The organism is Aeromonas sp. D3, from assembly GCF_027705025.1.
GTDB classification, from domain to species: domain Bacteria; phylum Pseudomonadota; class Gammaproteobacteria; order Enterobacterales; family Aeromonadaceae; genus Aeromonas; species Aeromonas salmonicida.
Genome location: NZ_JAPDBE010000036.1, coordinates 1 through 50238, shown reverse-complemented (window position 1 = coordinate 50238; position 50238 = coordinate 1). Strand labels below are relative to the sequence as shown.

The following is a 50238-nucleotide window of genomic DNA, read 5'->3' as shown; positions in this document are numbered from 1 at the left end:
GGTATTAGCTGGTCAAGGATGGCGATCATACCTCAGAAGCCGCGCCACGCCTCGCTCATATGAGGGGATGGTTAAGGTCTTGATTACCAGAGCCAGCTTTTGCTCGTCCGCTTAATATGCTGCTGGATAATAGTTTGCGATATTTAAAACAAAATGGTCAGCATTGACGGCATGAGAAAATATCACTATTAAGTTGAGCTAAATAATCCACGAGTCAAATTGTGACGGAATAATAAAGCCGGTGGGGAACTTTCCTGACTGGTGTTTTTCAATACGTTTCAATATTCATTAAATCTGTTTTTATTCATATGCATAGAGTGAGTTTGCTTATGCGAAATAGATTGTTAGCGCTGGGTTGAATCTCTTTACATTAATGGCGAATTGATAGCCTGACTTCATCTCGGCTACTGTCCCCTCTCGATTCGTTTGGGTAGCAAACGGATACATCCATAATAACGACAGAGACTGGACGCATTGATAAAGAGTCATCTTTATTGATTTTATCCTGCCTAAAGGAGCCGGAATAATGAGTGGTTTATCTTCCCATCAAATTGCCCGTGAGATATTTGCCGAGTTGTTGCCCTATCGTCGCCGCTTCCCCGATCCCATCCTGAACCGGCACAGCGAAGAGCAGGAGGTGGCGGCCATCCAGATCCCCCGGTTGCAGGCCTTCATCGAGCGGGGCGAAACCATTACCTGCGTCTTGCCCGCTTTTCCCACCAAGTCGCCGAACCCGAACAAGGTACTTGGCACCCTGCCGGACATGGCGGAGCGCCTCTCCCTCAGCTTTCTCAATCACCTCTGCCAGCGCATCCAGCTGCACTACCGGCCCGGCATGCGGATCCTTATTTGCTCGGATGGCCATGTCTTCGGCGATCTGATCCGGGTATCGGATCAGGCCATCGATGCCTATCAGGCCCACATAGAGCAGCTGATCCTGGAGCTGGGGGCGACCCACCTCGGGGTCTTTCACCTGGGGATGGTGGCGGGCATGGCCGAGTTCTGCGCCAGCAGTGATTTCGACACCCTGCGTGAACAGCTGGTTGAGCGTTATGCCGAGCCGCTGGCGCAGATAAGCGAGGAGGTGAAGACCACGGAGGAGGGGGTTCGTCTCTATCGCGCCATGACCCGCTTCCTCTATGAAGACAGTCAGCTGCCGGACACGCCACTCTCCAACACGGCGCTGCAGCGGGATGCCAAGTCGCGCACCCACGGCGTGATCCAGCGCAGCCGCGCCTGGGGCAAGCTGCTGGCGGAGCGCTTCCCCGAGGCCATCCGTCTCTCCATCCACCCCCAAGCCAGCCACAGCCTGAAGATGGGCATTCACATGCTGCCGACCCGGGATGACTGGCTCACCCCCTGGCACAGGGTCGCAGCCAATCTGGATGGCCAGTTCGTGCTGATGAAACGGCGCGACGTGCTGGCCCTGGAGCACGAACTGGTCCATATCCACGGTCGTCCGAGCCACTACCTGATCCACAGCAAGCGGGCCGCCGCCTGAGGAGTTCACCATGACAGCATCCATTATTCCCCTCGGCGGCGAGCTCTGCCGCATTCATCCCCACGCTCCCTTTGGCCTGCTGATCGAACCGGCCAGGAGCGAGCAGCCGGTGCAGGCTCTGCCGGTCGGGTCGCTGCGCGAACTGGCCCGTCGCCACGGCGTGCTGATCCTGCGTGGCTTTGCTTCGGGCTTTGTCGACCCCGAGCGGCTGACCCATTACGCCGAGCGCTGGGGCGAGATCATGATGTGGCCCTTCGGCGCCGTGCTGGATGTGAAGGAGCACGAGAACGCCACCGATCACATCTTCGACTCCAGCTATGTGCCGCTGCACTGGGATGGCATGTACAAGCCAACCGTGCCGGAGTTCCAGCTGTTTCACTGCGTGCATGCACCGGCCGCCGATGAGGGCGGACGCACCACCTTCATCAATACCCGCCAGCTGCTGGTGGATCTCGATGGCGAGCGGCTGGCCCGCTGGGAGCGAGTGCGGATCACCTATCGCATCAAGCAGGTGGTGCACTACGGTGGCGAGGTGACCTCGCCTCTGCTGGTGCCTCATCCTGTGAGTGGTGAAACCGTCATGCGCTACAGCGAGCCGCCGCGCGAGGGGGTTCGCTTCCTCAACCAGCATGCGCTGCAGATCGAGGGGATCCCGCCCGAGGATCAGGGCGCCTTCCTGCAGGATTTGCACGAGCGACTCTACGATCCGCGCTACTTCTATGCCCACCAGTGGCAGCCGGGGGATGTGGTGATTGCCGACAACCTCGGCCTGCTGCACGGGCGGGAAGGCTTCACCGCCCGCTCGGCGCGCCACATCCAGCGGGTCCATATCCAGGCCAGTCCGCTCTGCCTCAACCCGGCGCTGGTGCCGCAAGGGGTGGCGTGATGGCGACCATTTTGCTGGCGGCCACCGCCACCCCCGGCCACGTCAACCCCATGCTGGCGGTGGCCCGCCTGCTGGTGGGGAAGGGGCACAGGGTGCTGATGCTGTGCGGCGCCCTGTTCGAAAAAGGTATCCGCCAGAGCGGCGCAGAATTTGTGTCCTTCTCCCCCGAGGTGGATTTTGACTACCGGGCGCTGGAGCAGCACTTCCCCGAGCGTGCCGAGTTGAGCGGCACAGCCCAGATGGCGCTGGCACTCAGGCGTTTCTTCGCCGCGCCCATCCCGCAGCATGACAGCCGGTTGCGGGTGCTGATCGCTGAAGAGGGGGTGGATCTGCTGCTGGTGGAGAACGGCTTCTACGGAGTGCTGCCGCTGCTGCAACAGGCCCGCAGCCAGCGCCTTCCTATCCTGATGCTGGGGGTGAACCCCGTCTCTTTCTCGAGCCCGGATGCCATCTTCTACGGCCCGCGCATCGCCCCCGAGCTGCGCCACTCCCTTGGCGAGCTGCCCTGGCTGGATGAACAGACCCGGCAACTGCAAAAGGAGGTGCAGCAGAGCTTCGATGCTGCCCTGGCCGAGGCGGGGGCACCGCCGCTGGCGGCTCCCTTCACCGATGTGATGGTGACGGCGCCGGATGCCTTCCTGCAGCTCTCCTGCGCCGGCTTTGAATATGAGCGGCCGGAGCTTGAGGGGCTGATCCGTCATATCGGCCCCCTGCTGCCACCCAGGATTGCGTTGACGCCGCCGCCCTGGTGGGAACGGCTGGATGGTCGGCCGCTGGTCATTGTCAGCCAGGGCACCCTGGCCAACGTGGATCTGGGGCAACTGCTGATCCCGGCCATGCAGGGGCTGGCGGGTGACGAGGTGCAGTTGCTGCTGACCACGGGCGGGCGGGATCCGGCGCAGCTGGGGCCATCCATCCCCGCCAATGTCATCGTCACCGACCATGTACCGTTCGAGCTGGCGCTGCCCCGTGCCGCCGTGCTGGTGACCAACGGCGGCTATGGTTCTGTGCAGGCCGCACTGGCCCACGGGGTGCCATTGGTGGTGGCTGGCACAGGGGAGGACAAGGCCGAGGTGGCTACCCGGGTGGCATGGAGTGGCGTTGGCATCAATCTGCACAGCAACGAGCCGACGGCAGAGGCCGTGGCTGCGGCAGTGCGCAAGGTGGTGCACGAGCCCCGCTATCGGGCACGGGCGCGCCTGCTGGCCGACGAGATGGGTAGGCTGGATGCCAGGGCCGCCATCAGGGAGGCCGTGACCCGCCTGCTTGCCAGCGCCTGCTGAAGAGAGGGAGACTCATGGGTCTCCCTTTTGTTCATGCTCTACTCATTTGCTGATTGCTAGCTTGGCAAGGGTAAAAATGACAAGTCAGGGGCTGTGAATAGACTGTTCATGCAAAAAGAGCCATCCTGACGTTGAAATTTTGTCCGACTCAGGGAAGAATGCGCGCTCGGTGATTGGCCTCGGGCGCAAGGTGACTCGTCACAGGTCAGACCGAGGATGACACGGCCCCCGGCCAACTTGGTACAGGAAACCACACAGGAATTTTATGAATCCTTTTCGCACTGCCGCTTCGGCCCTTTTATTTACGCTGACGCTGGTCAGCTATCAGGCTGCTGCCGTTGAATACCAGCTGCCCGCTGCCAATAGCCGCCTGATCGGTGAGAACCTGGAGTATGTGGTACCCGCGGACAATCGCCCGCTGGAGCAGATCGCCTCCGACTTCCAGTTGGGCCTGACCAACATCATGGAGGCCAACCCCGGGGTCGACCCCTATCTGCCGACACCGGGCAGCACGCTGATCATTCCTCATCAGCTGATCCTGCCGAATGCGCCCCGTGAAGGTATCGTCATCAACGTGGCCGAGATGCGCCTCTACTACTACCCGAAAGGCAAGAATGTCGTCGAAGTGCTGCCCATCGGTATCGGCCAGCTGGGGGTGAATACCCCGGAAAACTGGATCACCAAGGTTGAACGCAAGCGTGCCAACCCGACCTGGACTCCGACCGAGAACATTCGTCGCCGTTATGCGGCCCAGGGCAAGACACTGCCTGCGGTCTGGCCCGCGGGTCCGGACAACCCCATGGGTCTGCATGCCCTCTATATCGGCAACCTGTATGCCATCCACGGTACCAACGCCACCTTCGGCATCGGTCTGCGAGTGAGCAGCGGCTGCGTGCGCCTGCGCGCCGACGACATCAAGTACCTGTTCGACAACGTGCCGGTCGGCACCCGCGTCCAGTTCGTCAATCAGCCGGTCAAGTCCACGGTCGAGCCCGATGGCGGTCGCTACATGGAAGTCCATGAGCCACTGTCACGCAACGAGGAAGAGTTCAACTCCTCGGCGTCAGTGCCGCTTCCCATGACTCCTGCCATTACTCGCTTCATCGCTCATGCTGACAGCGACTCCAATGTGGTCAAACAGGTGCTGGAACAGCGTACCGGTATGCCGACGCGTCTCAACCCCTGAGCCTGATGGCTTGAATGTGAGACTCGGTAATGACAACGGCGACCTTATGGTCGCCGTTGTTGTTTCTGTCCTCGGCAGTGGGATTATTTGTGGCTGATGGTGACGATCGCCATTGTGCGGCCTTCATCGACCCACTGGTAGGAAACCTGACTGTGGGAGAGGCTCATTGACGCCTCTCTTGCCAGCTGTTGCAGATCAACTGTCTCGGTTGTTTGTGAGGGGCCGGAGAGGCAGGTGACCTGCATCTGCTTCTCTTGCTGGTTGACGCGGCAGGCATCTTCCACGATGGCGCCGCTGAAGGTGATGCGTCCTGTGCTGCTTGCCGAAGCGGCCTGTGCCATCGATATGCCCAGTGTGGCGAGGGTGATCGCCATTGCGATTGTCTTCATGCAGACCTCCATATTGTCTTGCACTTTGGTAGGAAACCGCGTTTTCATTGCCTTGCATTGTCAGTATCGACGGTGCCAGGCGGGGCATGAGCATTATTTGACCATTAGTCAGCAAGCTCCAAGCCACAGGTCAGAATAAAAAAGAGGGCAACCCTTGGGGTTGCCCTCTTGCTGTTCAGAACGGGACAAAGTGCCATTTTCTCTTTAAATGCGGGGGTTACTTGCCCGCAATGTTCAAACCACCAAAACGGATCAGCGGCGCGTAGAAGCCCTTGCCATCGTTGTGCTTCAGACGGTCACCGACCGCTTCCAGCTCGCCGAGCAGGCGGTAGAAGTTGCCTGCGACCGTGATGCCGCGCACCGGCTGGATTCGCACGCCATTCCGGCACAGGAACCCTGACGCGCCGAACGAGAAGTCACCGCTCACCGCATCGGCCCCTGAGTGCAGGCCATCGAGTTTGACCAGCTCCATATACTCGCCGGTTTTGACTTCTGCCTCGCTGTGGGGACCTGTGCCAAACACCAGATGGCGCGCGGTCACATCGAGGGCGCTGCGGGCACCGCGGGCGGCCGAGCCGTTACTGGCGACGCCAAAGTGGCGGGCGGTGGCGCTGTTGTGAAGCAGGGTTTTCAGCTCGCCCTCGCCAATCAGCAACAGATCCGAGGTGGCTGTCCCCTCGCCATCGAACGCCTTGATGTTCATGCCACCCGGCATATAGGCCCGGCTCTCCAGGGTGAGCCAGCGGGAGGCCACAGACTGGCCCACCTTGTCTCGCCAGGGGTTGATCCCCTGCTGGGCCCACTTGCCCGAGAGCGCTGCCTGGAAGCAGCCAAACAGGCTGGCGAAGCAGTTGGTGCTGAAAATGGCGCTATAGCGACCGCTCGGTACCGCTTCCCCCGGCAACAGGTCATGGGCCACGGCGTAGATCTGTTCGACAAGGGTATGGCTATCCAGCTCGTCGAAGCGGCGGCCATACTGCCCTTGCGAGTGCATCGACTGGCGGCCATCCCGCTCCACCAGCGCCGAGGTATAGCAGCCGACGCTGAATTCACTGTGCTGGCAGAGGCTGCCCAGGCTGTTGGCGAGCCAGAGGCGGCTCTCCCCCTCGAAGAAGCTGTTGTAGGGGGCACCGGTCACATCAGGTTGCGCCAGCATATCCGCCTCGAGGCGCAGGGCCAGGGCGATCTTCTCCTCCACCGCCGTGGTATCGGGCTGGTTTATCTCGGTGCAGTCGGTGCTGATCCGGCTGCCGGCAACCGAGATGCGCTGATCCGGGTCCACCTTGGCAAAGCGGCTGGCATCCAGTGCATCCTGCAGCATGGCATCGAGGGCTGCCTCATCGAGGGATTCCGAGTAGGCGATGCCGACCCGGCCATCCTTGATCAGACGGATACCGAGCTGCTGGCTGCTGGTGACCTTGTATTCCCCGAGCTCCCCCTTGTCGGCCTTGAGGGAGAAGGCTTTGTCCTGATTGGCGATGATATCCGCCTCGGCGCCCAGATCGGCGACCTTCTCCAGCAGGCGGGTGAGCAGGTTGTTCATATTGAGTGTGCTCATCAGGCGTTCCCTCCTACCAGGATCTTGTCAACTTTCAAGGCGGGTTGGCCGACAGACGTGGGTACCGAGCCCGAGACGGAGCCGCACATGCCGGCGGCCAGCGCCAGATTGCTTCCGACCATGGAGATCTCTTTGAGCACTTGCGGGCCCGTGCCGATCAGGGTCGCCGATTTGAGCGGGCGGGTGATCTTGCCGTGCTCGATGAGATAGGCCTCCTGCACGTTGAAGTTGAACTCGCCGGTACCCGGTTGCACCGAGCCGCCCCCCATCTTTTTGGCATAGATGCCGTACTCGACCGTGGCCAGCATGTCGTCGAGGCTGTGGTTGCCCGGTTCGATATAGGTGTTGCGCATGCGCGAGGTGGGGGCGTATTTGTAGGATTCGCGTCTTCCCGAGCCGGTGCGGGCGTAACCTGTCTTGAGGGCGCCCATTCTGTCCACCAGAAAACCGGTCAGCACGCCGTCTTTGATGAGCTGGGTGTGCTGGGTCGCCATCCCTTCGTCATCGACGTTGATGGAGCCCCAGGCGTTGCTCTGCAAGCCTTCATCCACAGCGCTGACTGCCGGATTGGCGATCAGCTGGCCCATTTTGTCGTGGAATACCGAGGCCTTCTTGGCGACCGAGGTGGTCTCCAGCAGGTGGCCGCAGGCCTCGTGGAAGATGACGCCGCCAAAGCCGCTCTCCATGATGACCGGCAGGGCGCCGCTCGGGCAGGGGGCCGCACCCAGTTTCACCAGCGCCTGCCGAGTGGCGGTGAGGGCCAGCTCGCGCGGATCGATACGATCTGCGTGTTCCCAGCCCATCAGGGCGCCGGGCGCCTCATAGCCTACGCTCTGCTCGCTCCCCTTAACGGCGATGGTCTGGGCCATGATGCGGTTGTAGTGGCGGCGATCGCTCACCTGCAACCCTTCGCTGTTGAAGATCTCCACCTCCTGCTCCCAGCCCAGCACATTGCCGGAGAACTGGCTCACCTTGCTGCTTTCGGCGCGGGCCACCGCATCCATGGCGTGCAGATAGGCAATCTTCTGCTCCAGCTGCTTGTCGGCTGACAGCGGCAACGCTACCGGGTTGCGATCGGTCAATCGGGTGAAATCGAAGGCGGTGGCGGTCACCACCGGGTCGCGTCTGTCTTTGGCCGCCAGCAGAGTGACGATGCGCAGCAGCTCGTCGCGGCTGGCCAGATTGGTGTAGCCGTAGAGCACCTTGTGGCCGTAGCACAGGCGCACGCCTATGCCGAAATCGAGGCCGCCACTGATGTTCTCTATCTGGCTGGAGAGCAGGCTGAGCTGGCTGCGGCGTTTGCGCTCCACAAACAGCTCGGCGAAGTCAGCACCCAGCGCCAGCGCGTGATCGAGTACGTCGCGGGCAATGGCGGGGGCCAACAGGGAGAATGGGGTCATAGAATATCCTTTTCTGGTCTGTTCCTGTTTGCTTCCGACACCCGTTCTGATTGTGTTATGGGGTGTCGATTGCATTGTTGCAGACCAGCACAAAAAAGTCGCTATAGCGTCAAGCGATGATACCGATTGAGAAAATCGGTGCGATAACTGCGCCCGTACGGCCAATGCATCGGGACACTGGCCGTCGGTCAGGGGCTCACAACAGTTCGTGGATCTCGCCGAGGATCTGGTCGACCCACTGCTCGATGCGAGATTCGGTCTGGTCATACTGGTTGGCGTCATCGAGGGCCAGCCCGACAAAATGCCGGCCATCGTCGATCAACGCCTTGGAGGCGTCGAACTCGTACCCTTCGTTTGGCCAGTAACCCACCAGTTTGACCCCCTTGGGCACCAGCTGATCGTGCAAGAGGCCCAGGGCATCTTGATACCATTCGCCATATCCCAGCTGATCGCCCATGCCAAACAGGGCTATGATGCGCCCCTCCAGATTTACATCGGCTATGTCTTCCCAACGGGATTCCCAATCTTCCTGCAGTTCGCCGAAATCCCAGGTGGAGATGCCCAGGATCAGGATGTCGTACTCCTGCATGCGGACAAGGGGCACATCCTTGATGTTATGGATATCGACCAGCTCGGGGCCAATGAGGGCGCGGATCTTCTCGGCGGCCATCTCGGTGTAACAGGTGGTGGAACCGTAAAACAAACCTATCTTCATCGCACTGTCCTTACCGTAAAACAGATCGCTCTTCATCCTGGCGGCGCGTGGGGCGTACGCGCCCGGAGGCAACAGGGAGGGGCGCCAGTTTAGCAGATAGACCGACGCCCTTCACGGGGCAAGCGTGGTACCGCCCCTCAGATCCCGCTGTCGTCCGGCGCCGGGCGCGCTACAATGAGCCACCGTTTGCCCAAGACCCAGTACCATGACCAAGCCAGCCCCCGCCGTGCACAATCATCCCCTGATCGAACCCTTTCTCGACGCCCTCTGGCTGGAGCGGGGACTCTCTGACAACACTGTCAGCTCCTATCGCAGCGATCTGGAGAAATTTGCTTTCTGGCTCGACGGGCAGGGGGGCTCTTTGTTGCTGGCGGGGATGGATGACATCCAGCACTATCTCGCCTGGCGGGTGGACCACCAGTTTGCCGCCAGCAGCACGGCTCGCTTTCTGTCTGCCCTGCGCCGCTTTTACCAGTATCTGAACCGCGAAAAGCTGCGCAGCGATGATCCGACCGTGTTGCTGGAGGGGCCCAAACTGCCCAAGAAGCTGCCCTCTGATTTGAGTGAAGCCGAGGTGGAAGCACTGTTGCAATCACCGCTGGTGGACGACCCGCTGGAGCTGAGAGACAAGGCGATGCTGGAGCTGCTCTACGCCACTGGGCTGCGGGTATCCGAGCTGGTGGGACTCACCGCCGAGCATGTCAGCCTGCGTCAGGGGCTGGTGCGGGTGGTAGGCAAGGGCAACAAGGAGCGACTGGTGCCCATGGGGGAGGAAGCGGTGCACTGGCTGGAGCGTTACTACCGGGAGGCCCGCACCCTGCTGTTGGGGGGGGCCAGCTCGGATGTGGTATTTCCCTCCAAGCAGGCCCGCATGATGACCCGTCAAACCTTCTGGCACAGGATCAAGCTCTATGCCCAGCGTGCTGGTATCCGCGGGGAGTTGTCTCCACATACCCTGCGCCACGCCTTTGCTACCCATCTGCTCAATCATGGCGCCGATCTGCGGGTGGTGCAGATGCTGTTGGGCCATGCGGATCTCTCCACTACCCAGATCTATACCCATGTGGCCAATGAGCGACTCAAGGCGCTGCACGGCGAGCACCATCCACGTGCCTAAGCGCGCTGCAAGCGATTCTTGCCCGTTTGCTTTGCCTGATAGAGGGCAGCATCCGCGCGGGCCATCACACTGTCCGGTGGGGTATCGAGGGATTCGGCAATACCGCCGCTAAAGGAGACGCTCAAGCCTGGTTCACGCCAATCCTGCTGACCCATGCTGGCGCGCCACAGCTCCATCAACTGCTGCGCGCTGGCAATGTCAGTTTGTTCAAAAATAGCGACAAACTCTTCTCCCCCAAAGCGGCAAAGGGTTGCATGTTCCCCCAGCAATTGGTTACCGAGCTGAGCGGTGCGCTTTAAGACGGCATCGCCGATTGGATGGCCATAGGTATCATTGATTCGTTTGAAGTTATCAATGTCGATAATCGCCAATATGTATTGGTGATTATCTCTGTGTAGCGTGGCCAGGGTCTCTTCCAGATGGCGGCGGTTGTATAAGCCGGTTAAAGCATCACGCAGAGATTTCTCTGTCTCTGCCTGCATTTTGTCTGAAATCATCACTATTTCATCTTCCAGTTCTTCAATGCCGGCCAGTTTTGGGATCACAATTTGTTGTCCTGCTGGTGTGACCCTTAATTGGCGCACGACTTGAACCAATGTGCTTATTGTATGCTCCAGTCGCTGTCTGAAAATAATAGCGACCAGCGTAAAAATAGAGAGCGACAATATCAGGCTGATTAATGTGGTTGGCAACATTTCACCAATCAAAAAACTGTTGGTAAAAGGGAAAACTGTGATGACCAGCCAGGACGGATTATTATGCAATGCATGGTAAGCGATGAGCTCTCCATCCGTATTCATGAATGAGCCATTGCGACCTTTCAGTTCATCAGTCCAGGATGTGACCAATGGCATGCCGTTTTCAAGCGGATCACTGTGGGCGATAACCAGTCTGCTGCCTCGGTCGTAAAGCATATAGCCGACCTTGTCACCGCTCTCCAGCAGCCTGCCTATTCTGGCTGAAAAAACCTTCAAGTTGAGATCTATTCCGATTACTCCCAGAAAATTGCCTTTATTATTCAGTACTGCGTGAGAAAGCGTTACGACAGGTGTTTTTTGAACGGCATCAATATAAGGTGAGCTCCAGATACTGGTACCTGGCTTTTCCATCGCATTCTGGTACCAAGTTCGTTGGGTTACATTGATATCTTGTGGCATGGATGCCAGCGAGAAGTTGGTTTGCTCATTATTTTTTAATACATAATAAACCGTTTTTATCGGTCCGTCAGGATAAAGAAGATATTGCCAAATGTCGTGATATCTGGTTCGCAAGGAAATCGGCAATTGGCCATCGTTTTTTTTAATGTCATCGATAATGATGTTTATTTGTCGTTCGACAGAAGATAGCGAGTTATCCCATTGCTGGCCAGTACTGTCATTAAAAAAACGCATTGTATTCAGCAGGGTGTTTTTTTGCATCACAGAAAAAAGATATGCGCTGCCCAACGTTGTCAAAACAAGAGGCAGTGCCAGCAAAAATAGAAAGCGAAGAATAAAACTATGATTGGAGCTGGATGAGGGGGTCACTGACATAATCACGATGCCTATATAGCGATGGAATAGGTATAACCATAGCTGATGGGCATCGTGATATGTGGTTGCTGCTTAATATGAGCTGTTTACTTGCCTTGTTGTGACTTGAGCAGATCGCGAATTTCGCTCAGCAGCTCCTGATCCTTGGTGGGACCGGCGGGGGCGGCTGCCTCTTCCTGCCTGCGCTTGAGAGTATTGATGGCTTTGAGCCCCATGAAGATGGCGAAGGAGATGATCAGAAAATCGATGATGGTCTGAATAAATTTGCCGTAGGCGATGACCACGGCCGGGGTTGCACCCTCGGCAGCCTTCAGGGTCACGGCCAGATCGCTGAAGTCCACACCGCCCAGGATCAGGCCGATGGGGGGCATGATGACGTCGCCCACGAAGGAGGAGACGATTTTGCCGAAGGCGGCACCAATGATGATACCGACCGCCATGTCGATGACGTTGCCTCGGGCGGCAAAGGCCTTGAACTCTTGAATCAGACTCATGTTTCCCTCCAAAAATGGGTAAATTGCAGCCGTCGCCGCATCAAAATTTGAATAATCAAGCATCAGGAAAACAGAGGATGGCCGCTTTTTTCCTGTCGTCCCGGCTAGCTTGCTGGGCCGCTGCCCAATTGGCAACCTGTCAGGGAGGGATTTTTTGCAGGTTTCTCTATTAATCAATCAGTAATTAACAAGTTGAGGCCAGGACATGGCCTGAGTTACCTTGTGAGTCCATTCGTTCATGCCAAGTGAGTAAAAGAGTGAAGCATTTACTACTGGGAATGATGCTGCTGTGCACCTTTGCTGCCAGCGCGGGGATGGATCCCCAATTATTGAAACAGCGTATAGAGCAGCGCCTCGGGGTGCAGGTCTATCTGGTGGATGAAACCCCCATGCCCGGTCTCTTCATGCTGGGCACCAGTCAGGGGCCGCTCTATACCGATGCCGGGGGCGACTATGTGCTTCAGGGCATCATGCTGGATCTGGGCCACGACATGAAAAACCTCACCATGCTGGGCCAGCGTCAGCAACGTCAGCGGGCGCTTGCCCAGATTGGTGAACGGCGTATGCAGCTCAAGGCCGAGCCCGAGCGTCACAGCATCACTCTCTTTACCGACCTGGCCTGTGGCAACTGCCGCACCGCGCTGGATGAGTTGCCCGTTTTGCAGGCACAGGGGGTGAGTGTTCAGTTACTGCCAGCGCTGGGAACCTTCGCCGATGTGGCAGAGGCACAGGCACTCTGGTGCGATCCTGGCCTGTTCAGCGAACTTGAGCTCAGTGATCGTTTGCCTGCGACCGGCTGTAATGAGATCCTTGCCCATCATATCGGCCTGAGCCAGTGGCTCGGGATCAAGGCGCTGCCGAGCTGGGTCCTGCCAAACGGGGATCTGGTGCGGGGTTATCAGAGCCCTGAACAACTGCTCAAGATACTGGATCACATCAATGCCCCTGCAAATCCGTCGTCGTCCGCGAGTTGATGATTCCCATCTGCCCGCTACTTTGCACCCACTGCTTCGTCAAGTCTTTGCCAGCCGGGGGGTAGAGGATCCTGCCCTGCTCGAGCGCAGCGCCAGCCAGCTGCTGCCGCCCCAGCGCCTGTTCGGCATGGAGCAGGCGGTACCCCTGCTGGCAGCGGCGCTGACCGCCCAGCAGCGCATCCTCATCGTCGGCGATTTCGACTGCGATGGCGCCACCAGCTCGGCCCTGTGCGTGCTGGCGTTGCGGGCAATGGGCGGCCACCACATCGATTTTCTGGTGCCCAACCGTTTCGAATTCGGCTATGGCCTGACCCCGGAGATAGTCGAGCTGGCGGTGGCACGCGGCGCCGAGTTCCTCATCACGGTGGACAATGGTATCTCCAGCATCGCCGGGGTGGCGGCGGCCAAGGCCGCCGGCATGCAGGTTCTGGTCACCGATCATCACCTGCCGGGCCAGGAGCTGCCTGCTGCCGATGCGATAGTGAACCCCAACCAGCATGGCTGCGACTTCCCCTCCAAGTCCCTGGCCGGGGTGGGGGTGGCCTTCTATCTGATGGCGGCCCTCAACACCCACCTGCGCCAATTGGGCTGGTATGAGCGCCAGGGCATTCGTGCCCCCAATGTGGCGGATTATCTGGATCTGGTGGCGCTTGGCACAGTCGCCGACGTGGTGGCGCTGGATGGCAACAACCGCATCCTGGTGCATCAGGGGTTGCAGCGGATCCGGGCCGGTCGCTGCCGTCCCGGCATTCAGGCGCTGGTGGACGTGTCAGGCCGCGATGGCCGCCGCCTCACCGCCGCCGACCTTGGTTTCGCGCTGGGACCGCGTCTCAATGCCGTGGGCCGGCTCGATGACATGTCCCTCGGAGTCGCCTGTCTGCTCAGCGAGGATCTCAATCTGGCGCGCCAGCTTGCTTCCGAAATGGACAGCCTCAATCAGGAGCGCAAGGAGATCGAGCAGGGGATGCAGCAGGAGGCACTCGCTACCCTGGAGCAGATCCGCTTTCGCGATGGCGAGGTGCCCTCCGGCATAGTGCTGCACCGCAACGAGTGGCATCAGGGGGTAGTGGGGCTGGTGGCTTCCAAGGTGAAGGAGAAGTACTACAGGCCGGTGATCGCGTTTGCCGAGAGCAGCGAGACCGAGCTCAAGGGCTCGGGGCGCTCCATTCCCGGCGTGCATCTGCGCGATGCCCTCGAACTGCTCGACACCCGTCATCCGGGCCTGATGGGCAAATTTGGCGGCCACGCCATGGCGGCCGGGCTGACTCTGCCCAAGGCCAATATCGAGGCTTTTGGCCGCGCCTTCGAGGCGGTGATCGGTGAGCTGGTGACCCCGGAGCTGCTGACCGGGGTGCTGCTCACCGACGGCGAACTGTTGCCGGATGAGCTGAGCCTTGAGCTGGCGGAGCTTATTCGCGCCTCCGGCCCCTGGGGTCAGGCCTTCCCCGAGCCGCTGTTTGACGGCGAATTCGTGCTGGTGCAGCAGCGGCTGGTGGGGGAGAAGCATCTCAAGATGATGCTGACTACGGATTCGGGCCATGCGGTGGATGCCATCGCCTTCGGGGTCGATCTCAAGCGCTGGCCGGACGCCTCGGTGAAGCGGGTGCGGCTGGTCTATCGGCTCGATGTCAACGAGTGGCGCGGCAACCGCAGCGTGCAGCTGCTGGTGGAGCATCTGGAAGCCGCCGGCCTCTAGTCCGGCAGCAATAGCGCTCTGTTGATGACAACGGCCACCCTCGGGTGGCCGTTTTGTTATCGGAGACGGCGCTCATCACACCTGATGGACTCGAGTGCCAACGAGAGAGGCCGGTACGCCCCCATTTTTATCCCAGCTTTTAAATGCTGGTTTTGTGGGTAAAGTGGGTGTTTTACATCAAGTTTCGCTTCGTACTGGATGCAAGAATTCAATAAAGAGCATGCCTGTGATATATTCGCCCCTGTTCAATCCCTTGCCTTTTCAAGGAGTCTGACCTTTTGCCACCCCTTGGCCGATCACAGCCGGGATGGATGGCTCTCGCCATCGCCTGCTTACTGTGGCTTGCTGCGTTTACTGCGGCAGGGGTCACTGCATCCGATCTGCCGGCATCTGTTGTGTCTGCGGCCCCGATGCAACTGCACGGGGCGTCCGATCAAGGGTTGGCAAACAGTGTCAGTCTGCCACCTGCCGCTCATTGGCGGCTCGGCGTCGAACAGGGGCGCCGGCTGGAGGGGGCCAATCACCCCCATTTCGACCAGATGCTGCTGGCCTGGTTCCAGCACGACATCCTGGGTTTGCTCTGTGGTTTGTTGTTCTTCCTGCCCCTCATCTACCTCAGGCAGCTGTCAGGTTACTTCGGTTACTTGCACAAACGCCTGCTGATCTGCCACCACCTGCAATTTCGCTTCTGCCACGGCCACTCGCGTCCGGCTTGCTGCTGAGCGCGCACCGGATCCCGGCGTTTCCCCGTCGACTGACTGTTTGACCTCTCTGCTGGCTGATGCCTGCGATCGGTTGCCGCGCCTTGTTGCCCCTGTCTGTGCGCTCTGACCTGTTGGTCAGGGTGCCGTGGCAGGGTTGTTCCCTGCACAAGCTGTGAGCCGACCCAATGGATTATTATGTAAACCTGTTTATTCAGTCGATTTTTGTCGAAAACTTGGCGCTGGCCTTCTTTCTGGGCATGTGTACCTTTCTGGCCGTTTCCAAGAACATCAACACGGCATTTGGCCTGGGCATGACGGTGCTGGTGGTCATGGTGATCGCCATTCCCCTCAACAACCTGATCTACCGTCATATCCTGCGCCCGGGCAGCACCTTCCTCGGGGAGTTTGATCTCGGCTTTCTCGATTTCATCATCTACATAGGGGTGCTGGCGGCCCTAGTGCAGGTGATGGAGATGGTGCTGGACAAGCATTTCCCGGCGCTCCATCACGCCCTGGGCATCTATCTGCCGCTGTTGACGGTGCACTGCGCCATCTTCGGTGGTGTCATGTTCATGGCCCAGCGGGATTACGATTTCATCGAGTCCGTGGTGTATGGAGCGGGTTCAGGGCTTGGCTGGCTGCTAGCCATCGTTGCCATTGCCGGCCTGCGCCAGAAGATGAAGTATTCGGATGTGCCCGAGGGGCTGCGCGGCATCGGCATCACCTTCATAGTGGCAGGGCTGATGTCGCTCGGCTTCATGTCCTTCTCCGGCATGTCGCTCTAGGCACGCAGCCTGTGAAAACGGCCACTTGCGTGGCCGTTTTGCTATTCAGCGGGGGTTATCATCCCCAACAGCCGGTCGTGGACCAGCGGCAGTGTCAGGAAACCGTCTCGATCGAGGAAGTGGCCACCCTGCTCCAGGCTGTAGAGCGGCGCGGCCAGCTGCTCGCTCAGGTGCTGGCAGTAGCGGTAGGGCACTATGGCATCGTCCCGGGAGGCAACGACAACCCGTTGTGGTGCCAGCATCATGATGTGCGCCGGGTCGTAACGCTGGGTCATGAAGGCATCCAGCTCCGGCAGGGTATGCAGCGGCTGGTCGAAACCGGATACCAGCAGGATACCGCCCACCCGGCGGGAGGCGGGCAGGCGGCTGAGCTGGCGCAGTATGGTGATGCAACCAAGGCTGTGGCCCAGCAAGAAGGTATGCTCGTCGTGATCCTGGACAAGGCGGTCCATGGTTTGATCCCAGGCATCAGGCTCGGGATGGTGCGGGTTTGGCATGGCCAGCACCTCGACCTGGATACCGCGGGACTCGAGTTTCTCCTTGAGCCAGGGGAACCAGTGGGACTGGGGGGAGGCGGTGTAACCGTGCACGATAAAGACGCGGGTGTGTGACATCTGCATGATCCTGAAACGGGGTAACAGAGAATGAAAAACCGTACCGCTGCGGCAACTGGCCGAGGCGGCCACATCATAGCAGCCCCCGCCTGACCGCAACACACCCCTGGCGGGATGGGGGCAAGATGATGCTCAACAAAACTAACCCAGCAGCTTGGCCATGTTGTGCCCTGTGATGATGAAGCCTGCCTCCTGATAGAGCGCCAGGGCGCGCGGGTTGTCGTATGCGACCCGCAGCTTGATCTGGCTGATGCCACTGGCCCTGAGACTGGCTTCCAGTGCCGCTATGGCGGCCTTGCCATAGCCCTGGCTGCGCAGGGCCGGGTCGATATAGAAGTCGTAGATAAAGGTGGCGTTATCATCGGCATTGATGGCGTGCCAGAGATAGCCCAGTGACTCTGCCTCTTCTCCCGTCACCTCGCCCGGCATGATGCAGAGCAAACAGTGACCCTGGGTGGCGATCCCCTGTGGCAGGTACTGCAGCAGGGAGGCCTCGGACTTGCGGCGAGCGGTGGCGAGATCATAGCCATGGTTGCTGGCCAGATCTTGTGCGTAGTCCTCGAGGGAGCGGTCGTAGAAGACGGAATAATAGGCAGCGCTCATGGGGAGCAGACGAACGAGGGGGGTTGGCATCTTGGGTATCACTCCTGAAAAAGGAGCGATTACGTTAACGCTATGGCGGGGCGATCGCAAACGACTGATCTAATAAGAAGAGCGCCCTTGGGCGCTCTTCTTAAGTAAAGGAGGGAAGAGATTACTTGACCTCTTCACCCTTGGCTTGCAGGTCCGCATGGTAGGAGGAGCGCACGAAGGGGCCGCAGGCGGCGTGGGAGAAGCCCAGCCCCATGGCGACATCTTTCAGCTCGTCAAACTCTGCGGGCGGCACGTAGCGCTTCACCGGCAGGTGGTGGCGGCTCGGCTGCAGGTACTGACCCAGGGTCAGCATGTTGACACCGTGCTCGCGCAGATCTTTGAGCACCTGCACTATCTCTTCGTTGGTCTCGCCAAGGCCCATCATGACACCGGATTTGGTCGGCACATGGGGATGCATCTCCTTGATGCGACGCAGCAGTTCAAGGGACCACTTGTAGTCTGCACCGGGGCGGGCGACACGGTACATGCGCGGCGCGGTTTCCAGGTTGTGGTTGAACACGTCCGGCGGTGTCTCGCGGAACACCTCCAGCGCCTGCTCCATGCGGCCACGGAAGTCCGGGGTCAGGATCTCGATGCGGGTTTGGGGGCTGTGTTCGCGGATCTGCTTGATGCAGTCGGCGAAGTGCTGGGCACCGCCGTCGCGCAGATCGTCGCGGTCCACCGAGGTGATGACCACGTATTTCAGCCCCATCTCCTTGATGGTGAGTGCCAGCTTCTGCGGCTCGTCGGGATCCAGCGCCAGCGGGCGGCCGTGTGCCACGTCGCAGAAGGGGCAACGACGGGTGCAGATGGCCCCCATGATCATGAAGGTGGCGGTGCCGTGGTTGAAGCACTCGGCCAGGTTGGGGCAGGAGGCCTCTTCACACACTGAGTGCAGCTTGTTCTTGCGCAGCGTGCTCTTGATGTGCTCGATCTTCTGGCTCGACGGCGGCAGCTTGATCCGCATCCAGTCCGGCTTGCGCAGCACTTCCTCGTTGGGATCCGGCATGAATTTCACCGGGATCAGGGCCATCTTGTCGCCATCGCGCAGCTTGACGCCCGGCTCCATACGAACGGGTTTGCTCATGATTCACTCTCGGTGTTTGTTATTGTCTGATTGATAGCCGTTTGGGCCATTTTCATGCCCTCATGGACGCCCGGCATGGGCTTGCTCATGGGGTATCGTCGGCATTCGTGATCGTTTGATAGCCAATCAGGCTGGCCAGTTCGGCCACCAGAATGGCTTGCGCCTCGGCCACGCTTTGCGGGCCGCCCAGGGCGCTGGTCTGGGTCATGGCCATGCCCGCATAGCCGCACGGGTTGATGCGCAGGAAGGGGGTCATGTCCATGTTGATGTTGAGTGCCAGGCCGTGAAACGAGCAACCCTTGCGGATCCGCAGGCCCAGGGAGGCGAGTTTGGCCTCCATGCCCAGCTCGTTGGTCACATAGACGCCGGGGGCATCTGCCTTGGCATAGGCCTGGATATCGCTTTTTGCCAGGGTATTGATGATGGCGGTTTCCAGGCCGGTCACCAGCTCGCGTACCGACAGCTTGCTGCGGCGCACATCCACCAGTACATAGAGCACCAGCTGGCCGGGGCCGTGGTAGGTCACCTGACCGCCACGATCGCTCTGCACCACTGGGATGTCTCCGGGAGCGAGCAGATGCTCGGCCTTGCCAGCCTGGCCCTGGGTGTAGACGGGATCGTGCTCCACCACCCAGAACTCATCCGGGGTATCGCTGGTGCGGTTATCGGTGAAGGCCTTCATGGCATCCCATACCGGCTGGTAGGGGCGGCGACCCAACTGTCTGACTAACAGCTGTGGTTGGGCGGGGATCTGGAGTGACATGGTTCCTCACTGACAGGCGCTTGAGTCGGCAAAACAGGATTGCACAAAATCAATCGCCCCTGGCGGGGCGAGAGAGGTGGCTTACAGAACGTAGCGAACCAGCTCGATCTTGCCGAGAGCTGTGTACATGGCTTCGATATGTTCCTTGCTCTGGGCCGTTACAGTGACCCGCACCGAGTGGTAGTTACCCTTGGTGCTGGGTTGAACGGTCGGGCTGTAAGTGCCTGGGGCGTGCTGCTGCAGCACTTCTACCACCAGATCAGGCAGTGCCGGATCGGCTACGCCGAGCACCTTGAACGGGAACTTGCAGGGGAACTCCAGCAGTTCATCAAACTTGGTATTCATCTACTCACCTTTTGGCGTCATCACGGGATGACCTTATCTTTCATCTTGTGTGGCCAAGTGGCCTATGGCCCATCAGGGCCGCCAGTACAAGTCTATATGGGCATTGCCCGGGCCGGGATCAAGGCCCAGACTGATCGACAAGACATGGAGGTGCTGCTTTTTACCACAAATCAGCTGTCGGCGGAACCTGCAGATTGCAGGGTTATTCGCTCACAGAGACCCGAACTGGAGAGCGGTGCCTATTGGCGCCGCTCTTTTATCACTATTTTATCCTGTGGCTTACTTGAACCAGCTGGTGACCAGCAGTACCAGGTAATCCCACAGACGGCTCATCAGACCGCCTTCCTGCACTTCTTCCAGCGCAACCAGGGGAACCTGCTTGATCTCCTTGTCGCCCTGCTTCAGGAATACTGTGCCCACTCGCTGACCCTTGGCCAGCGGTGCTTTCAGTTCGCTTTCAAGCTGGAAATCCGCCTTCAGGTTGTTGCCCTGACCACGGGTGACCAGCACTGATACGTCCTTGTCGACACCCAGTTTCACTTCCGGCTTGTCACCCATCCAGATCTTCTGGGTGACCAGCTCGGTGCCGGCCTTGTACGGGGTCAGGCTCTGGAAGAAACGGAAGCCGTAGGTGAGCAGTTTCTTGCTCTCGGCAGCGCGGGAACCTTCGCTGCTGGCGCCCAGCACAACGGCGATCAGGCGCATGCCTTCATTGTTGGTGGCGGAGGAGACCAGATTGTAACCAACCTGGCTGACGTGACCTGTCTTGATGCCGTCCACTTGCAGGGACTGATCCCACAGCAGGCGGTTGCGGTTGTGCTGGGTGATGCCGTTGAACACGAAGGATTTCTGGGCGTAGATCTTGTACTCCTCCGGCTGATCGTGGATCAGGGCCTGACCCAGACGAGCCATGTCGCGAGCAGTACTGTAGTGACCTTCTTCATCCAGTCCGTGGGGGTTTTTGAATTGGGTATCTTTCATCCCCAGCTTGGCGGACCAGGCGTTCATCAGGCTGGCGAAGGAGTCAGTGCTGCCCGCCAGGAATTCGGCCATGGCGACGCAGGCGTCGTTGCCGGACTGGATGATGATGCCCTTGTTCAGATCATCGACGGAGACCTGCTTGCCCACCTCGATAAACATCTTGGAGGAGTCGGTGTAGTTTTTGGACCAGGCGTTCTTGCTGATGGTCACCATGTCGGTGTTCTTGATGTTTCCTTCCAGCAGCTCGTGACCAATGATGTAGGAGGTCATCATCTTGGTCAGGCTGGCGGGCGGCAGGCGTTCATCGGCATTGTCTTCTGCCAGTACCTGGCCCGAGTAGTAGTCGATCAGAATATGGGCCTTGGCGGAGATCTCCGGCGCGGCGGGAACGACCATGGGGGCGGCGTTCGGTGTGGGTACAGGTGTGTTGGCCTGGGCGGTGGCGCTTATCAGGGAGGCCAGAATAACTGAACGGGCAAATTTGGACATCTTGAAATTCCTGGAGCCTGGATGGGGGGTAACCCAAATTAAAATGCGGGCTTAACTATACCAGAAGCGCCCGTTGGTCATAGTCCGACGTGCCATCTGGCCTGGTTTTTTATCCATCAATAGTGGGTATCACGCCGGGAAACGACGTGATACCCATCAGATGGCGGTGGCCACCTTCATATGAGCCACACGGCTCAGGGGACGATAAAGGCTTGCTCCAGCCCCCCCTGACGGATCTGTGCCAGCAGGGTGGCCTGCTGATCGGCGGCGATCGGGCCCAGCAGGACACGGAAGAGGGCATTGTGTGTCACCACTTGATACGGTACGCCGTAGCGCTGGGTCATCACCTTGCCCATGGCCTCGGCTCTCTCTTTGGAGCCACTGGCCAGCACCTGGATCATCTTGCCGTCGCCGCTACTGGCGGGGGCAGCAGCCTTGGCCGGTGCCGGTTTGGCTGCCGTGGTTTTGACGGGCGCGGCAGCAGCGGCAGGGGTTGCCATCGCCAGCGCGGTCGGTTCACCCAGGAAGCCGTCTTGCGATATCGTCTTGGGCGCTGCTGCGGCCGCAGTCGTCGGGGTCATTGGGATGGGCTTCATCGGCTCCATGATCATCATCTGATCCGGCGTGTCGTTGATAAGCTCCAGTCGCACGCGGGCCTCGCCACTCGCTACCATATCCAGCTGCTCTGCGGCAGCGTAGGAGAGATCGATGAGACGATCACTGCCAAAGGGACCCCTATCGTTGACTCGCACTATGGTTTCCAGCCCGTTGCTCAGGTTGGTGACCCGCACATAGCTGGGCAGCGGCAGGTTGCGGTGGGCGGCGCTGAACAGTTTGCTGTCCAGCACGTCGCCGTTGGCGGTCTTCTGGCCGTCCAGATCCGGGGCCAGCCAGCTGGCGGTACCCTCTTCGGTATAGTGCTTGATGTCGCGCCACACCTCGTTCTTCTGCTTGCCAATCCAGTAGTCACGGTTGCCGCTGGCACTCAGGGGCTCGGGGCGCGGAATGGCCCCTGTGGCTTGTGGTATCTCTATGACCTGGGGTTTTTCCTGGGGCATGGGCGCCTGCGGCAGGGGGAGTTGTTCCGGCTGGCTGCTACAGGCGGCCAACAACAAGGTCAGGCTGAGCGGGAGAAATTTGTGGCTCTGATGCATACGCTTCCTGGATTGCTTGACTGAGTTGATGCACCGCCATCGCATAGAGAGGGCTGCGGTTATAGCGGGTGATCACGTAAAAATTGTGGCGCGCGACCCAGTATTCCGGTCCATCGGCCTGTTCCAATGCCAGCAATTTCACCGGCGTCTGCGGCGCCAGCGGTGTGGCAACTTCAATGCCGGCGGCGGCCAGCTCTGCCCACTGCTGCTTGAGTTCAGGCTCGGGTCTGAGCAGGGTACTGACGGGGGCCAGACCGATCAAGGCGGGCTCGACGGCAGACTCGCCCCAGCGCCATTGATGCTCGGCGAAATAGTTGGCGACGCTGCCGATGGCATCCACAGGGTTGCGAAACAGATCCCGCCGACCATCGCCGTCAAAGTCGACCGCGTAGTGGCGATAACTGGAGGGCATGAATTGCCCCATTCCCATGGCACCGGCATAGGATCCCTTGAGCGTAGTGAGGGGCCACTGCTCCTCCCGGGCCAGCAGCACCAGCTGGGCAAACTCCTTGGCAAAGAAGTCGCTGCGTTCCGGATAGTGGAAGCCCAGGGTGTAGAGACTGTCGAGCACCGAGTGGCGGCCCATCTGGCGGCCATAGAAGGTTTCGATGCCTATGATGGCGACGATGAGGGCGGCGGGCACGCTATAGGTCTGCTCGGCCCGCGCCAGGACATCGGCATGGCGTTGCCAGAAGCTGACTCCGTCCTGAATGCGGCTTGGCGTCACAAACAGCGGCCGATAGCGATGCCAGGGTTTGGCCTCCCACGGGCGGCTGATGGTGTCCAAGATCTCCTGGCGCAACTGTGCCTTGGCGGCGGCATCCTGCAACGCCGCCAGCGGCACCTGTTGCTGCTCCGCCAGCAGGCTCAGTCGCTCGGGCGAAACGGTCGCGCCCGCTGCCAGCGAGCACAGTGCGAGTGCCAGCCACCATGGTTTCATCAGGCCAGCAGCCTTCTGTGAGTTTGAATCGACATCAGAATGCCGAAGCCCGCCATCAGGGTCACCATTGAGGTGCCGCCATAGCTCACCAGGGGCAGGGGTACCCCCACCACAGGTAGTATGCCGCTCACCATGCCCATGTTGACGAACACATAGACGAAGAAGGTGAGGGTCAGGGCGCCACCCAGCAGACGCTCGAAGCTGTTCTGGGCCTGCATGGAGATAAACAGGCAGCGGCTGATGATGTAGAGATAGATGACCAGCAGCAGAGCCACGCCCACCAGTCCGAACTCTTCGCTGAAGACCGCAAAGATAAAGTCGGTGTGGCGTTCGGGCAGAAACTCCAGCTGGGACTGGGTGCCTTGCAGCCAGCCTTTGCCAAACACGCCACCCGAACCGATCGCTATCTTGGACTGGATGATGTGATAGCCGCGACCCAGGGGGTCTTTCTCGGGGTCTAGCAGCATCAGTACCCGCTGGCGCTGGTAGTCGTGCATCAGGAAGAACCAGAGTACCGGCATGAAGGCGCAGATCAGCATCACCGCCAGAGCAATCAGCCACCAGCTGATCCCCGCCAGGAAGATGACGAAGAAGCCGGAAGCGGCCACCAGTATGGAGGTACCGAGATCGGGCTGGGCCGCGATCAGCAGGGTCGGCAGCAACACCATCAGCAGCGCAATGACCACATGGCTGAATTTGGGAGGCAGGGAGTGGCGACTGAGCCAGGCTGCCACCATGACGGGCATGGAGAGCTTCATCACCTCAGAGGGCTGGAACTTCATGAAGCCGAGATCAAGCCAGCGCTGCGCCCCCTTGCCGATGTGGCCAAACACGTCCACCGCGATCAGCAGCAAGACCACGACCACAAACAGGGGGACAGCCCAGCGCGCATAGAGTGAGGGAGGCAACTGGGCCAGGCCTATCATCAGGCCGAAGGCCAAGCCGCCGCGTACCAGCTGGCGCACTATGGAATCCACATCCTGACCGGAAGCGGAGTAGAGCACCACCATGGAGAGGGACATCAGGGCCAGCAGGCCGAGCAACAGCGGCAGGTCGATGTGCAGTTTGTACCAGAGACTCTGCTGCCGTGAGGAATTACTCATTGGGAACGACCTCGCTTGGTGGGGACGACGGCTTGGGCGCTGGTGGCAACTGGGGCTCAGGCGGTACCAGATAGGCATCCAGCATCTGGCGCGCCACGGGCGCTGCCATGCTACTGCCACCACCGGCGTTTTCCAGCACCAGGGCCACCACGGCCTTGGGCGCATCAAAGGGGGCAAAGGCGACGAACAGTGCGTTGTCGCGATGCTCCACCTTCATGGTGCTGGCGTTGTAGACCTGATTCTCTTTCATGCCCACCACCTGGGCGGTACCCGACTTGCCTGCAGCCTTGTAGGGGGTGTTGGCAAAGGCACGCCGCCCGGTTCCTTCATGGCCGTTGATGACGCGCCACATGCCATCCCTGGCCACTTGCCAGTAGCTGTCGCTCTTGGCCTGAAGGGCGATATTGGGGTTGACGGGGGCGTTGACCACGCCCTCTTGCGAGGCGGTGCTCTTGAGCAGGTGTGGCGTCACGTCGTGGCCGTTCTGGGTCAGTATGCTGGTGGCCTTGGCCAGCTGGATCGGTGTGGAACTCCAGTAGCCCTGACCTATACCGATGGAGATGGTGTCCCCCTGATACCAGGGCTGGCGCCAGCGTGCCATCTTCCAGTCGCGGGACGGCATGACGCCTCGGGTCTCTTCATACAGATCCACGCCGCTATACTGGCCGAAGCCGAACTTGGTCATATAGCTGTGGATCTTGTCGATACCGACCCGATAGGCGAGATCGTAGAAATAGGTATCCGCAGATACCTCGATGGCGCGGTAGACATCGAGCCAGCCGTGACCCCATTTACGCCAGTCACGAAACTTCTTGGTGGTGCCCGGAATGGAGAAGCTGGGGCCGCCGAAGTAGCGATAGTTGGCGGTGATGGCCCCTTCGTTCAGCCCCATTACCGCCATCATGGGTTTGACGGTGGAGGCGGGTGCATAGATTCCCTGGGTGGTACGGTTCACCAGCGGGCGTGCCGGATCGTTGAGCAGCGCCGAATAATTGGTGTTGGAGATGCCGGTCACGAACAGGTTGGGGTCATAGCTGGGGCTCGACTCCATGGCCAGGATGGCGCCCGTATTGGGATCCATCATGACGATGGCGCCCCGGCGACCGGCCAGCAGTTCCTGAGCCTTCAGTTGCAGGCGGATGTCGATGTTGAGGTAGATGTCCTTGCCAGGCTCGGGCGGCTGGAATTTGAGGGTGCGCACCACCCGGCCGCGGTTGTTCACCTCGACCTCCTGATAACCGGCTACCCCGTGCAGCTGATCCTCGTAGAATTTCTCCACCCCCTGCTTGCCGATGTCTTTGGTGGCGGCATAGTTGGCGAATTTTTCCTCTTTCTTGAGGCGAGCCTCATCCTGGGTGTTGATCTTGGCCACATAGCCCAGCGCATGGGTGAGGGTGTCACCAAACGGATAGTAACGCTTGAGGTAAGCCTCGATGCTGGCGCCCGGGAAGTTGTGCTGGTTGACCGAGAAGAGGGCGACCTGATACTCGGTCAGCTTCTCGAACAGGGGGACCGGCTTGAAGCGGCGCTGACGCTTGACCTCGGCCAGGAACTTCTCCTTGGTCCCCTCTGGCAGCGCCAGCAAGGTGATCAGCTCATCGGCGGTCTTGTCCAGATCCCGGGTTTCTTCCGGCACGATTTCCAGGCTGTAAACCGGGCGGTTTTCCGCCAGCAGCACGCCGTTGGCGTCATAGATGAGGCCCCGCGGCGGCGCCACAGGCACAACCCGGATCCGGTTGTCGTTGGATCGGGTCTGATAGGTTTCGAAGGACTCGACCTGCAGGTAATAGAGATTGCCCAGCAACACCAGCATCAGCACCACCATGCCGATGTAGGCGACCAGGGTGCGTCGGAAGAAGAGGCGGCCTTCGGCGCTGTGGTCGCGCATTTCGATGCGATTCTTCAGCATGCCGCTACCTTATGGCTGACGAAGGGAGAAGACAAAAACCCCATGGGTTATTCCCTGTGATACGGGTGATATAAGGGGGTGATGCGCCAGATGTGCATGGTTCATTCCCTGTGATACGGATGATTGGTGGTAATGCTCCAGGCGCGATAGAGGCTCTCGGCCACCAGCACCCGTACCAGCGGATGGGGCAGGGTCAGCGGCGACAGCGACCAGCTCTGTTCGGCGGCGGCCTTGCACTCCGGCGACAAGCCCTCCGGGCCTCCCACCAGCAGGGCCACATCGCGGCCATCCAGTTTCCAGGCTTCCAGTTGCACGGCGAGTTGTTCCGTGGTCCAGGGCTTGCCGGGGATATCCAGGGTCACAAGGCGCGAGCGGCCGGCCGCGGCCAGCATGGCTTCCCCTTCTTTTTGCAGGATGCGGGGAATGTCGGCATTTTTACCGCGCTTTCCGGCGCCAATTTCGACGAGTTCGAATGGCATGTCTTTGGGAAAACGGCGACGGTACTCTTCGAAGCCACGCTCTACCCAGGCAGGCATCTTGGTGCCCACTGCAATCAACTGGATCTTCATCGTTTGTTACACTTGTGCCCTATTGCGCATTCACTTGAGCGGCACCGCTCCAGAGTTTTTCCAGTTGGTAGAAATCGCGATACTCATCCTGCATCACGTGCACTATCACGGATCCCAGATCCACCAGTACCCATTCACCCGTGAGCTGGCCTTCCACGCTCAGCAGGTCGAGCCCCGCATGGCGTGCTTCGCTGGCCAGATTGTGAGCGATGGCGCTGACGTGGCGGCTGGAGTTGCCGGAACAGACGATCATGGTGTCCGTGATGCTGGATTGACCGCGCACATCGAGGGTGATGATGTCGCGGCCTTTCATGTCATCGATCTTGTCGACGATAAAGGCTTGCAGTTCTTGGCCTTGCAATGATTCTCTCCTGTATTCCGGCGCCCTGCTACTTACGTCAGGGCGGCGGATTATATCATGGTCACTCCCGTTTCCCAGTCTGGAGAAGGGGAGTGGAGCGGGGGCCGTGCCGGGTCGGCAAACCAGGCCCCTGTTGATCAATATAGTGCGCAACCGGCCCGGACAATAGTCGGCACCAGTTGCATTCAGTCCGCCTGATAGAGGCCCTGTTGCCGGATGTAATCGGCCACAGAGGCTGGCAGCAGATAACGGGGATCCTGTCCCGCCGCCAGCAGCTCTCTTAGCCGGGTTGCCGACAGCGCTATGGGCAGATTGTCTGCCAGCCAGATATGGCCGGCAAGGTGCCGGTGCAGCGCGGTGGCATCCGTGGTGTGATGGCGTGCCAGCAGGTCGGCCACCTCGGTCGGGTAGTCAGGTTGCCAGCCGGGGCGCACGCTCACCACCAGGTGGGCGTAGTCGAGCAGTGCCTGCCAGCGATGCCAGCTCGGCAGCGTGAGCAATGAATCCATCCCCATCAGGAAGCAGAGCGGGGTATCGGGCAGTTCTTCCCGCAGCGCCATCAGGGTATCTATGGTGTAAGACGGCTTGTTCCGCTTGAGCTCCCGCTCATCCACCACAAACCCCGGGTTTTCCGCCGCAGCCAGTCTGACCATGGCGAGGCGCTGCTCGCTCGAACAAAAGGGACTGGCCTTGTGGGGCGGTATATGGTTCGGGATCAGGCGGATTTCGGCCAGCCCAAGCGCGTCGCGCGCGTCGATGGCCGGCCGCAAATGGCCGATATGGATGGGGTCGAAGGTGCCGCCCAGCAGGCCGATGGGTGTTGTCAGCATGACCTTGTCCCCGGGTTGTCAAATCGCTTGCTGGCAACAGGACCACTTCGGTTCTTCAGGTCTGGCGGCGAGCTCATCATGATGCTGGCTCCAGCAAAGGCAGGGGAGTGCCATCGCGAAAACCGAGGGCGAGGGTCTGCAACATCAGCCAGGCCCGTTCGGTGTCGAAGCGACGCAAGGCGTCGTCAAGCTGGGCCATCAGTTGCCACAACTGCTGCAACTTGGTGAAGGGCAACCGGGTCAGCGCCTGCTGGATCAATTGCTGGCGGCTCTGCCAGATGCGCAGGCGTGAGAAGTGCTCCACCAGCGGCTGGCCGGCTCTGGCAGCCAGGGCCAGCTCGGTGAGCTGTTCCAGCTCCCGGCACAGGGCCCAGGAGAGCATGCCGGGCTCTGTGCCCTCGGCGCGCAGGGCAAGCAGAATGCGCTGGGCCCGGTTTACCTTGCCTTCCAGCAGGGTATCAATGAGCTGGAATGGCGTGAAGTGGGCGTGCCGTATGATGGTCTCTTGCAGATAGGCGACGCTGATGGGCTGGGGCGGCGCCAGCAGGGTCAGTTTTTCTATCTCCTGGCTCGCGGCCAGCAGGTTGCCCTCGTAAGAGTGACACATGAAGTTGATGGCGTCGGGCAGCGCCTTGAGGCCGAAACGCTGGAAACGGGCCCCCATCCAGCGTGGAAAGAAGCGGGGCTCGGGGTGATTGACCGGCACATAGGTACCGCCCTGGCTGAGCTTGTCGAACCAAGCTGTCTTCATCTGGGTCTGGTTGAGGCGACCACCGCTGAGCACCAGCAGCAGGTCAGGGTGCAGTTGCTTGCCAATCTCGCTGATGCGGGCGGCGAGATCTTTGTCGACCTTGGCCGGCAGCTCCAGCTCTATGATCTGGCGGGCCGAGAAGAGGCTCATGGCCTGGCAGGCATCGTAGACCTGATTCCAGTCCAGCCCCGCCTCGACCACGAAGGTATGACGCTCGTCGAAACCCTGCTTGCGGGCGACCTGACGGATGGCGTCGATAGCCTCCAGCTTCAGCAGAGGCTCGTCACCAAAGATGAGGTAACAGGGCTTGAGCCCTGTTTTGAGATGATCCGCAAACTGCTCGGGATAGATCCGCATCAGAACTTGGCCTGGTTGAGTCGGTGGGTCGCAGGGACGATGGCCTGCTCTTGAAAATTGAGCTGAGGCTCGTCGCCAAAAACGAGATAGCAGGGCTTGAGCCCTGCTTTGAGATGGTCCGCGAACTGCTCGGGGTCGACTCTCATCAAGATGCTCGCATCAGAACTTGACCTGGCTTAGCTGGCGGATGACCAGACTGGCGGCCTGCTCCTGCATCTCCTTGCCCAGCTGCTCCTGCTCACGGGAGGAGGCCAGTGCCGCGTCCGGTTTGTTCAGGAAGCTACGGTTGAAGGTGATGGGAAACACCTGAGTCGGTTTGCCCGGCATGGAGACGGTGAATTGGGTGCTGTAGCCCAGCAAATACTCGCGAGCCTGGCCGATGGAGTCGACCGAAGCAATCTGGCTGGTGTTGCGCACGCCAGCCAGAGTAAGCACAGGGATGCCCTCCTTGTCCGCGAGTTGTACGCCAGCGGCCTTGAGACGAGTGGTCACCAGACGGTAGAAGTCGCTCTTGTTGTCACCGACCACCTTCATGGTCATCAACTCGGGCGGGATGGCGGTGCCCCGCATCTGAAAACCGCAAGCCTGCAACAGCAAGCCCATCAGTGCGATGGCCATCCAGCGAGTGAGGGTGGTGCCCATATGAAATCCTCTTTGCGTGAAGTGAAGAACGGCGGGCGTCTGCCCGCCGTCATCATAATTGGCAACGGTCAGCTGACCCCTTCCCGACCTGCTTGTTTGCAAGGGGGAAGGAGCAAGGAGCTCCCTCCCATAACAAAAGGAGTGCAGGGGAGAGGCCTTGCCACCATTAGTTAGCGACAATGTTGAGCAGCTTGCCCGGTACATAGATAACTTTGCGCACTGTCAGACCGTCGGTGAACTTCTGCACAGAGGCATCGGCCATGGCGAGCTTCTCGACATCAGCCTGGCTGATCTCGGCCGGTACGGTCAGCTTGCCGCGCATCTTGCCGTTGATCTGCACCACGACCAGCTTCTCGGTCTCGACCATGGCCGCTTCATCGGCCACCGGCCAGGTGGCGTGATCCACGTCGTTGCTCTTGCCCAGCATCTTCCACAGCTCGAAGCCGATGTGCGGGGTGATGGGGGAGAGCATGACCACAACGGCTTCCAGCGCTTCCTGCATCAGGGCGCGGTCCTGCTCGTCTGAGCCCAGCTTGGCCAGATTGTTCATCAGCTCCATGATGGCGGCGATGGCGGTGTTGAAGGTCTGACGGCGACCCACGTCATCGCTCACCTTGGCGATGGTCTTGTGCAGCTCGCGGCGAACGGCTTTCTGTTCGTTGGTGAGGGCAGCCAGATCCAGTGCAGGCACGGCGCCAGCAGAGACATGTTCAAAGGTCAGACGCCACAGGCGACGCAGGAAGCGCTGGGCGCCTTCTACGCCGGAGTCGGACCACTCCAGGGTCATCTCGGCCGGGGAGGCGAACATCATGAACAGACGGACGGTATCGGCGCCGTAACGCTCGACCATCAGCTGCGGGTCTATGCCGTTGTTCTTGGACTTGGACATCTTGGTCATGCCGGAGTGGATCACTTCTCGATCCTCAAGGTCGATGGCCTTGGTGATGCGACCCTTGTCGTCACGCTCTACCTTGACGTCGGTCGGGCTAACCCAGACGTTGCCGCCCTTCTCATCTTTGTAGTAGAAGGCGTCGGCCAGCACCATGCCCTGGCAGAGCAGGCGCTTGAACGGCTCGTCGCTGTTCACCAGACCCGCGTCACGCAGCAGCTTGTGGAAGAAGCGGGCGTAGAGCAGGTGCATACAGGCGTGCTCGATACCGCCGATGTACTGATCCACCGGCAGCCAGTGGTTGGCAGCAGCCGGATCCAGCATACCCTTGTCGTAGTCTGGTGAGCAGTAGCGGGCGTAGTACCAGGAGGACTCCATAAAGGTGTCAAAAGTGTCAGTTTCCCGGAACGCTTCCTGGCCGTTGTAAGTGGTCTTGGCCCACTCGGCATCGGCCTTGATCGGGCTCTGGATGCCATCCATCACCACATCTTCCGGCAGCAGTACCGGCAGCTGATCTTCCGGGGTCGGCACAACTGTGCCGTCAGCCAAGGTCAGCATGGGGATGGGGGCACCCCAGTAACGCTGACGGGAGACGCCCCAGTCACGCAGACGGAAGTTGACGGTGCGCTTGCCCTTGCCGAGCGCTTCCAGCTTGCTGGCGATGGCATCGAAAGCGGCCTGGAACTCGAGACCGTCGAACTCGCCGGAGGCGAACAGTACGCCCTTGTCGGTGTAGGCTGCCTCGATCACGTTCGGCGCTTCACCGTCAGCCTGCTTGATCACCGCCTTGATCTCGAGACCGTACTTGGTAGCGAACTCATGATCGCGCTGGTCGTGGCCCGGAACGGCCATCACGGCGCCGGTGCCATAGTTCATCAGTACGAAGTTGGCGACCCAGACCGGCACCTTGCGACCATCCAGCGGATGAATGGCATAGAGGCCGGTGGCCATGCCTTTCTTTTCCATGGTGGCCAGTTCTGCTTCGGCAACCTTGGTGTTCTTGCATTCGTCGATAAAGGCGGCCAGAGCCGGATTGGTGGCGGCAGCCTGCAGGGCCAGCGGGTGACCGGCGGCGATGCCCACATAGGTGACACCCATCAGGGTATCGGGACGGGTGGTGTAGACCTCGAGGTCGCCATCCTGATCGGCGATCTGGAAGTGGATGTTGACCCCTTCGGAGCGGCCAATCCAGTTGCGCTGCATGGTCTTGACCATCTCCGGCCAGCCTTCCAGATTGTCGATGTCGTTCAACAGCTCTTCGGCGTAGTCGGTGATCTTGATGAACCACTGGGGGATCTCTTTTTGCTCCACCGGGGTGTCACAGCGCCAGCAGCAGTTGTCGACCACCTGCTCGTTGGCCAGTACCGTCATGTCGTTCGGACACCAGTTGACGGATGAGGTCTTCTTGTAGACCAGACCCTTTTCGTAGAGCTTGGTGAAGAACCACTGCTCCCAGCGGTAGTAATCCGGCTTGCAGGTCGCCAGCTCGCGATCCCAGTCATAACCCAGCCCCAGCATCTTCAGCTGGTTCTTCATGTATTCGATGTTTTCGTAGGTCCAGGGTGCCGGTGCGGTATTATTCTTGACCGCGGCGTTCTCCGCCGGCAGACCGAATGCATCCCAACCTATGGGTTGCAGCACGTTCTTGCCATTGAGGCGTTGATAACGGGAGATCACATCACCTATGGTGTAGTTACGAACGTGCCCCATGTGTAGACGACCAGACGGATAGGGGAACATGGACAGGCAGTAGAATTTCTCCTTGTCTACTTTCTCCACGGCCTTGAAGGTTTTCTTGGCATCCCAGTGCTTTTGCACTGCTGGTTCGATCGATTGGGGAACGTATTGCTCTTGCATTGGTGACATCCGGATCTGTGAAATGAATAGATAAATCAGCTGGGAAATCGCAATAGAATACCCATATCCAGCGGCGGCAACAACCGCCAGCATCCGTCAGGCCTTATGCCGGGCATGATCAGGGTTCAGTAGAGGAGTAACGACCATGGACAAACGTCAAAAAGGGTACGAAGCCTTCATTGCAGAGTTGCAAAAGCAGTGGCAGGAGACCGAACAGTTCCAGGGGGAGCGCCTCAACCGGATGATCGCCAAGGTGCAGGCCTATCTGGAGGCCGCCAGCGACCTGACCCAGGATGAGCTGGCGCTGATCGCCGAATACGTGAAGCGGGATCTGGGCAACTATGAGCTGAGCCGCAACGATGATAAAGCCCGCAGCGATGAGGCCGTGGAGGAGTCCGCCTTCATGCTGGCCCTCAAAGACACCGCCTGGTCCTGGTTGGCGGATGTGACCGACCGCGCCCAGGTGGAGTGGCGCGAGCTGGCCGACGAGCTGGAACACAAAGGGGTGTACGAAGCGGGAGACTGGGTGGGACTCGGCGTCATGGTGTGCGAGCAGTGCGGCTGGCGCCATACAGTGCTGCACCCTCAACCACTCGATACCTGCCCCGAATGTGGTGGCCACGAATATCACCGCGAGCCGCTCTCGCCCTGAATACCATCAACTAGCGAAATGAAATGGCAAGAGGCGCCCCATGGGGCGCCTCTTTTGTTGATGTGCGGGTGTCGGAACGTGCCGGATCAGAGCTCACGGGCCCAGGGATGGGCACGTGGACGCAACGCCAGCGCGAGCCCCAGCAGCAGGGCCGTCATGCCGTACAGCGGCCAGTCGCCAAAGCGCAGGTAGGGGGTGGATCCGTGGGCGGGACGTACCTCGGCGCGCAGCACCCCTGCTTCGAACTGCGGGATCTGACCTATGATGCTGCCGTCAATCTCGGTGACGACCGTGATGCCAGTGTTGGTTCCCCGCAGCAGCGGGCGTGCCAGCTCGAGGGCACGCATGCGGGCGATCTGCAGGTGCTGCCAGGGGCCGATACTGGTGCCGAACCAGGCATCATTGGAAACGGTCAGCAGGAAGTCGGTATCAGGCTGCACATTGCGGCGCACCTCTTCAGGGAAGATGATCTCGTAGCAGATGGCGGCGGCAAACTTGAGCCCCTTGGCAATCAGGTTCGGTTGCTGTTCGTCCCCCCGGCTGAAGGAGGACATGGGCAGGTTGAAGAAGGGGGCTATGGGGCGCAGCAGATCCTCAAACGGCACGAACTCGCCGATGGGCAGCAGGTGGTGCTTGTAGTAGCGGTTCTTGTGCTCATAGTGATACGCCTCCTTGCCGTCAGCGTCCTGCACTCCCATGCCAAGCACCGTATTGAAGAAGCGCTGCTGCTCGAAATCGTAGTGGACTATGCCTGCCAGCAGACCCGTATCGTTCACCTTCATCGCCTTGTCCAGGCTCTCCAGGTAGTTGCCCATCTCTTTCTCGATGGCCGGGATCGCCGATTCCGGCCAGATGATGATGTCGGCATCCTGATTTTCGCGGCTGAGATCCTGATAGGTGCGCACCGTCGGTACCAGGGCCTCCGGATCCCACTTGAGGGACTGGGCGATATTGCCCTGTACCAGAGCTACCTTGACCGGCTCGCCCCGGGTCACCCAGTTGAGCTGCATCAGTCCATGGGCGGCACTGATCAGTGCAACGGGCACCAGCAGCCAGACGGGTTTGCGGTTCTGCCACACCAGCCAGAGGGCGGACGTCGACAGCAGCAGTGCCAGCGTGATGCCCTGCACCCCCAATATGGGGGCAAAGCCCTTGAGCGGCCCGTCGATCTGGCTGTAACCAAACCAGAGCCAGGGGAAGCCTGTCATCACCCAGCCCCGCAACCAGTCAGCCACCAGCCAGAGTGCCGGGAAGGCGAGCAGCCAGCGGCTCCAGTGACGGCCGCTGAAGAAGCGGGCAAAGGCCCAGCAGGCCAGGGCCGGATAGAGCGCCAGATAAGCCGAGAGCCCTGCCAGCAATACAAAGGCGACCGGCAGCATGATGCCGCCAAACATGGTCATGCTGACATGGATCCACCATAGCCCCGGCAGGAACAGGCCCATGGCATAACCAAAACCGCGCCAGGCCGCCTGTTTGGGGTTGGCCTTGTCCAGCAGCGCATAGAGACCGAGCAGGGAAGGGATGACCAGAGGCCAGTAGTCGAACGGCGAGAAGGCCAGGACGGCGAGCGCGCCGGATGCCATGGCAAACAGACTGGTCAGGAGTTTTGATTTCACGGGCGATGATTTCACGGACTATGCAGGCTCGGATTGGACGATAACAGTTTGATTGGCCGGTATCTTAACCTGTAAATGCGGTTAACGGCGAGCCTCCCGACTGCCTGGACCTGTTCAAGCAAAAAGCCGGGCAGAAAATGGGAGACGGGCACGGTTCACTGAGGTAAGGGAGGGCGGTAGTGTCAAGGGGCGGCAGCTTGCCCTGCCACCAAACGGCAAGCGCCCCGACGAGCGGGGCGCTGATGCTTCACGGCAAGACAGCTGCGTGAGGCTTACAGGGCGTCAGAGCGACTTATTGCGCTTCAGACTGGGCCGCGACATGGTTGTCGGGGATCTTCACCTGCAGCTGTTGCAGGCGGCGCCGGTCGGCGTGCATCACCTTGAACAGGTATCCTTGCAGCTCGATCTCCTCGCCCTTTTTCGGCAGGTGGCTGAAGGCGTGCATCACAAGACCGCCCACAGTATCCACCTCATCATCGCTGAACTGGGTGCCGAAGAAGTCGTTGAAATCCTCGATCTCGGTGAGGGCGCTGACTGCGAAGACCCGCTTGCTGATGCGGCGGATCTCGTCCGGCTCATCTTCGATGTCGTCGAACTCGTCATCGATCTCGCCGACGATGAGCTCCAGTATGTCCTCAATGGTCACGAGACCCGAGACACCACCAAACTCGTCCACGACGATGGCCATGTGATAGCGCTCTTCGCGAAACTCCTTGAGCAGCCTGTCGACCCGCTTGCTCTCGGGCACTATCACGGTCGGGCGCAGGATTTTTTCCAGCTGCAGCGGCTCGCTGGCATGGTGGCCGCCAAAACCGAACGGCAGCAGATCCTTGGCGAGCAGTATGCCCTCCACATGATCCTTGTCTTCGTTGATCACCGGAAAGCGGGAGTGACCTGACTCTATGATCACGGGCAAGATATCGTCCACCGGCTGGGACTTCTCTATGGTGACCATCTGGGAGCGGGGGATCATGATGTCGCGAACGCGCAACTCGGCTATTTCGAGCACGCCTTCAATCATGTCCTTGGTGTCCTGATCGATGAGATCGCGCTCCTCGGCATCCGCTATCACATCCACCAAATCGTTGCGGTCTCTTGGCTCGCCCTGGAAGAGTTGGCTGAGTTTGTCGAGCCAGGTTTTCTTCGGCGAGCCGGTACTAGGGTGATCGTCAGTCATTTTTTCTCTTGGTTACTCGCTTGAACACATTCGGAATTGTCTTGGTGATATAAGGATGGCCATCGGCTGTTTCAAGACGATGACTCTCCCGCCCTTTACGCTTTTACTCTTCGTCGTTCAGATAAGGATCGGCAAAGCCGAGTTCCTGCATGATGTCACGCTCCAGCTGTTCCATCTCCTCGGCCTCGTCATCCTCGATATGGTCATAACCTAGCAGATGGAGACTGCCATGCACAACCATGTGGGCCCAGTGTGCTTCCAGCGGCTTGTTCTGCTCGGCAGCCTCCTGTTCCACCACCTGGCGGCAGATGACGAGATCGCCGAGCAGCGGCAGTTCCATGCCGGGTGGCGCCTCGAACGGGAAGGAGAGCACATTGGTGGGCTTGTCCTTGCTGCGATAGGTGAGGTTGAGCTCGCGGCTCTCCGCCTCGTCGACGATACGCACCGTTACTTCGGCCTCTTCTTGGAAGCCGAGAATGGTGCCGTCCAGCCAGCCTTGCAGCTGTGCTTCGCCGGGCAGACCGTCGGTGTCCGCGCAGGCCAGTTGCAGATCCAGGGTCACACTCATTGGGCACTCTCCTTGTGGGATTTGCTGGCCGCCTGCTCGTCTGCCAGTTTGGCATCGAACGCTTCGTACGCCTGCACTATGCGTGCCACCACAGGGTGGCGAACCACGTCCTTGGATTCAAAGAAGTTGAACGACAGGCCATCGACACCTTGCAGCACTTCCAGCGCGTGGCGCAGACCGGATTTGGCGTTACGTGGCAGGTCCACCTGAGTGATATCACCGGTCACCACCGCCTTGGAGTTGAAGCCGATGCGGGTCAGGAACATCTTCATCTGCTCTGTGGTGGTGTTCTGGGCCTCATCCAGGATGATGAAGGCATCATTGAGGGTGCGACCGCGCATATAGGCGAGCGGCGCCACTTCGATGATGTTGCGCTCCATCAGCTTCTCGACCCGCTCGAACCCCAGCATCTCGAACAAGGCATCGTAGAGCGGGCGCAGGTAAGGGTCGACCTTTTGGGAGAGGTCCCCGGGCAGAAAGCCGAGTTTCTCACCCGCTTCCACCGCAGGACGGGTCAGCAGTATGCGACGGATCTCCTGACGCTCCAGCGCATCCACCGCCGCTGCCACAGCCAGATAGGTCTTGCCGGTACCGGCCGGGCCTATGCCGAAACAGATGTCGTGGCTGACGATATTGGCGATGTACTGGGCCTGATTGGGGCTGCGTGGCTTGATGAGGCCGCGTTTGGTCTTGACCGTCACCTCCTTGCCATAGGGGATGCTTGATGCCGGTTCGTCATCTTGCTCCAGCACCCGCGACTCCTGAATGGCCAGATGCACCATGTCGGGGATGATGTCGGTCACCTTGCCGCCCTTGAGGGGCTGGGTTTCCACATAGAGGTGCTTGAGGATGACGGCCGCCGCATCCACCTGGGCCTGTTTGCCCAGCAACTGGAAGTGGTTGTCACGGTAGCTGATCTCGACGCCGAGACGGCGCTCCAGCTGCTTGATGTTGTCATCGAAGGGGCCGCACAGGCTGGCAAGGCGCTGGTTGTCGGCGGGCTCCAGATGCAGATTCAGGGTCGCTATGTGTCGGCTCAAAATATCCTCGTCTTGACGCAGTGCCCATCCGGCAAGGCCAGATGGGCACGAAGAGATTAGTGGGGAGTGAAGGCGGCCACGCCGAGGGCATCGGGCACATTGTCGGGACGACGAGCCAGGATCTCGCGGGGCGCAGTGGCGATGCGCAGGTTCATCTCATCCTCACCGCGGATAAAGCGACCGCGCAGTGAGTTGGGGCGTACCTCGGTGATCTCCACATCGGCAAAGCCGCCGATGAGGGTATGCGCCCCTTCGAAGTTGACCACGCGGTTGTTCTCGGTGCGACCACACAGCTGCATGGGGTCGAGCCTGGAGGGCCCTTCCACCAGGATGCGCTGGGTGGAGCCCAGCATGGCACGGCCAATCTGCATCGACTGGTTGTTGATGACATGCTGCAGGCGAGCCAGACGGACCTTCTTCACTTCCATGTCGACGTCGTCTGGCATGTCGGCGGCCGGCGTGCCGGGACGCGGGCTATAGATGAAGCTGAAGCTCATGTCGAAGTTGATCTCTTCGATCAGCTTCATGGTGGCCTCGAAATCCTCGTCCGTCTCGTTCGGGAAGCCGACGATAAAGTCGGAACTGATGGTGATGTCGGGACGGGCGGCGCGCAGGCGACGGATCTTGGACTTGTACTCCAGCACGGTATGCGGGCGCTTCATCATGGTCAGGATGCGATCCGAACCGCTCTGCACCGGCAGGTGCAGGAAGCTGACCACTTCCGGCGTGTCCTTGTAGACCTCGATGATGTCGTCGGTGAACTCGATGGGATGGCTGGTGGTGTAGCGAATGCGGTCTATGCCGTCGATGGCGGCCACCAGGCGCAGCAGCTCGGCGAAGGAGCAGATGCTGCCATCAAAGGTCGGGCCCCGATAGGCGTTGACGTTCTGGCCCAGCAGGTTCACCTCGCGCACGCCCTGTTCGGCGAGTTGGGCGATTTCGTAGAGCACGTCATCCATCGGCCGGCTCACCTCCTCGCCGCGGGTGTAGGGCACCACGCAGAAGGAGCAGTATTTGGAGCAGCCTTCCATGATGGAGACAAAGGCGGTGGCACCTTCGGCGCGGGGTTCCGGCAGACTGTCGAATTTTTCGATCTCGGGGAAGGCGATGTCCACCTGGGCGCCACGGCCCTCCTGGACCTGCTTGATCATGGCGGGCAGGCGATGCAGGGTCTGCGGACCGAAGACGATATCCACATAGGGGGCGCGACTGCGAATGTTCTCCCCTTCCTGAGAGGCAACGCAGCCACCCACGCCGATCACCAGACCGGGTTTGTTTGCTTTGAGCTTTTTCCAGCGGCCCAGCTGGTGGAACACCTTCTCCTGTGCTTTTTCGCGAATGGAGCAGGTATTCAGCAGCAAGACATCTGCCTCTTCGGGCTCTTCGGTCAGCGTGTAGCCATTGCTGGCATCTAACAGGTCGGCCATCTTGGACGAGTCATACTCGTTCATCTGGCAACCCCAGGTTTTAATGTGAAGTTTCTTGCTCATTGCTTCTCTTGACTTGTGTTGAAATCGGCATGGTCAAAGGACCGGGCATTTTACTCCGCAATCTGGATACTGCCTAGCTAATATCCAGCCCGCCATGGGGGGCTTTGCCCCGGAGCTTGTCCGTATGGGTATGGGCTTTCTCCTTGATTTGGCGCAGCAATTCGCAATTTGTCTCACTGTTTCTACCGGTCCCTTGCGGTATCATGTCCCCATTCGGTCCGGCCCCGCCTACTCTGGTCCGGTGCGTCCCTTTTCAGGAATCAAGTTATGGAACAGTGTGATATCGCCATCGTCGGCGCTGGCATGGTCGGCGCCGCCACCGCCTGTCTGCTGGCGGCACAGGGCCTCTCCATTCGGGTCATAGAGACCCAATTGCCCGAGCAATACGCCCCCGAGCAGCCGCTGGATCTGCGGGTTTCCGCCATCAGCCAGGCCTCGGTGGCGATGCTGGATCAGGCCGGAGCCTGGTCGCACCTGCAGCAGATGCGGCTCTGTCCCTACCGCCGGCTGGAGACCTGGGAGCTGGATGGCTTTGCCACCCGGTTCGACGCGGCCGATCTCGGCCTGCCCCAGCTTGGCTACATCATAGAGAACCGGCTGGTGCAGCTGGCCCTGCTCAAGAGGATGGAGGATTTCCCCAACATCCAGACCCACACACCGGCAGCGGTGATAAGCCTGCGTCAGAGCGCGGATGAGGCGGTACTGACCCTGGACGACGGCACAGAGCTTTGTGCTCGCTGGGTGCTGGCCTGCGATGGTGCCGAGTCCCAGATGCGCCGGCTGGCTGGCATAGGCGTGTCCCGCTTCGAGTATCGCCAGCACTGCATGCTGATCAACATCGCCACCGAGTTTGCGCAGGAAGACATCACCTGGCAGCAATTTACCCCGAGTGGCCCGCGCGCCTTCCTGCCGCTGCCCGGCCAGCATGGCTCCCTGGTCTGGTATGACAATCCCGCCCGCATTCGTGCCTTGTCGGCCATGAGCAACAAAAAGCTGGGGGAGGAGGTGCGCCGCCACTTTCCGGCCCGGCTCGGCGGCTTCACCGTCACGGCCAAGGGGAGTTTCCCGCTGGTGCGGCGCCACGCCAATGACTATCACGCCGGTCGGGTAGTGCTGCTCGGCGATGCCGCCCACACCATCAACCCGCTGGCGGGGCAGGGGGTCAACCTTGGCTTCAAGGATGTGGCCTGCTGGGCCGGGTTGCTGGCAAAAGCCGGTGCCGACTGGTATCAGCCGGCTCTGGCGGAGCGCTACGAGCGCCGTCGTCGCCCCGACAACCTGCTGATGCAGTCGGGGATGGATCTCTTTTACGGTGTGTTCAGCAACGAGATAGGACCGCTCAAGCTGGCTCGCAATCTGGCCCTCAATCTGGCGGACAAGGCAGGCCCGCTCAAGGAGATGGCGCTGCGCTACGCACTGGGGCTGGTATGAATGATGTGAACAAGATTGCCGGATCTGATTTGCGCAGAGGAGAAAGTGATGAACAAAGCACTGCTGGTGATCGATTTTATCAACGACATTGCCCACCCGGACGGACGTATCGCTGCCTCGGCTGCCCATGTGGTGGAACAAGACGCCATCGCTCATGCCAATCAGGCGCTGGCCCATGCCCGCGCCCACGGCTGGCTGGTGATCCTGATCAAGGTCGGCTTTGATGGCGGCTACCGGCTGCAACCCAAGGGGTCCCCTATGTTTGGCCGGGCCAAGCAGTTTGGGGCTCTGTCGCTTGCCGATAATGGCACCGACTTTCACCCCGAGCTGGATGTGCAACCCGGTGATCTGGTGCTGACCAAGCCCAGAGTGAGCCCCTTCTATGGCACTGCACTGGAACCGGCACTGCGGGCCAATCATATCGATCACCTCTATCTGTGCGGGGTCAGCACCAGCTGGGCCATTCAGGCGGCGGCGCGGGAGGGGCACGATCGAGACTACGCCATCACCATACTGGAGGATGCCTGCGCGGCGGCGGATGCCACCGAGCATCACACCTCGCTGCGCTTGCTCGGTCGTATTGCCGAGATCATCAAGGTGGCCCAGCTGGAGTGATCTCGCCGGTCAAGGCTGTTTTCGCTCACTATTTTGACATTTTGTCCCCAGGCCTCTGTTGAGCTGGCGCCGTTTTAGGGCAACATGGTGTCAGCATTGATGGCCACAAGGATGAGGGCATGCGTTATCAGGGAAGGATCGCGAGCTGGAACGAGGCGCGAGGCTTCGGCTTTATCACGCCGGAGCAGGAGGGGGGCGAGCAGCAAGGGAGCGAACTGTTCGTGCACATTTCGGCTCTGCAATCCGATGGCTCGCTGCCCAACGTCGGGGAGCGCGTCTCCTACCAGTTAGGCACTGGCAAGGATGACAAGCCCAGAGCCGTGCAGGTGTTCTTTCCCGACAGACCCTTGTCGCTGGCGGACGGGTTCAATCCACCTTCTGCATCCCCCCGGCTCGGCAGAGAGACCAGCACCCGATCGCCACAACCAGCATCATCCCGCCCTCGCCCCGTCTATCGCCACAAGAGCAGCTGGCGTGGCAAATTGATCCCCCTGCTGCTGGTGGTGGGATTGTTCTCCCTCTACTCCCGTTTTTCGACCGACTCTGTGGTCCCCTTGCCGGTTTCCTCCTTCATTGGTGATGAAGGCAGTGCCTCCCGTAGCACGCCACAGACCTCTGCTCTCAGCTATCAGTGCGATGGTCGTGAGTATTGCTCCCAGATGACCTCTTGCGAGGAGGCTATCTGGTTCTTGCGACATTGCCCGAACACCAAGATGGACGGAGAGGGGGATGGGGTGCCCTGTGAACGGCAGTGGTGTGGCCACTGAGGCTGGCCTGCCCGATTGCCGCTGCGAATATCCACAGCTCTTTTCATGCTGATGCGCCATATCGGATAGGGTAATACCGGGCCATGCCCTGTCTGTTCGTTGGCGCCACCTTTGTTGGCAAGGTGACGGATGGCAGCTTTACTTCTAGTACTGACTCGTTTGTTGCCGTATATGCCGTTTATTATTTTTTCAGGATCATGGTCATGGTGGATTACTTTCAGGGCTCGTTGTTTCACTTTTCCGAACGGGCGCAGTACCTGGCAGCCTTGCTGAACTCGCTGGAAGACCAGATCGCCGTGATTGATCGGGCTGGGGTTATCCACTACACCAACCTCGCCTGGAACCGGTTTGCCGAGCAAAACGGCATGCCAAAAGGGTATGACTGGCTGGGTATCAACTACTTGCGGGTGTTCGACAGCGCCGTCGAGCCGCTGGTGCTGATGGCGGCAGAGGGGATCCGCCGGGTGCTCTGTGGCGAACAGGACCATTTCCATCTGGAGTATCCCTGCCACAGCCCGGATATACAGCGCTGGTTCATGATGCGGGTCTCCCCCGTGCTGGGGGTGGATGTCGAGTTTTATACCATCACCCATATCAATATCACTGAGCGCAAGTTGCTGGAGCTGGATGTGACCCACCTCTCCCAGCATGATCCCCTGACAGGTCTTGCCAACCGGCGCCTGTTCAACAGTTTTCTGCATAACGAGTGGCGCCGCAGCATGCGGGAGCGCACGCCCATCTCCTTCATCATGCTTGATCTGGACAACTTCAAGGCGTGCAACGATCACTTCGGCCATCAGGTTGGAGATGATCTCTTGCGGCAGGTGGGTCACCTTCTCAACGCCTTTTGCCAGCGGCCTGCGGATTTGCCAAGCCGGTTCGGGGGCGATGAATTTGCGGTGGTCCTCGGCAATACCGGCAAGGAGGCAGCCTTGAGGATGGGGGAGGCGATTCGCCTCGGGATCAAGGAGTTGAGTATGAATGAGCTGGGCGATGCCCGGCTCAGCGCCAGTATCGGCATTGCTACCCAGCTCCCGGAGCGGGTGCTGATCTCGGAAGATGAGCTGCTGGCCGCAGCCGACATGGCTCTCTACACGGCCAAGAAGGAGGGGAAGAACCGTTGCCACAGCGTGGCTTGTCCCTCATTACCCAACCCTTGAGTGAAGGCCACATTCGATAATGGGACCGTGGCGAGGCTTTATCCCTTCTGACTCTGCCTGCTGAGGTGCGGGATGTGCCGCCATGACCAGCTGCAGGAATCGATCGCGAATAGGATCGGCAAACTCGGAATTCCAGACCAGACTGATTTCCCACTCTGACTTTGGCCCGGACAAGGGGTAGAGGGTGACACCCTGGCCCGCGATAAAGCTGACGCTGCGTGGCAGTATGGCGTTGCCGATCCCGGCGGCCACCAACGCGACCAGTGTCTGTATATCCTCTGCTTCCTGGACTATGGCGGTCAGCCGGTTGGCGCCAAGGAAGCTGGCGATCTGCTGGCTCAGCCCAGGACAACGATGGCCGACCATTTGCAGCAGGGGCTGGTTGGCGAGGGCCGACTCAACGTCGAAGGTGGCCGGATCCGGCCCCGTCATCTGGCTGGGAACGGCCAGCACCAGCCGGTCGGTCAGCAATCTGTACTCTTGCAATTGAGGGGCCTGTGGTCTGCGCATGAAGCCCAGTTGCAACTGACCCGACAGCAGACGCTCATGCTGGGTGGCTGAGGTCATGTCCTGCATGTGTACCATCACATCGGGTACCTGCTGCTTGAAGCGGGCGACCAGCGAAGGAGCCAGCGCAAAGCTGGACAGCCCGAAGCCAATCTTGAGCCGTCCGGCAATGCCGCTCGCCAGCGCCAGGGCATGGCGTTCAAATCCCCTGCCGTGCTCGACCAGTGCGCTGGCCTGGGTGAGCAGCTGGGTGCCGATGGCGGTCAGTTGGGCGCCATGGCGACCCCGGTTGAACAGGGTGCTGCCAAGGGCCAGCTCCAGCCCCTGGATCTGCTTGGTCAGCGCCGGCTGGGTGATAAACAGCCGGCTGGCAGCCTCCCGGTAGTTGGCGGTCTCGGCCAGCATCACGAATGCCTGCAGTTGCCTCAAGTCGAATTTCATTCCGTTTGGTTATCCAATGTGGCGATTAATTGATTATAAATTATCTAACTGCCTTGTTCTAATGGTCTCGTTACGGGCCATTTGCCCGCTCTGACGTGCAACAAGGAGCCATATCATGTCTACCGAACGCTATCTGTTTCTGATCAAGGGAACCCTGGTGATGGCCCAACCACTGGCTGCGCCGGAGACGGGAGAACTGCTGACCAGCCTGCTGCAGCAAGGCTTCGTCGTCGGGCCTTTGCAAGTGTGGGCGAGCAATGCCGAGCAGGCGTTGGCCTGTTATGAGCAGAGTGCCCAGCAGCGGGCCTTCAGCAATGTGCTGGCTGGGGCTTCGTCATGACCCGGCTCACCCTGCGGGCTGCGGCCCTGTTGCTGGACATGGATGGCACCCTGGTTCACTCCACCGACGAGGTGGAAACCGTGTGGCGACTCTGGTGCCGACGTCATCAGCTGGCCCCTGAGCCTGTGCTGGCCATGTGTCACGGCTTGCGCTCGCGGGAGGTGATCCGGGCCCTGGCACCGCAGCTGGACATGGCGCAGGAGGTGGCCCTGCTCGATGAGCTGGAGATCCATCACACCGGGCGCGGTGAGGCCATCATGGGCAGCCGGGCTCTGCTGAGCCGCTTGCCAGCCGAGCGCTGGGCGCTGGTCACCTCCGCCAGCCAGAGGGTTGCCCGCCATCGGCTGGAGAGTGCCGGTTTGTCGCTACCTACCCTGCTGGTGGGAGCGGAGGACGTGCTTCATGGCAAGCCGGACCCCGAACCCTATCTGCTGGGGGCTGAGCGGCTCGGGGTTGCCCCCGCCGACTGTCTGGTGTTCGAGGATGCACCGGCTGGCATACAGAGCGCCCTGCGAGCCGGCTGCGCCGTGGTGCAGGTCGGAGGCAAGCGGTTGCTGGATCCGGCCGTCATGGCCGTGATCCAGGATTGGCGTCAGGTGAGTGTGGAAGAAGACGAGAAGGGTATGTTGCAGGTTGGCCTGCTGACCTGACGGGCGTCTGGAAACAAGCAGCCCCCGACCAGCGGGGGCTTGAAGCGGATGTGGGGTCCGGGTTATTTGAAGACGCGAAACCGCACTACATCATCCATGAAGGTCTTGTCGCCAGCCGGTTGCTCGATGCTGCCAAAAGGCATCTGGGCGCGCAGCAGCCAGCTGGCGGGCAGGTCCCACTCCTTGCGCACCGCTTCGTCGATCAGCGGATTGTAGTGTTGCAGGGAGGCGCCAACTTTCTCCTGGGCCAGGGTGGTCCAGACCGCAAACTGGGCGATGCCGGTGGCATGTTCCGACCAGATGGGGAAGTTGTCGGCATACAGCGCAAACTTCTGCTGCAGATCCTTGATGACATCCGTATCCTCGAAAAACAGCACTGTGCCGAACCCTGCGCGGAAGCTGCCATCTACTTTGGTTTCACTCTGGGCATAGGCGTCCGGTGGCACGATTTTCTTCAGCTCGGCCTTGACGATATCCCACAGCTTGTGGTGCTGGGCGCCAAACAGTATGACGGCGCGGGAGCTCTGGGAGTTGAAAGAGGAGGGGCTGTGCTTGATGGCATCCTGGATCAGGGTCGTCAGCTGCTCCGGCGTGTGAGACACCTGGTCGCCCAGGGCATAGATGGTACGACGTACTTTGATCTGTTCGATAAACGGACTGCTCATAACATCTCCTTTGTTTGACAGATAATCGCATTCGGTGGTCGTTGCAAGGCCATCCGGCTCCGATTGTGCAAGCTATAGACTATAACACTCGCTTACCTCTTAACCGTCAACGCCCAGTGGTCACTGTTTTTACTCTCCGTGGATATTGGTTGGCAGGGAAGAATGAGCCGCCTCACATTCTAGAGTTTTTAATCAATTGGCGGTTCTTCCGCTGATTTCAATCAACGATTCATCTTGTCTTCTCACCATACAATCGCTTCACATCAGCTGTTTCAGTGGAGGTGCGATGATCAAATGGCTGCTCACCCGGCGCTACTATGTGTTGACGTCATTCTCCATCCTGTTGGGGGCGCTGGTGCTTGTGGTCACCCTGGCTCTGGCAGCAGTCAGCTATCTGCGCAGTATCGACAAGACGGTAGCCGGTTACGGCCACATGATCTCTTCCATTGAGGCGGCGCTCATTCATGAGCTGGTGCTGGCCAACCAGCGTCAGCTGGCCGTGCTGGAGGCATCGCTGGACAAGGCTGCCATCGCCCGTGGTGAACCGGCCGACAATCCTATCTGGGCCGTTGCCCACCAGATCAAACGCGACAGCCATTACATCTACTTCTACAACTCGCGTTTCGATCGGATCAGCAGTTATCCCCTCTGGATACAGCCGGCCGAATACCGCGCCGCAAGTCGCCCCTGGTATCAGGTTTTGTCGATGAAAGGGGATGAACTGGTCTGGTTTGGCCCCTATCAGGAATACAGCTCCCAAGAGCTTATCCTTACCCTGATCAAACGGGTGAAGGATGGCGAGGGCAAACTGCTCGGCCTCTTGATGGTGGACATGTCGGTCAACTCCATTCAACAAGCATTGCAACGGGCCATGGGCAGTAATCAGGCAGCCATCTACATCAGCCTACGAGGCAGTAACCGGCTGGTGGTGGGCAGCAAGATGGCGCTCTATGACAAAGCCAATAAGACGGTAGACTCTCATCTGCTGGGGCTGGATGTGATCTGGCATGGACGTCACCTCAAGCGTGAGCTGGAGGATGTCGACTGGGATCTCAATATCTACCTGCCCCCAGCCCAGTTTCGTGACAGCCTCAATGAAGCCTTGCTGATGGTGGTGGTGCCGCTGCTCTCTCTTTTCATCATCTGGTTTTGCAGCATCAGTTTTTTGGTGCGGGTGTTCCGTCAGGAGCAGGCACTGGTTTCCGGCTCGCTGACGGGCATAGTGCAAGATCCCACCCGCCCCAAAACCTCGAACCATCTGAACACCTGGTTTGTGCACAGCTGCCTGAGTGAAATTGACCAGGTCCGGGCCAGCTTCCTCCAAGGGCAGGATGCGTTGTTGCACGACCCCCTTACCGGCATCATGAACCGACGTGCCTTTACCCAGCGCAGAAGCGAGCTGGACGAGACCCAGACGCCTTATTGGCTTGTGTTGTTCGATGTGGACAATTTCAAGTGCATCAACGACAGCTGGGGTCACAGCGTGGGGGATGGTGTGCTTTGCAGGGTAGCCGAGCTGCTGACTGCCGAGCTTGGCACTGGCGCCGTCTATCGGATCGGGGGGGACGAGTTTGCTGCCCTGCTGCCGTGGGGGCGCCACGAGCTGGAGTCACGACTGCATCATCTGCTGGCGCGGGTACGCAACCAGCAGTGGCGGGAGTTCAAGACCCCTGTCACCCTGAGCGCGGGTGGCGCCCACTACCCGGATGATGGCCTTTTTCTGTTCGAGCGGGCCGACGAATACCTTTACCAGAGCAAGCGACTGGGTCGGGATCGCTGGCATCTCTTTCCATATCCAGATACTGGCGGTGAGCCTGAATCCCCCGGGGTGACAATATCTGTCTGATCCCTGCATGCCCCTGCCGGGCTGCGACAGCCTGACGTTGGACTAAATAGCGTTCACCTTGTGCCGAACTGAGATTTTTTATCTTTATTTTCATGGTGTTAATTTTTGATTTTTCTTCCTGACGTCTTGCCGGGATTCCTTTGGATTAAATGTCAGGCTGTTTACGCTACTGGCGCGGCGGGTGGCCATTTGTATAGTGCAGGGGAAATTAATCAGGTTTGACAGGAGTACCCCATGGAGATGAAAAAGCGCGGCATGAGTGCCCTGGCCCTGTTGGGCTCCCTGCTGCTGATGAGCTGTGCTGTGCAGGCCTCGGAAACCCTCAACACCATACTCGGTGGCGGTGCAGGCGGTGTGGCGGGCACCATGATTGGCAAAGAGCTGGGGGGCGATACCGGTGCCCTGGTCGGTGCGGCACTCGGCGGTGCGGCCGGTGGCGCCGCCACCGCCAACAAGGGAAACAAGAATGAGGCGGCCCTGGGGGGCGCCGTCGGTGCACTGGGTGGCGCGGCCATCGGCAAGAGCGTCGGCGGCAGCACTGGCCAGTTGATCGGGGCCGGTGTCGGGGGGGCCAGCGGCTCGGCCATCGGTGCCAAGACGGGGGATGGTCACAAGAGCAATAACAACCGCTACGACGACGAGCATCACTACAAGAAACATAAGAAGCACAAAAAGCACAAGAAACACAGATGGCACCATGACGACTGATGCCCGCCTTGCGGCGTGCTGGCGACAAATAGAGGAAGGGGCCAACAGGCCCCTTTTTGCATGATGTGACTCAGACCAGCCGGTGCTGGCGTCGTCCCTCGGCGAAGGCGTTGATATTGTCGATCAGCTGATCCGCGAGGCGCTGCATCGACTCCTCGCTGGCCCAGGCCACATGGGGTGTCAGGATGAAATGGGGGTATTGCAGGGCCTGCATCAGCGGATGATCCGGGGGCGGCGGCTCGACGCTCGCCACGTCGAAACCGGCGCCGCCGAGGCGACCGTTGGCCAGCGCCTTGAGCAGTGCCGCTTCATCCACCAGGCCGCCACGGCCCACGTTGATGAGCAAGGCGCCCGGTTTCATCAAGGCCAGCTCCCGTTCGCCGATCAGGTGGTGGGTGTAGGGGGTGAGCGGGCAGTGCAGGCTGACCACATCCGAGCTTTGCAGCAGCGCCTCCAGCGGCAGCCGATCTTCGTCGTGGCTGGCGCCTGTCTGGCTCTGGGCGTAACGCACTATCATGCCCATCCCCTGCGCCCGTTCGCCGAGCGCCTGACCCAGGGTACCTTTGCCTATGATGCCGAGCTGCTTGCCGTGCAGATCCATGATGTTGTGGTCGAAGAAGCAGAACTGGCCGCTCTGCTGCCAGCGCCCCTCCAGCAGGGACTGGCGCCAGGCAAACAGGTTGCGCGACAGGGCCAGCATCAGTGCCATGGCATGCTCCGGCACAGAGGGGCCCGAGTAGTTGCGGATATTGCACACCCCGACGTTGGCTGCCCTGCATGCCTCCAGATCCACGTTGTCGCTGCCGGTGGCCGCCAGGGCGATCAGCTTGAGATCCGGCAGTTGTGCCAGCTCAGGGGCGCCGATGCGTACCTTGTTGATGATGGCGATGCTGGCATTCCTGAGCCGCTCCACCACCTGCTCGGGGGCCGTGCTTGGATGGCTCTGCCAGTGATGAGGAAAGTCGGGCCGGTGCAGTGTGATGCCCGCATCCAGGGTATCGCTATCGAGAAAAACTATCTGCTGCATGACGCCTCCTGCCATTGGAGTCGTCATGATGCCAAATATGGGCGCCAGGGAGCCAGTCCGAACGCCGTCAATGGTGAATCAATGGCGCTGTCTGTGACGCTGGCGGCATTTTGGGGCAGGCCGAGGTCAGAGCCAGCCGAGGTGGGTGAGCCAACCCTGAATGCGGGTCGGTGTTTCATCCAGCTCCATCAAGGCGTAGGGACGGTAGTTGAGCTTGTGGCTGCGGCGACTCTCGCTGCGACGAGCTTCGGCGGCCAGCAGTGGCCAGCGTCCTCCCTCTTCCTGATAGAGATCCAGGGTCGGCATGGTGGCCTGGGCTACCTGCTTGGCCAGGGTCTGGTTACTTTGCACATTCGGGAAGAAGCCATCGAGCAGCACCAGAGCATCGGGGGCGGGCACTTGCTCGCTGGCGATAAGATTGGTGGCCCAGGCGGCGCTGGTGCCCTGGGCCAGTATCAGCTTGAAGCCCCCTTCTTGCAGCTTGGCATCCCCCAGCTTGATGATGCGGGCGGCAAACTGCTTGCGAAAGTCGTCGATGGCCTGCTGTTTCTTCTCGGCGGCGGGGTCCAGCTCCGCCTGTTGGGGAGAGGGAAGCAGCAGCAGGGTATCGAAGCCGAGCCGGCCGAGGGCCCGTGTCAGTTGCCACAGCTGGCCGCTGCGCTGCCAGTCTGGCAGCAGGATCGCCAGCCCCACATAACTGTCGCTGTCGTGCTTGGCGAACAGCACTGTCTGCTTGTCGATCTGGGTGCTATCGGGCAGCCCTTGCCAGTCGCTGTTCTGCCAGTAGTCGAGGGGGGCGGGTGGCGTGACTTCGCTGGCCTGCGAAGCACCGCTTGCCAGCAGGGTCAGTAACAGCAGTGATAAGGATAATCTGGCCATAGTGCGCTCCCCGGTTAACTGGGTTAGCGGCGGCGGGCCGGTTTTCTGAAGTGCGGCCAGGGGATCAATAAAAAAGCGAGCCAATGGCTTAATGCCAGTCAGTTAAGCCTGACTGGCATTGTTTTTATTGGCTTTTTTTACACTGTATTTCTGTGGCCTTGGCTT

Annotated in this window: 50 protein-coding genes; 18 read left to right on the top strand and 32 right to left on the bottom strand. The window is 60.0% G+C overall.

Going from position 1 to position 50238, the window contains the following annotated elements; translation table 11 throughout:
• The first annotated feature begins 526 nt into the window (after nucleotides 1–526).
• From OKC28_RS17895 to OKC28_RS17880, 4 genes are all read left to right on the top strand, one after another.
• Nucleotides 527–1501, top strand: a complete 975-nt coding sequence (locus OKC28_RS17895) for an isocyanide synthase family protein (protein WP_270690682.1) — start codon at nucleotides 527–529, stop codon at nucleotides 1499–1501.
• 10 nt (nucleotides 1502–1511) lie between these two features.
• A complete protein-coding gene (locus OKC28_RS17890) occupies nucleotides 1512–2387 on the top strand; it encodes a TauD/TfdA dioxygenase family protein (RefSeq protein ID WP_270690679.1) in 876 nt (291 codons plus the stop codon).
• Nucleotides 2387–3670: a glycosyltransferase gene (locus tag OKC28_RS17885; protein WP_270690676.1), complete on the top strand. Its 1284-nt coding sequence runs from the start codon at nucleotides 2387–2389 to the stop codon at nucleotides 3668–3670. The genes OKC28_RS17890 and OKC28_RS17885 overlap by 1 nt, the downstream gene beginning before the upstream one ends.
• A 265-nt stretch (nucleotides 3671–3935) precedes the next feature.
• On the top strand, nucleotides 3936–4856 hold the full coding sequence (locus OKC28_RS17880; protein WP_111587321.1) for a L,D-transpeptidase family protein: 921 nt from the start codon (nucleotides 3936–3938) through the stop codon (nucleotides 4854–4856).
• An 83-nt stretch (nucleotides 4857–4939) separates the two neighbouring features.
• Here OKC28_RS17880 and OKC28_RS17875 read toward each other — a convergent pair whose 3' ends face one another.
• From OKC28_RS17875 to fldB, 4 genes are all read right to left on the bottom strand, one after another.
• Nucleotides 4940–5245, bottom strand: coding sequence for a hypothetical protein (locus OKC28_RS17875; RefSeq protein ID WP_005317463.1), 306 nt, complete (start codon nucleotides 5243–5245; stop codon nucleotides 4940–4942).
• A gap of 217 nt (nucleotides 5246–5462) precedes the next feature.
• Entirely contained in the window at nucleotides 5463–6803 is a 1341-nt protein-coding gene (locus OKC28_RS17870; RefSeq protein WP_270690672.1) for a TldD/PmbA family protein, read from the bottom strand.
• The gene (locus OKC28_RS17865; RefSeq protein WP_265455748.1) at nucleotides 6803–8203 is read right to left on the bottom strand and encodes a TldD/PmbA family protein; all 1401 of its coding nucleotides are present in this window, start codon (nucleotides 8201–8203) and stop codon (nucleotides 6803–6805) included. Before OKC28_RS17865 ends, OKC28_RS17870 begins: the two co-directional genes overlap by 1 nt.
• A 196-nt stretch (nucleotides 8204–8399) precedes the next feature.
• Nucleotides 8400–8918 carry a flavodoxin FldB gene (fldB, locus tag OKC28_RS17860; RefSeq protein WP_005317454.1) on the bottom strand — a complete coding sequence of 173 codons (519 nt, stop codon included), beginning with the start codon at nucleotides 8916–8918 and terminating at the stop codon, nucleotides 8400–8402.
• A 205-nt stretch (nucleotides 8919–9123) separates the two neighbouring features.
• Between fldB and xerD the strand changes: the two genes are divergently transcribed.
• Nucleotides 9124–10035, top strand: a complete 912-nt coding sequence (xerD, locus tag OKC28_RS17855) for a site-specific tyrosine recombinase XerD (RefSeq protein WP_113719882.1) — start codon at nucleotides 9124–9126, stop codon at nucleotides 10033–10035.
• On the opposite strand, the gene OKC28_RS17850 is transcribed toward xerD, so the two are convergent.
• Both OKC28_RS17850 and mscL read right to left on the bottom strand, forming a co-directional pair.
• Complete coding sequence (locus OKC28_RS17850; protein ID WP_270690669.1) at nucleotides 10032–11567, bottom strand: sensor domain-containing diguanylate cyclase; 1536 nt, start codon at nucleotides 11565–11567, stop codon at nucleotides 10032–10034. The two genes, xerD and OKC28_RS17850, sit on opposite strands and share 4 nt — an antisense overlap.
• A gap of 86 nt (nucleotides 11568–11653) precedes the next feature.
• Nucleotides 11654–12061: a large-conductance mechanosensitive channel protein MscL gene (gene mscL / locus OKC28_RS17845; RefSeq protein WP_270690667.1), complete on the bottom strand. Its 408-nt coding sequence runs from the start codon at nucleotides 12059–12061 to the stop codon at nucleotides 11654–11656.
• A 257-nt stretch (nucleotides 12062–12318) separates the two neighbouring features.
• Here mscL and OKC28_RS17840 point away from each other — a divergent pair, with 257 nt between their 5' ends.
• The 4 genes from OKC28_RS17840 to nqrE all read left to right on the top strand — a co-directional run bounded on the left by OKC28_RS17840 (nucleotide 12319) and on the right by nqrE (nucleotide 16220).
• Nucleotides 12319–13035: a disulfide isomerase DsbC N-terminal domain-containing protein gene (locus OKC28_RS17840; RefSeq protein WP_059111437.1), complete on the top strand. Its 717-nt coding sequence runs from the start codon at nucleotides 12319–12321 to the stop codon at nucleotides 13033–13035.
• Nucleotides 13001–14731: a single-stranded-DNA-specific exonuclease RecJ gene (recJ, locus tag OKC28_RS17835; RefSeq protein ID WP_270690663.1), complete on the top strand. Its 1731-nt coding sequence runs from the start codon at nucleotides 13001–13003 to the stop codon at nucleotides 14729–14731. Before OKC28_RS17840 ends, recJ begins: the two co-directional genes overlap by 35 nt.
• Nucleotides 14732–15126: 395 nt before the next feature.
• A complete protein-coding gene (locus OKC28_RS17830; protein ID WP_270690661.1) occupies nucleotides 15127–15453 on the top strand; it encodes a hypothetical protein in 327 nt (108 codons plus the stop codon).
• A gap of 167 nt (nucleotides 15454–15620) precedes the next feature.
• Nucleotides 15621–16220, top strand: a complete 600-nt coding sequence (gene nqrE, locus OKC28_RS17825; protein ID WP_017412923.1) for an NADH:ubiquinone reductase (Na(+)-transporting) subunit E — start codon at nucleotides 15621–15623, stop codon at nucleotides 16218–16220.
• Nucleotides 16221–16261: 41 nt separating this feature from the next.
• Here nqrE and OKC28_RS17820 read toward each other — a convergent pair whose 3' ends face one another.
• From OKC28_RS17820 to leuS, 17 genes are all read right to left on the bottom strand, one after another.
• Nucleotides 16262–16834, bottom strand: coding sequence for an RBBP9/YdeN family alpha/beta hydrolase (locus OKC28_RS17820; RefSeq protein WP_270690659.1), 573 nt, complete (start codon nucleotides 16832–16834; stop codon nucleotides 16262–16264).
• 141 nt (nucleotides 16835–16975) lie between these two features.
• Nucleotides 16976–17467, bottom strand: coding sequence for a GNAT family N-acetyltransferase (locus tag OKC28_RS17815; protein WP_270690657.1), 492 nt, complete (start codon nucleotides 17465–17467; stop codon nucleotides 16976–16978).
• 121 nt (nucleotides 17468–17588) lie between these two features.
• Complete coding sequence (gene lipA / locus OKC28_RS17810) at nucleotides 17589–18554, bottom strand: lipoyl synthase (protein ID WP_017412924.1); 966 nt, start codon at nucleotides 18552–18554, stop codon at nucleotides 17589–17591.
• Nucleotides 18555–18639: 85 nt separating this feature from the next.
• Entirely contained in the window at nucleotides 18640–19317 is a 678-nt protein-coding gene (lipB, locus tag OKC28_RS17805) for a lipoyl(octanoyl) transferase LipB (RefSeq protein ID WP_270690654.1), read from the bottom strand.
• An 81-nt stretch (nucleotides 19318–19398) separates the two neighbouring features.
• Nucleotides 19399–19662, bottom strand: a complete 264-nt coding sequence (ybeD, locus tag OKC28_RS17800; protein WP_005317360.1) for a DUF493 family protein YbeD — start codon at nucleotides 19660–19662, stop codon at nucleotides 19399–19401.
• A 279-nt stretch (nucleotides 19663–19941) separates the two neighbouring features.
• Nucleotides 19942–21132 (bottom strand): serine hydrolase, encoded by a 1191-nt coding sequence (locus tag OKC28_RS17795; RefSeq protein WP_059111444.1) that lies wholly within the window; start codon nucleotides 21130–21132, stop codon nucleotides 19942–19944.
• A 194-nt stretch (nucleotides 21133–21326) separates the two neighbouring features.
• Nucleotides 21327–22286 (bottom strand): septal ring lytic transglycosylase RlpA family protein, encoded by a 960-nt coding sequence (locus tag OKC28_RS17790; protein WP_270690651.1) that lies wholly within the window; start codon nucleotides 22284–22286, stop codon nucleotides 21327–21329.
• Complete coding sequence (gene mltB / locus OKC28_RS17785; RefSeq protein ID WP_270690649.1) at nucleotides 22228–23226, bottom strand: lytic murein transglycosylase B; 999 nt, start codon at nucleotides 23224–23226, stop codon at nucleotides 22228–22230. The genes OKC28_RS17790 and mltB overlap by 59 nt, the downstream gene beginning before the upstream one ends.
• Nucleotides 23226–24329 carry a rod shape-determining protein RodA gene (rodA, locus tag OKC28_RS17780; RefSeq protein ID WP_270690647.1) on the bottom strand — a complete coding sequence of 368 codons (1104 nt, stop codon included), beginning with the start codon at nucleotides 24327–24329 and terminating at the stop codon, nucleotides 23226–23228. Before rodA ends, mltB begins: the two co-directional genes overlap by 1 nt.
• Nucleotides 24322–26238, bottom strand: coding sequence for a penicillin-binding protein 2 (gene mrdA / locus OKC28_RS17775; protein ID WP_021138173.1), 1917 nt, complete (start codon nucleotides 26236–26238; stop codon nucleotides 24322–24324). The genes rodA and mrdA overlap by 8 nt, the downstream gene beginning before the upstream one ends.
• A gap of 101 nt (nucleotides 26239–26339) precedes the next feature.
• Nucleotides 26340–26807 carry a 23S rRNA (pseudouridine(1915)-N(3))-methyltransferase RlmH gene (rlmH, locus tag OKC28_RS17770; RefSeq protein WP_017411988.1) on the bottom strand — a complete coding sequence of 156 codons (468 nt, stop codon included), beginning with the start codon at nucleotides 26805–26807 and terminating at the stop codon, nucleotides 26340–26342.
• Nucleotides 26808–26826: 19 nt separating this feature from the next.
• Nucleotides 26827–27168, bottom strand: a complete 342-nt coding sequence (rsfS, locus tag OKC28_RS17765) for a ribosome silencing factor (RefSeq protein ID WP_005317340.1) — start codon at nucleotides 27166–27168, stop codon at nucleotides 26827–26829.
• Between the two features lie 185 nt (nucleotides 27169–27353).
• Nucleotides 27354–27998, bottom strand: a complete 645-nt coding sequence (nadD, locus tag OKC28_RS17760; protein WP_270690643.1) for a nicotinate-nucleotide adenylyltransferase — start codon at nucleotides 27996–27998, stop codon at nucleotides 27354–27356.
• Between the two features lie 76 nt (nucleotides 27999–28074).
• Nucleotides 28075–29106, bottom strand: coding sequence for a DNA polymerase III subunit delta (gene holA, locus OKC28_RS17755; protein ID WP_270690641.1), 1032 nt, complete (start codon nucleotides 29104–29106; stop codon nucleotides 28075–28077).
• Complete coding sequence (locus tag OKC28_RS17750; protein WP_270690639.1) at nucleotides 29106–29252, bottom strand: DNA polymerase III subunit delta; 147 nt, start codon at nucleotides 29250–29252, stop codon at nucleotides 29106–29108. Before OKC28_RS17750 ends, holA begins: the two co-directional genes overlap by 1 nt.
• 13 nt (nucleotides 29253–29265) lie before the next feature.
• The gene (locus OKC28_RS17745; protein WP_005317329.1) at nucleotides 29266–29748 is read right to left on the bottom strand and encodes an LPS-assembly lipoprotein LptE; all 483 of its coding nucleotides are present in this window, start codon (nucleotides 29746–29748) and stop codon (nucleotides 29266–29268) included.
• A gap of 166 nt (nucleotides 29749–29914) precedes the next feature.
• Nucleotides 29915–32494, bottom strand: coding sequence for a leucine--tRNA ligase (leuS, locus tag OKC28_RS17740; protein ID WP_270690636.1), 2580 nt, complete (start codon nucleotides 32492–32494; stop codon nucleotides 29915–29917).
• 145 nt (nucleotides 32495–32639) lie between these two features.
• Here leuS and OKC28_RS17735 point away from each other — a divergent pair, with 145 nt between their 5' ends.
• The gene (locus tag OKC28_RS17735; protein WP_005317324.1) at nucleotides 32640–33146 is read left to right on the top strand and encodes a zinc ribbon-containing protein; all 507 of its coding nucleotides are present in this window, start codon (nucleotides 32640–32642) and stop codon (nucleotides 33144–33146) included.
• 86 nt (nucleotides 33147–33232) lie between these two features.
• On the opposite strand, the gene lnt is transcribed toward OKC28_RS17735, so the two are convergent.
• The 5 genes from lnt to miaB all read right to left on the bottom strand — a co-directional run bounded on the left by lnt (nucleotide 33233) and on the right by miaB (nucleotide 39037).
• On the bottom strand, nucleotides 33233–34777 hold the full coding sequence (lnt, locus tag OKC28_RS17730; RefSeq protein WP_125728987.1) for an apolipoprotein N-acyltransferase: 1545 nt from the start codon (nucleotides 34775–34777) through the stop codon (nucleotides 33233–33235).
• A gap of 277 nt (nucleotides 34778–35054) precedes the next feature.
• Nucleotides 35055–35939 (bottom strand): CNNM family magnesium/cobalt transport protein CorC, encoded by an 885-nt coding sequence (gene corC / locus OKC28_RS17725; RefSeq protein ID WP_270690632.1) that lies wholly within the window; start codon nucleotides 35937–35939, stop codon nucleotides 35055–35057.
• Between the two features lie 103 nt (nucleotides 35940–36042).
• The gene (gene ybeY, locus OKC28_RS17720) at nucleotides 36043–36507 is read right to left on the bottom strand and encodes an rRNA maturation RNase YbeY (RefSeq protein ID WP_234596037.1); all 465 of its coding nucleotides are present in this window, start codon (nucleotides 36505–36507) and stop codon (nucleotides 36043–36045) included.
• Nucleotides 36504–37547, bottom strand: coding sequence for a PhoH family protein (locus tag OKC28_RS17715; protein WP_125607236.1), 1044 nt, complete (start codon nucleotides 37545–37547; stop codon nucleotides 36504–36506). Before OKC28_RS17715 ends, ybeY begins: the two co-directional genes overlap by 4 nt.
• Before the next feature lie 56 nt (nucleotides 37548–37603).
• Nucleotides 37604–39037 (bottom strand): tRNA (N6-isopentenyl adenosine(37)-C2)-methylthiotransferase MiaB, encoded by a 1434-nt coding sequence (gene miaB, locus OKC28_RS17710; RefSeq protein WP_005317314.1) that lies wholly within the window; start codon nucleotides 39035–39037, stop codon nucleotides 37604–37606.
• 267 nt (nucleotides 39038–39304) lie between these two features.
• On the opposite strand from miaB, the gene OKC28_RS17705 reads away from it, so the two are divergent.
• The 4 genes from OKC28_RS17705 to OKC28_RS17690 all read left to right on the top strand — a co-directional run bounded on the left by OKC28_RS17705 (nucleotide 39305) and on the right by OKC28_RS17690 (nucleotide 43010).
• Nucleotides 39305–40468 carry an FAD-dependent monooxygenase gene (locus OKC28_RS17705; protein ID WP_270690627.1) on the top strand — a complete coding sequence of 388 codons (1164 nt, stop codon included), beginning with the start codon at nucleotides 39305–39307 and terminating at the stop codon, nucleotides 40466–40468.
• A 48-nt stretch (nucleotides 40469–40516) separates the two neighbouring features.
• Nucleotides 40517–41083 carry a cysteine hydrolase family protein gene (locus tag OKC28_RS17700; protein WP_256685024.1) on the top strand — a complete coding sequence of 189 codons (567 nt, stop codon included), beginning with the start codon at nucleotides 40517–40519 and terminating at the stop codon, nucleotides 41081–41083.
• Nucleotides 41084–41202: 119 nt separating this feature from the next.
• Nucleotides 41203–41850, top strand: a complete 648-nt coding sequence (locus OKC28_RS17695) for a cold shock domain-containing protein (RefSeq protein WP_256685004.1) — start codon at nucleotides 41203–41205, stop codon at nucleotides 41848–41850.
• Nucleotides 41851–42053: 203 nt separating this feature from the next.
• The gene (locus OKC28_RS17690) at nucleotides 42054–43010 is read left to right on the top strand and encodes a GGDEF domain-containing protein (RefSeq protein WP_265455720.1); all 957 of its coding nucleotides are present in this window, start codon (nucleotides 42054–42056) and stop codon (nucleotides 43008–43010) included.
• On the opposite strand, the gene OKC28_RS17685 is transcribed toward OKC28_RS17690, so the two are convergent.
• On the bottom strand, nucleotides 42996–43958 hold the full coding sequence (locus OKC28_RS17685) for a LysR family transcriptional regulator (RefSeq protein WP_270690623.1): 963 nt from the start codon (nucleotides 43956–43958) through the stop codon (nucleotides 42996–42998). The two genes, OKC28_RS17690 and OKC28_RS17685, sit on opposite strands and share 15 nt — an antisense overlap.
• A 115-nt stretch (nucleotides 43959–44073) precedes the next feature.
• Between OKC28_RS17685 and OKC28_RS17680 the strand changes: the two genes are divergently transcribed.
• Both OKC28_RS17680 and OKC28_RS17675 read left to right on the top strand, forming a co-directional pair.
• A complete protein-coding gene (locus OKC28_RS17680; RefSeq protein WP_058393800.1) occupies nucleotides 44074–44298 on the top strand; it encodes a hypothetical protein in 225 nt (74 codons plus the stop codon).
• Nucleotides 44295–44948, top strand: coding sequence for an HAD-IA family hydrolase (locus OKC28_RS17675; protein ID WP_270690621.1), 654 nt, complete (start codon nucleotides 44295–44297; stop codon nucleotides 44946–44948). The genes OKC28_RS17680 and OKC28_RS17675 overlap by 4 nt, the downstream gene beginning before the upstream one ends.
• A 62-nt stretch (nucleotides 44949–45010) precedes the next feature.
• Here OKC28_RS17675 and OKC28_RS17670 read toward each other — a convergent pair whose 3' ends face one another.
• Nucleotides 45011–45613 carry a nitroreductase family protein gene (locus OKC28_RS17670; protein ID WP_113719865.1) on the bottom strand — a complete coding sequence of 201 codons (603 nt, stop codon included), beginning with the start codon at nucleotides 45611–45613 and terminating at the stop codon, nucleotides 45011–45013.
• Between the two features lie 286 nt (nucleotides 45614–45899).
• Here OKC28_RS17670 and OKC28_RS17665 point away from each other — a divergent pair, with 286 nt between their 5' ends.
• Together OKC28_RS17665 and OKC28_RS17660 are read left to right on the top strand one after the other, a co-directional pair.
• Nucleotides 45900–47459, top strand: a complete 1560-nt coding sequence (locus OKC28_RS17665; RefSeq protein WP_270690618.1) for a sensor domain-containing diguanylate cyclase — start codon at nucleotides 45900–45902, stop codon at nucleotides 47457–47459.
• Between the two features lie 234 nt (nucleotides 47460–47693).
• The gene (locus tag OKC28_RS17660) at nucleotides 47694–48167 is read left to right on the top strand and encodes a YMGG-like glycine zipper-containing protein (protein ID WP_265455712.1); all 474 of its coding nucleotides are present in this window, start codon (nucleotides 47694–47696) and stop codon (nucleotides 48165–48167) included.
• A 70-nt stretch (nucleotides 48168–48237) separates the two neighbouring features.
• On the opposite strand, the gene OKC28_RS17655 is transcribed toward OKC28_RS17660, so the two are convergent.
• Both OKC28_RS17655 and OKC28_RS17650 read right to left on the bottom strand, forming a co-directional pair.
• A complete protein-coding gene (locus OKC28_RS17655) occupies nucleotides 48238–49194 on the bottom strand; it encodes a D-2-hydroxyacid dehydrogenase (RefSeq protein ID WP_265455710.1) in 957 nt (318 codons plus the stop codon).
• A gap of 126 nt (nucleotides 49195–49320) precedes the next feature.
• Nucleotides 49321–50073, bottom strand: a complete 753-nt coding sequence (locus tag OKC28_RS17650; protein ID WP_021138193.1) for a DUF3530 family protein — start codon at nucleotides 50071–50073, stop codon at nucleotides 49321–49323.
• Between the last annotated feature and the right edge of the window lie 165 nt (nucleotides 50074–50238).

Coding starts and splice junctions, on each gene's coding strand:
- OKC28_RS17895 (WP_270690682.1), top strand. CDS start 527: ATGAGTGGTTTATCTTCCCATCAAATTGCCCGTGAGATATTTGCCGAG.
- OKC28_RS17890 (WP_270690679.1), top strand. CDS start 1,512: ATGACAGCATCCATTATTCCCCTCGGCGGCGAGCTCTGCCGCATTCAT.
- OKC28_RS17885 (WP_270690676.1), top strand. CDS start 2,387: ATGGCGACCATTTTGCTGGCGGCCACCGCCACCCCCGGCCACGTCAAC.
- OKC28_RS17880 (WP_111587321.1), top strand. CDS start 3,936: ATGAATCCTTTTCGCACTGCCGCTTCGGCCCTTTTATTTACGCTGACG.
- OKC28_RS17875 (WP_005317463.1), bottom strand. CDS start 5,245: ATGAAGACAATCGCAATGGCGATCACCCTCGCCACACTGGGCATATCG.
- OKC28_RS17870 (WP_270690672.1), bottom strand. CDS start 6,803: ATGAGCACACTCAATATGAACAACCTGCTCACCCGCCTGCTGGAGAAG.
- OKC28_RS17865 (WP_265455748.1), bottom strand. CDS start 8,203: ATGACCCCATTCTCCCTGTTGGCCCCCGCCATTGCCCGCGACGTACTC.
- fldB (WP_005317454.1), bottom strand. CDS start 8,918: ATGAAGATAGGTTTGTTTTACGGTTCCACCACCTGTTACACCGAGATG.
- xerD (WP_113719882.1), top strand. CDS start 9,124: ATGACCAAGCCAGCCCCCGCCGTGCACAATCATCCCCTGATCGAACCC.
- OKC28_RS17850 (WP_270690669.1), bottom strand. CDS start 11,567: ATGTCAGTGACCCCCTCATCCAGCTCCAATCATAGTTTTATTCTTCGC.
- mscL (WP_270690667.1), bottom strand. CDS start 12,061: ATGAGTCTGATTCAAGAGTTCAAGGCCTTTGCCGCCCGAGGCAACGTC.
- recJ (WP_270690663.1), top strand. CDS start 13,001: ATGCCCCTGCAAATCCGTCGTCGTCCGCGAGTTGATGATTCCCATCTG.
- nqrE (WP_017412923.1), top strand. CDS start 15,621: ATGGATTATTATGTAAACCTGTTTATTCAGTCGATTTTTGTCGAAAAC.
- OKC28_RS17820 (WP_270690659.1), bottom strand. CDS start 16,834: ATGTCACACACCCGCGTCTTTATCGTGCACGGTTACACCGCCTCCCCC.
- OKC28_RS17815 (WP_270690657.1), bottom strand. CDS start 17,467: ATGCCAACCCCCCTCGTTCGTCTGCTCCCCATGAGCGCTGCCTATTAT.
- lipA (WP_017412924.1), bottom strand. CDS start 18,554: ATGAGCAAACCCGTTCGTATGGAGCCGGGCGTCAAGCTGCGCGATGGC.
- lipB (WP_270690654.1), bottom strand. CDS start 19,317: ATGTCACTCCAGATCCCCGCCCAACCACAGCTGTTAGTCAGACAGTTG.
- ybeD (WP_005317360.1), bottom strand. CDS start 19,662: ATGAATACCAAGTTTGATGAACTGCTGGAGTTCCCCTGCAAGTTCCCG.
- OKC28_RS17795 (WP_059111444.1), bottom strand. CDS start 21,132: ATGTCCAAATTTGCCCGTTCAGTTATTCTGGCCTCCCTGATAAGCGCC.
- OKC28_RS17790 (WP_270690651.1), bottom strand. CDS start 22,286: ATGCATCAGAGCCACAAATTTCTCCCGCTCAGCCTGACCTTGTTGTTG.
- mltB (WP_270690649.1), bottom strand. CDS start 23,226: ATGAAACCATGGTGGCTGGCACTCGCACTGTGCTCGCTGGCAGCGGGC.
- rodA (WP_270690647.1), bottom strand. CDS start 24,329: ATGAGTAATTCCTCACGGCAGCAGAGTCTCTGGTACAAACTGCACATC.
- mrdA (WP_021138173.1), bottom strand. CDS start 26,238: ATGCTGAAGAATCGCATCGAAATGCGCGACCACAGCGCCGAAGGCCGC.
- rlmH (WP_017411988.1), bottom strand. CDS start 26,807: ATGAAGATCCAGTTGATTGCAGTGGGCACCAAGATGCCTGCCTGGGTA.
- nadD (WP_270690643.1), bottom strand. CDS start 27,998: ATGCTGACAACACCCATCGGCCTGCTGGGCGGCACCTTCGACCCCATC.
- holA (WP_270690641.1), bottom strand. CDS start 29,106: ATGCGGATCTATCCCGAGCAGTTTGCGGATCATCTCAAAACAGGGCTC.
- OKC28_RS17750 (WP_270690639.1), bottom strand. CDS start 29,252: ATGAGAGTCGACCCCGAGCAGTTCGCGGACCATCTCAAAGCAGGGCTC.
- OKC28_RS17745 (WP_005317329.1), bottom strand. CDS start 29,748: ATGGGCACCACCCTCACTCGCTGGATGGCCATCGCACTGATGGGCTTG.
- leuS (WP_270690636.1), bottom strand. CDS start 32,494: ATGCAAGAGCAATACGTTCCCCAATCGATCGAACCAGCAGTGCAAAAG.
- OKC28_RS17735 (WP_005317324.1), top strand. CDS start 32,640: ATGGACAAACGTCAAAAAGGGTACGAAGCCTTCATTGCAGAGTTGCAA.
- corC (WP_270690632.1), bottom strand. CDS start 35,939: ATGACTGACGATCACCCTAGTACCGGCTCGCCGAAGAAAACCTGGCTC.
- ybeY (WP_234596037.1), bottom strand. CDS start 36,507: ATGAGTGTGACCCTGGATCTGCAACTGGCCTGCGCGGACACCGACGGT.
- miaB (WP_005317314.1), bottom strand. CDS start 39,037: ATGAGCAAGAAACTTCACATTAAAACCTGGGGTTGCCAGATGAACGAG.
- OKC28_RS17705 (WP_270690627.1), top strand. CDS start 39,305: ATGGAACAGTGTGATATCGCCATCGTCGGCGCTGGCATGGTCGGCGCC.
- OKC28_RS17700 (WP_256685024.1), top strand. CDS start 40,517: ATGAACAAAGCACTGCTGGTGATCGATTTTATCAACGACATTGCCCAC.
- OKC28_RS17695 (WP_256685004.1), top strand. CDS start 41,203: ATGCGTTATCAGGGAAGGATCGCGAGCTGGAACGAGGCGCGAGGCTTC.
- OKC28_RS17690 (WP_265455720.1), top strand. CDS start 42,054: ATGGTGGATTACTTTCAGGGCTCGTTGTTTCACTTTTCCGAACGGGCG.
- OKC28_RS17685 (WP_270690623.1), bottom strand. CDS start 43,958: ATGAAATTCGACTTGAGGCAACTGCAGGCATTCGTGATGCTGGCCGAG.
- OKC28_RS17680 (WP_058393800.1), top strand. CDS start 44,074: ATGTCTACCGAACGCTATCTGTTTCTGATCAAGGGAACCCTGGTGATG.
- OKC28_RS17675 (WP_270690621.1), top strand. CDS start 44,295: ATGACCCGGCTCACCCTGCGGGCTGCGGCCCTGTTGCTGGACATGGAT.
- OKC28_RS17670 (WP_113719865.1), bottom strand. CDS start 45,613: ATGAGCAGTCCGTTTATCGAACAGATCAAAGTACGTCGTACCATCTAT.
- OKC28_RS17665 (WP_270690618.1), top strand. CDS start 45,900: ATGATCAAATGGCTGCTCACCCGGCGCTACTATGTGTTGACGTCATTC.
- OKC28_RS17660 (WP_265455712.1), top strand. CDS start 47,694: ATGGAGATGAAAAAGCGCGGCATGAGTGCCCTGGCCCTGTTGGGCTCC.
- OKC28_RS17655 (WP_265455710.1), bottom strand. CDS start 49,194: ATGCAGCAGATAGTTTTTCTCGATAGCGATACCCTGGATGCGGGCATC.
- OKC28_RS17650 (WP_021138193.1), bottom strand. CDS start 50,073: ATGGCCAGATTATCCTTATCACTGCTGTTACTGACCCTGCTGGCAAGC.